Here is a 56747-nt window from a genome sequence, read left to right as displayed (position 1 = left end):
CCATGTGTAGACGGTCCTGCGCCGGGGTGGTGATGCCCGCTTGATGGTTTCCGTGAAAGGGGACAATGGAGTTGTCGGTGACAGGCGGCGCGGGTGCCGCGGACGCCTCGACGGTGTCGTGTCCCAGAAAGCCTGCGGCGAGCCCGGCGGCCGCGCCGCCGACTCCGGCGAGGCTGAGGAGGCCGCGCCTGCTCAGCAGGGATCCCGTTGGCTGTTCACTGCCCTTGGAATCAGATGGTGGTGGGGCGGATTCATTCGGTCCTGAAGGCACCTGCTGGTGACTCCCGAACGGGCAGCCGGTCACAGGACCACCGCCGCGGTCAGCCTCGACAGCGGCTCCCCGAGGGCGTCCACCAGCGAGGCGAGCCGCTGGACCTGCTCGGGGGAGAGTTTGTCGTAATAGGTGAAGCCGCCGCCCTGGCTATGGGTGGAGAGTCCGGCCTGCAGCGCCGCGAACTTGTCGTCGAGCGAGGCGGCCAGGGTCGGGTCCTTTTGCAGCAGGGCTGGCTTCAGGCATTCGAAAGCGATGCGTGCGCCGTCGATGTTCGCCTGGAAGTCCCAAAGATCGGTGTGGGACCAGATTTCCTCTTCGCCGGTCACCTTTCGGGTGGCCACTTCGTCCAGGAGTCCCTTGGCGCCGTTGCCCAGGGTGCCGGCGGAAAATTCCAGGGTGCGGCTGCGCTCGACCAGGTCCTTGGTGTCGGCAACCATACGGTCGGCGATGGCCGAGCGTTCGGCCGGCGTCATTGCGGTGTAGTCGGCTGGCGGGAAGAGATCCTTCTCTGCCCGGTGCCAGCCGGTCCATTCCTGGCCTGGCTCGAGGTCGGCCTCGCGGGCATCGAGCTGCGGGTCCAGGTCTCCGAAGGACTCGGCGACGGGCTCGATCCGTTCCCAGTGCTGCCGGGTGGCAGCGTACAACTGCCGTGCCTGCACAGCGTTGCCGGCTGCGAAGGCTGCGGCGAACTGCTGGGTACCGGTGAGCAGCTGTTCGCCCTGGTCCTTGACGTAGGAGGCGTACTGTCCGGTGGCGGTGTCGAGGAGGTGCTGGAAGTTCGCGTCCGCCGTCGGCTCGTTCCCTGACTGGGTCACTTCCAGGGCTCTTCTGATCCCGTCGCCTTCCATGCCCGGCTTGCAGGCGGTGGTGTAGGTGCCGGCGGGTGCGGTGACCACAAGGTTGCGGGTCAGACCGGGGCCGATGTTCTCCACCTCGCCCAGGATCCGCAGGCCGTCCGCTGCCAGCAGGTAGAACTCGGTGACTTCGGTGCCTTCATTCTTGACCGTGAAGGTGAGGTTCCCGCTGGGCACGCTGGCGGCGGAGACTTTGCAGCCGGTGTTCGAGCTGATGACCTCGATTGGGCCGGAGGAGTTCGCGGCGGCTTTGGTGTTGTCGGTGCAGCCGGTGAGCAGCAGGGGGACGGACACGACGGCGGCAGCCAATGAAGCGAGCTTGGTACTGCGGGTCATCGGAGGGTTTTTATGCAGGGTGAAGCCAGGCATGGGGATTCCTTTGGGTGCGGGTGATGGGGGGATTAGGCGGCTGCGACGGCCGTGGCGGCCTTCCTGCCGGATGGGTCGGGGCTGTGTGGTGCGTTGTGGTTGGTGCGCAGGTACAGGAACAGCACCGGCAGGACGTACAGCAGCCACGCAGAAGCTTCGAGCCAAGTGGTGGCGGGAGAGAAGTTTAGGGGTCCCTTGAGCAGGGTGCCGTACCAGGACGACGGCGGTACCGCGCCGCTAATGTCGAAGGCCAGGGAGTGCAGCCCCGGAAGCACGCCGGCCTCCTGGAGGTCGTGGATTTCGTAGGACAGCACCCCGCCGGCGATGATGACCAGGGCGGCCCCGGTCCAGGTGAAGAAGCGGGAGAGGTTGACCTTGAGGACGCCGCGGTGGAGCAGGTAGCCGAAGCCGGCGGCGGCAATCAGGCCGAGGAGGGCGCCGACAAGCGGCTGGGTGGATTCGCCCGTGGCTTTGGCCGCGGCCCAGAGGAACAGCGCCGTTTCCAGACCTTCGCGGCCCACCGCGATGGCAGCAACGACGGCGAGGCCCCATCCGGTGCCACCGGCAGACTTGTCGACGCGGGACTTCAGGTCACTTCCGAGCGTCCGTGCGGTGCGGGCCATCCAGAAGACCATCCATGTGACTAGGCCGACGGCGAGGATGGAGAGGGTGCCGCCGATTGCTTCCTGTGCCTCGAAGGTAAGTCCCTTGGGGCCAAAGGTGAGGAGCGCGCCGAAGCCGGTTGACACGGCTACCGCAGCTGCGACACCTGCCCAGATCCGGGCGATGAGGTGGCGTCGGTCCGTCTTGGCCAGGTAGGCCAAGAGCAGGACTACCACCAGGGTGGCTTCGAGTCCTTCGCGCAGGCCGATGAGGAAGTTGGCGGTCATGGAAAGTTCTTTCACTCAGGTAAGCCTTACTTAGGCAGGCCTAAGGAAGAGGGTACCCGGCGTCATTACGCAAACCAAACGTGACGTATTACGAAAGTACTCCTGCGCGGTTTCTCCTCGGCCGTCCCCTTTCGTGCAACGCTGTCCGCTGGCTTAGGAGTTGCGCTGGTAAACGTCGGCGCCAAAAGGTGTCACGCCGGGCTCACTGGCGGTCCCCAAACGTGGGAGGCCCAGGAAGTCTTCGATGCTGGCCAGAAGGCTGTAGTGGTTGTAGGGCTGCAATGAGGTACCCCCTGGGGCGCTGAAAGGTGAGATGACGAGCGCGCCGGTTCTCCCCCCGGCAGTTCCTCCTAGCGGGCTTCCGGTGGTGCCCTCCGATGGCCCGACGGTGCCGCCGTCGGTCTCGTCGAAGGTGATTATCAGCATGCCGTCCTGTTTGAACGCCGGCGAGTCCAGGATCGGCGGGACCTGCTGGGCCAGCCACTGGTCGGAGCTGGCGAGCCCGCCTTCGCTGCCGTCGACGCAGGGGTGGTCATGTCCGTCGTGGCACAGGTTCGGTGTGATGTAGGACAGGTTGGGCGTGGTGCTTACCGATGCGAGGTCTTGCGGGAGCGCGGCTAGGCTGACCACGTTTTTCGCGCAGTCCGGGGATGAGGTGATGGACTGGAAGTAGACGAACGGGTTGTGCCTTGTGGCGTATTGGTCCGTGGCGGATGTCGCTTTCATATGGCTGTCCACTGCACCTAATTGTGGGTGCTGGCAGGGGCTTGTCATGTCCTCCATGTAGCCTTTCCAGGTCTTTCCAGCAGCGCTGAGCTGGCCCGCTATCGTGGGGACCTCCGCGGGGTAGACGCAGCCCTCGCCCTGCATCCTGCCCCTCTCATCGGTGCCGGAACCATTGAAGGGGGTGTAGGTGTGGCAATCGCGCTTGGTCACTGCGTTCGGCGGTTGCCCGGAGATCTGCGCCAGGTAGTTCGGCAGGGAGTTATGGGCGATGCCGTAGTAGTTCTCCAAAAGCACGCCCTGTTCGCGGAGTGCTCCGGAGAGATAGCGTGCCGGTGACGTCGCCCCCCAGGTAGTGTCAAAGCCTTTATTCTCGAGGTTGACGACAAAAATGTGATCGGGCGTCCCCGGGCGTTTTGGTACTGCCGCGGGCTGAGGGGCTTCCGCGGTGGCAGGTTGGTCTGTGGCGGACGGAGACGGCACCGCTTCGCCCGCTTCCTGTCCGGGGTCCAAAGACTGCGGTGCCGTGGCCGTCGTGGCTGAATCGGTGGATGCTGCCGGGGTGGGGGACATTGGTTCGCATCCGGCAAGTAGCGGCACCAGGGCGGCGACCAGCAACAAGCCGGACAGTCGCCAAGCCCGGTTCACGGAATGGTACTCCCGCCTACGTTTCACGTGCAGTCCTTGATTTGGTTCCTCCGTCGCCGCCCCCGACCGTAAACGGTCAGGCCGGCAAATCGGCCACGTCCCAGCGTTGGAGTCACTGTCGCATACCGGGGCTGGCATTTGGTGGGGCAGAGGCTGGGAGTTAGCCCGAAAGGAAAAGCCTCTTCGACGATCCTGCAGGACAGTTCGAGGAGCGGTTACCGGGTTTCCAAGTTCCGTCTGGTCGAGCGCGACGAAAGGATTCCCTTCGAGGGTTGGCCGCAGGGGCGAAACAAAGTGCGACGTCTTGGGTAAGGGTTACCTAACTAGATAGGCTGTCCCTTAGAATTAGGCAACACTTTGATGACCTAATCCAAAAATCACTTGCACCCATTATTAAGGAAACTTATGCCCGTCAACGTCATTGACCAGAGCGTCTCGACCCGCCCTGCCACACCTTCCGCCGCCGCAATCCATGACCTGCCCGGGGGTGCGGCCGCTGGCCGCGCGCTGGCAGTGCTGCGCATCCTGCTCGGCGGAATCCTCTTGTGGGCATTTGCCGATAAGGTATTCGGTCTCGGCTTTGCCACTCCAACGGCCAAAAGCTGGCTCGCTGGTGGTTCCCCTACCGAGGGCTATCTCGGCAGCCTGAAGGGGTCGCTCGCCGGGGCGTTCCAGCCTCTTGCGGGGAATCCGGCCGTGGACGCGGCTTTCATGCTCGGGCTCCTGCTCGTTGGAGCAGCACTGGTCCTGGGGGTCGCTCTTCGGGCCGCGGCCGTGGGCGGCACGGCACTGATGTTCCTTATGTGGCTCACTGCCCTGCCCATCAAAACCAACCCAGTCATGGATGAGCACATCATCTACGCAGCCGCGATGATTGCGCTGGCAGCAACGGGCGCGGGAAGGGTCTGGGGCTTCGGACATCGCTGGACCGAAAGACTGGCTGCCGCCCCCACAGCGATGCGGGCCGCTCTCACATGATCTGATGCCAAAGAGAGGCGGGGGGGGGGGGGGGGGGCCCCCGGGGGGGGGGGGGCGGGGGGGGGGGGGGCCGCCCGCGGGGGGGGGGGGCCGGCCCCCCCCGGCCGGGTGGCTGCGACCACATACGCAGCCACGTGCGGGGGTTACTTGAAGAGGGCGTTGACCTGGTCGTTGGCGGCCGTGAGGGAGCTCGCCTTGGATTTGCCTGAGACCACGGAGTCCATGGCCGGCTTCATGATGCCGTCAACCTTCGCGGCGTTGTCAGCGATCGGGTAGAGGAACGTGGTGCCGTCCTTGACCTGCTGGCTGAAGGGGGTGACGTCCACGCCCTTGGCCTTGAAGGCTTCCACGGCCTTGTCTGCGGAGGTCTTGATGGCGGGGAAGACGACGGCCTTGGAAGCCACCACGTCCTGGCAGGCGGCGGAGCCGAGGTATTCGACCCACTTGATGGCGGCCTCGGGCTTCTTGGTGCCGGCGTAGATGGAGTCCGCCAGGCCGTTGTACATGCTGGCGCGCTTGCCGTTGACACCCACCGGGGTGGGGGCGATGCCCACCTTGACGTCCTTGTAGCCGGTGTACTGGCCGATCATCCAGGAGCCGTTGGCGTTGATGACGGACTTGCCGGCGGCGAAGGTATCGGCCATGCTGGCGCCCACCGTGGTTTCGAGCTTGGGCATGTAGCCCTTCTCCACCAGCCCGGCGAACCAGTCGATGCTTTCCTGGAACTTGGGGTCGTCGTAGTTGAAGTGCTTGCCCCACGGGTTCTTGTCCGTGTGCGTCCAGCCGGTGGTGCCGGTCAGGTAGCTCCATTCGGTCTGGCCCTGGCCGGAACCGGACCCATTGAGGCCGAGCCCGTAGACGGCAACGTTGTTCTTGTCGAAGCCGGGCTCATCGCCGCGCTTGCCGTTCTTGTCCACAGTCAGGTGGGCGATGGTCTTTTCGTATGAACCGCCGTCCTGGGGATTCCACGTCAGGTTGGCCATCTGCTCCTGGGTGACGCCGGCGTCCGCGGCAAGTTTGGTGTTGTAGAACAGCGCGATGGTGTCCCAGTCCTTGGGAAGTCCGTAGCGCTTGCCGTCCTGGCCCACCCAGAGGTCCGCCAGGCCGGAGTTGTAGATCCCGGTGTCGATGTTGTCCTTCTTGACCGCGTCATCCAGGGCGAGCAGCTGCTTGTTCTTGATGAATTCCGGGTACTTGCCCAGGTGGTCGGTGAAGACGTCCGGGGCGGTGCCTGCCACGAAACCGTTGGTCAGGGTGCCCCAATAATCGTCCCAGCCGCGCTGGGTGACCTTGACGGTGATGTCCGGGTTGGCCTTATGGAAGTCGTCGGCGCACTGTTTGTAGGCCGGGAGCTGGTTGGCGTCCCAGAGCCAGTAATTGATTTCGCCCTTGCCGGCTTCGGCGGAGCCACCGCTTCCGCAGGCAGAGAGTGCCAGGACGGCGGCCGCGGCTGCAGCGAGGGAACCGAGTGCTTTCTTCTTGTTCATGGGGGTCCTTTCAGGGTGTGCTTCAGGGCACGCCGCCATGGCGCGCGCCGGGAGGGGGGAATTACGAGGGGAGGGGTCCTACTTGATGCCGGAGAAGCCGATGGAGTTGACGATCTTCTTTCCAAAGGCGGCGAACAGGATCAGGACCGGCAGGGCCGAGACCAAGGTTGCGGCCATGAGCCCGGACCAGTCCGGTGCACCTTGGGGCGACTGGGACTTGAAGACGCCCAGGCCGACGGTGAGGACGCGGACGGATTCGTCTTGGCCCACCAGTAGAGGCCAGAAGTATTCATTCCACTGGCCGATGAAGGTGAGCAGCGCCAGGGTGGCGAGCGGGGCTGCGGCGTTGGGCAGGATGATCTGGAAGAAGATCCTCAGGTGCTTGGCGCCGTCGAGCATTGCTGCTTCTTCAACTTCGCGGGACATGTTCAGGAAGAACTGGCGGAGGAAGAAGATGGCGAAGGGGGTCATGAAGATATAGGGCAGCACCAGGCCAACCATCGTGTTCAGCAGGCCCAGGTTCTTGATCAGGAGGAAGTTGGGCAGCGCGGTGAAGATCGGCGGCACCATCATGGTGGCCAGGAAGAGGCTAAAAACGGCGTTCCGTCCCCGCCAGCGAAGCCGGGCGAAAGCGTACGCCGCCATGGCGCTGAAGAACACGGCCCCGGTGGTGGTGATGGAGGCAAAGAGCACGGAGTTTCGGAGGTAGCTCCAGAAGTCGATTTGCGCGCCGGATCCGCCCTGGGCCACTGCGTCTTCGGGGGACTGCAGGCCGAAGACGCGCTGGAATGCGCCCAGGCTGAATTCTGCGGGGAGCAGGTTGGTGGCGTTGCCGGCCAAGGCCCCGTTGGTGGACAGTGCCGTCCGGAGGATCCAGTAGAACGGGAGGACCGAGACGGCCACAGCGATGGCCACAAGGAACCAGGCGGCGGTGCGGCGCCAGTTGAACGGACGACGGCGGGTGGCGGGCCGGGCGGGTGCGGAGACTTTTGCGGTGGTCATTGAAGTGTCCTTAATCCAGGTCTGATTCGTTGCCCTTGAGGAACTTCATCTGGATGAAGGCCACCAGGGCGAGGATGACGAAGAGGATGACCGCCAGGGCGGAGCCGTAGCCGAAGTCCGATTCCGTGAAGGCCTTTTGGTAGATGTAGAACTGCAGCACCCGGCTGGCATTGACGGGTCCGCCCAGGGTGGTGACGGCAACGGTGTCGAACACCTGGAAGGAACCGATGACGGTGACAATCAGGACCAACGCGAGCACCGGCCGCAGCAGCGGCATGGTGATCTTGCGGAATGTTTGCCAGGGCGAGGCGCCGTCCAGGTTGGCCACCTCGTAGACGTGGCTGGGAATGGCCTGCAGGCCGGCGAACAACAGCAGGGCGGTGTAGCCCATGTGCCGCCAGGTGTTGATGAGGGCCTGGGTGGGGATGGCCCATTCCTCGCTGCCGAAGAATGCCACCTTGGGCAGGCCGATGGCATCGATGAAGTAGTTGACGATGCCGATCTGGTAGTCCAGGAGCCAGAACCAGAGGAGGGCGGCGATCACGTTCGCCATCAGGTACGGCAGCAGGAGCGCGCCGCGGATCACGGTTGATTTGGCTACCCGGTGCATCAGCAGTGCAAGACCCAGCGCGAGCGTGGTCTGGAGGAGGATGTTGATCAGGACGTACTGCCCGGTGACTGCCAGCGCATTCCAGAACAGGGGGTCCTTGGCGATGGCCTCGTAGTTGGCGCTGCCGATCCAGGTCGGGTCGCCGAGGATGCTGTATTCGGTGAAGCTGAGGTAGATGCCCCGCAGGGTGGGCACCAGGTAGAAAACGATAAATCCGATCATCGCCGGGGCTATGAAGAACAATGCGATCTTCAGGTCGCTCTGTCCCCGGCGCTTCAGCGGCCGGTGCGCTGCGTGCACTGCCGGGCTGGCGTTCCTGGTAAGGGTGGTCATCGTCGACCCTTTCCTGAGTGTGATGGAAGTAACAGGCTGGAAAGAAATCTACACGAGTAGATATTGGACGGCAAGGGCTTATTTCAATGTTTCAAAACCAGGGCAATTACGCCAGTGACTGGATATTGACTCGAGTAGATGCGGGTGAAACACTCGGAGAAACTTCAATCGGAAGGCAAACAATGACGTTCTCCATCGGCATCGTGGGCGCGGGCCAGTTCGGCAGCCAGTTCGCACACCTGTTCAGCCTGCATCCCGGCGTCAGTGCGGTCTATGTTGTGGACGAGCTGCCGGAGCGGGCTGAATCCGTGGTCCGAAGGCTGGATCTTGCCGGCGTCGTGCCCGACTTTGACGCCCTTCTGGCCTCCGACGTCGACGCCGTGGCGGTCTTCACCCAGCGCTGGACGCACGGACCCCTGGTGGAGCGTGCTCTCCGCGCCGGCAAGCACGTCTACTCAGCCGTGCCCATGGCGGTTGCCGAAGAGGAGATCGCCCGCATCATCCAGGCCGTCCGGGACACCGGCAAGGTGTACATGATGGGTGAGACCAGCTACTACAACCCCGCCACCGTGTATGCCCGCGAACAGCAGGCGGCCGGCAGGTTTGGCCGGGTCTTCTACTCCGAAGGCGACTACGTCCACGACATGGACCTCGGCTTTTATGACGCCTACCAGTACAGCGGGGGCGAGCGGTGGAAGGAGACGGCAAGCTACCCGCCAATGCTCTACCCCACCCATGCGATCGGCGGGGTGCTGGGGGCCATCCCGGCGCACGCCGTCAGCGTCAGCTGCGTGGGCGTCAAGGACCAGCGGGACGACGGGGTATTCGACAAGGACGTCAGCATGTTCGGCAATGACTTTTCCAACGCCACGGCGCTCTTTGAACTGAACGACGGCGGCGTGATGCGCACCAACGAGATGCGCCGCGTGGGCTATCCCTCCCACATCCGCGAATCGCGCTTCCGGTTCTTCGGCACCGAGGCCAGCTTTGAACAGCTCGCCAGGGTCACCGTCTGGCAGGACAAACAGAATGTCCACGACATCTCCGAGCAGATGGAAACCCGGCCCAGCATGTCCCTGGACGATCCCTCACTGGCCAACGTGGCCCCGGAACTCCGGGACGCATTCGTGTCGGGACTGGCCCCGGTCCACGACGCCGGACGGTTGCCTGAGGAGTTCCGCGGCGCCCCCAACGGCCATGAGGGAAGCCACCATTTCCTGGTGGACGACTTCGTCACCGCGGTGAACAACCGGACTCTGCCGCCTGTGAATGCATGGGTTGCCGCCCGCTTCACCCTTCCCGGGATTGTGGCTCACGAATCAGCCCTGCAAAATGGCGCCCGGCTCCCCATCCGCGACTTCGGCGATGCTCCGGCCGACTCGTAGCTAGCATGGAGACCATGACATCACCGGCAGTAAAGGCTCCCCGTGGCGGCCCTGTGACGCGCAAGGACGTGGCGCGCTATGCCGGCGTCAGCACCGCCGTCGTCAGCTATGTGGTCAATGGCGGCCCCAAGAAGGTGGCACCCGCCACCGAAGCTAAAGTACAGGATGCCATCCGCGTGCTCGGCTACCGGCCCAACGCGGCGGCCCGGGCACTCAAGCTGGGGTCAAGCGAGACCCTGGGGCTCATCATCCCGGACAACACCAACCCGTTCTTCTCCCTGCTCGCCCACGCTGTCGAGGATGCCGCCGCGGATCTGGGGTACGCCCTGGTCCTCAGCAACTCGGACGGGAACCTGGCCAAGGAGAGGCGCAACATCCGCAATCTTGCCGCGCGCCAGGTGGATGGAGTGCTGCTGGCCAGCGTCCTCTTTGAACCCGACCTTGAAGCACTGGAGACTGCGGACATCCCTGCCGTACTGCTGAACCAGGAGCGGGCTGCGCCAGGTTTCAACAGCATCGGCGTTGACCTGGCTGCCGGAGCCCGGATTGCTGTCCAGCACCTCATCAGCCACGGGCACACGAACATTGGACTGGCTATGGGCACCAACGTTTCGGGCAGCATGGACGGTCGTGAGGTGGGCTGGCGACAGGCCCTGCAGGAAGCCGGGCTGCCCGAAGGACCTGTCGTCTACAGCGGCTTCACCTGGCCCGGCGGCTATTCCGCAGGCCAGCGGCTGGTGGCCTCGGTCAACCGGCCAACGGCCATCTTCTCCACGTCGGACACCCAGGCAGTGGGTCTGCTCCGGGCCGTCCACGAGGCAGGGTTGGCAATTCCGGGGGACATCGCCGTGGTGTCCTTCGACGGATCGATTGAGGCAGAATACTCCTGGCCGCCCCTGACCACGGTGGAGCAGCCCGTGGCTGCGATGGCCGAAGCCGCGGTGAATGCCCTGGTGGAAGCCCGGCGCGGAGGAAAACCGAAACACGCCATCTTCCCCACCAAGCTCCACGTCCGGCAGTCCTGCGGCTGCCCATAAGACAGTAGGACCGGCAACATGCGGCGCGGGTCAGCGTAGCCGTGCTATACGGGGACCACGCGCAGCTTCGAGCGTTCGCCCAGGACGCGCCTGGCTTCGGCGCTGAGGCCTTCATCGCTGATGACCTCGTCCACGTCATCAAATGCGGCGATGGAGCTGATACCCAACAGGCCCCACTTGGTATGGTCAGCCAGAACCACCGTCCGGCGGGCGGCGGCCACGAAAGCGCGGTCGGTTTCGGCTTCGAGCAGGTTTGGCGTGGTGAACCCGGCCTGGGCGTCCATGCCGTGAACGCCCAGGAAGAGGACATCCAGGTGCAGCTGCTTGAGGGCTGCCGTGGCGATGGGCCCGACCAGGGCGTCCGACGGCGTGCGCTCGCCGCCGATCAGGATCACGGTGGACCCGCCGGGGTGGAAGAGATCCGCAATCCGCATCGAGTTGGTAACCACGGTAATGCGGGGACCGTCGGCCAGCTCCCGGGCCAGGGCCCACGTAGTGGTGCCTGCGCCTAATCCAACCGCCATGCCCTCGTGGACCAAGCCTGCCGCCTCCACGGCAATGGCCCGTTTCTCCGCGGTCAACTGCGTGGACTTCAGCTCGAAGCCCGGTTCATGCGTGCTGGCGTCCCCGGGCAGTTTCGCGCCGCCGTGGATGCGCTCCAGCTTCCCGCCCTCTTCGAGCTGCTCAATGTCCCTCCGCACGGTCATCAGGGACACGCCCAGCTGTGCGGCCAGGTCCGAAATCCGGACCACCCGCTCCCGCTGGACAGCGTCCACGATGGCCTGGTGTCGGGCGGCTGCAAGCATGTGAACGGGTTCCTTTACCGGGGATACGGGTTTGCTCCAGCATACGGCGACGGCGCCGCCCGGGGAGGGCGGCGCCGTCGTCAGTCTGATGCCACTATTTCCGGAGTGACGCGGCGATCTGCTGCATGATGGTCGGGTCGGACAGGGTGGTGGCATCGCCCGGGTCGCGGCCTTCGGCGACGTCCTTGAGGAGGCGGCGCATGATCTTGCCGGAACGGGTTTTGGGCAGTTCCGGTACCACCAGGATGTTCTTCGGCTTGGCGATGGGGCCGATTTCCTTGCCCACGTGGTTCCGGAGTTCCTGGACGGTGGCGTCGCCGTTGTTCGCGGCGTCGCCACGGAGGATCACGAACGCGACGACGGCCTGGCCGGTGGTTTCGTCCGTTGCACCCACGACGGCGGCCTCCGCCACGGCGGGGTGGCTCACCAGGGCGGACTCGATCTCGGTAGTGGAGAGCCGGTGCCCGGAAACGTTCATGACGTCATCCACCCGGCCCAGCAGCCAGATATCGCCGTCTTCGTCCCGCTTGGCACCGTCGCCGGCGAAGTACATGTTCTCGAACCGGGACCAGTAGGTTTCCTTGAAGCGCTCCGGATCACCCCAGATCCCGCGCAGCATGGAGGGCCAGGGCTCGCGGATCACCAGGAAACCGCCGTGCCCGTTCGGGACGGACTCGCCCATCTCGTCGACGACGTCCACGGCGATACCGGGCAGCGGCACCTGGGCCGAACCGGGCTTGGTGGCCGTCACGCCGGGCAGCGGGGCAATCATCTGGGCACCGGTTTCGGTCTGCCACCAGGTGTCAACGATGGGTGCCTTGTCGCCGCCGATGACCTTGCGGTACCACATCCAGGCTTCGGGGTTGATCGGTTCGCCCACCGAGCCGAGCACGCGGAGCGAAGAGAGGTCGTACTTCGCGGGGATCTCCGAGCCCCACTTCATGAAGGTACGGATGGCCGTAGGGGCGGTGTAGAGGATGGAGACCTTGTACTTTTCCACGATCTCCCACCAACGGCCCTGATGGGGGGAGTCCGGGGTGCCCTCGTACATGACCTGGGTGGCGCCGTTGATGAGCGGCGCGTAGGCGACGTACGAGTGCCCGGTGACCCAGCCGACGTCGGCCGTGCACCAGTAGACGTCCGTCTCAGGGTGCAGGTCGAAGACTGCCTTGTGGGTGTAGGCCGCCTGGGTGAGGTAGCCGCCGGTGGTGTGCAGGATGCCCTTGGGCTTCCCGGTGGTCCCGGAGGTGTAGAGGATGTAAAGCGGGTGCTCGGAGTCGTGGCCCACCGCAACGTGCTCGGCGGAGGCGGAGTCCACCGTGTCAGCCCACCAGTGGTCCCTGCCCTCGGCCCAGTCCACATCCTGGCCGTTGCGCTTGACCACCACCACGTTCTGTACCGTGTGGCCGTCGTGGGCCAAGGCATCGTCGACGGCGGCCTTGAGCGGGCTGGGCTTGCCCCGCCGGTAGGTGCCGTCGGCGGTGACGACGAGCTTGGCCTCGGCGTCATCGATCCGCGAACGCAGTGCTTCGGCGGAGAAACCGCCGAACACCACCGAATGCACCGCCCCGATCCGGGCGCAGGCCAGCAAGGTGATCACGGCCTCCGGGATCATGGGCAGGTACACGGCCACGCGGTCTCCCTTGGCCACGCCCAGGGATTCGAACGCGTTGGCCGCCTTCTTCACTTCCTCGGTGAGTTGCGCGTACGTGTAGGTCCGCGTGTCGCCGGGTTCGCCCTCGAAGTAAATGGCCACACGGTCCCCGTTGCCGGCCTCGACATGTCGGTCCAGGGCGTTGTAGGCGGCGTTGAGTTCCCCGCCCACAAACCACTTGGCGAAAGGCGGATTGGACCAGTCCAGCGCCTGGGTGAAGTCCTTGTTCCAGGTCAGGAGTTCCCGGGCCTTCTTGGCCCAGAATGCCGGCCGGTCGGCATCCGCTTCCCCGTACTCGGCGGCGGTGACAACGGCGTCGGCCGCGAATTCCGGGGAGGGCGGGAAAGCCCGGGTTTCATGCAGCAGGTTCGCGAAGGCATCGCCCTGATGGCCGTGGCCGGCCGGCTGGGCGGAAGCGGACGGAACGGTGGCCGTGGAGCTTGGGGTGTCCTGGGACATGTGAACCTCATCATTCATCGATCGTCGCCGCGCGGAACGCCACCTCCGCAGGGCCCTCCGTTCGCACGGCACTGGGCGCCAGCCGGGCGGACATACCGCAAAGAGCTGTTCCGCAAACTAGCCTAATGCTTGCCACGCACCCCCTGTGCTCCCCGTCACAAAGACGACCGCGAGCGGCATTTTTTAAGCGGTGAATGGCGTCTTCGTTACTTCCAGTTGTCCCCTCCGGGCCCCCTCCAGCTAGTGATCAGCCAGGCTGTTGACTAGGCTGAGATGGAATTGTGACTTCACTTTGGGCCGCCCCGCCCATGCATAAACAGTGCCCGGCCGGGGCAGGACCGCATGTCAAGACGGCACAGTTTTTCGGGTCCGGACCGGGTCCGGTGCCGCCACGCTAAGGAGAGCAGAATGAACCAGCAGAGCTTCGGCCAGCGAACGGCCCCGGACGCCGGGACAGGTCCCGGAGGCTCCGGATCCGCCGCCGGGGGACCAGGGCACCCGACCCCCGCCGGTAACGCGGCAACGGGACAGGCTGCAGGACCAAAGGCTGCCTCCGGGAAGATCGACCCCCACGCCCACCAGGCGGTTCTGGGCCCGTTTACAGTGCGGGACCTGGCTGTCTTCGCCGGCACGCTGATCCTGTTCGTCGCGTCCCTGCTGCCCCTCTTTGGCACCCGCTACAACCTGTGGAACCTGAACAATTTGTTCTTCCTGGGACTGGGCATCATCCTGCCGTTGATCGCCAGTGCGCTGTTCGCCGCGCGCAGGCTCGCCCCCGCGACGAAAATCCGGGTGGGTTCGCTCTCAATCGACCAATTCGCCTCCGTGGTGGCCTCCTTCGCCGTGGCTTTCTTCTTCCTGTCCATTGCGGGCGGCTACGTGACCAGCCTGCTGGTCGGCCTGATCGGCTCGCTGGTGCTGTTCGCCGCAACAGTCCTGGGCCGCTTCCTGCCATATCTGTCAGGCGACTTCAAGGACCGGCCAGAGGCGCCGGCGCACGTGGTGGCACGGGAAGCGGCGGTCCCGACGCGCAGGGCACTCAAGGCGCCCAAGCCGGAGCCGGGTCCCAGCCAGTCAAAGGGCGGCGGCATCAAGGGTGCCGGCGTCTTCGGAGGCGCCGGTTCCGGGTCCTCCGCGGTCCAGCCCGGATCCGCCAGCCCAAGCCCTGAACCTGTCCGCTTGGCACATGCGCCCGCCACCGCGGCCGTTCCGGTGGCTGCCGCCGGGACATCAAACGCGGGAACTGCCGGAGCTGCAGGAGCCGGTGCCGCGGCTGCCGTTTCCGGTGCCCACGGGCCTGCCGGGTCCGCACCGACCGCACCCGCCCCCGAAACATCCGAACAGACCCCCGAAGTGGAGGCCGGGCCGCCCACCCAGGCAGCCGACGTCGTCCGCCCTGCCCCTGAAGTGGAGGCCGGGCCGCCCACCCAGGCAGCCGACGTCGTCCGCCCCGCCCCCGAAGTGGAGGCCGGCGAGACACGGCACGGGGACATCCCGGCGACCAATGCTCCGCAGGCCGCATGGGAGCCGCCCGCGGCCACCGCGGTACACCAGCAGGTCCGTGCCGAACAGCCCATCGGGGCAACGGTGGACCCGGCAAGCCGCCACGATGAAACAGACGGGCAGCCGGTCCACGAGGCTTTTTGGTTTGCCGTGGCCCAGCACCGCACTGCCTTCGACCCCCGCACCGGTGCGCCCGCCTTCGTGATCGAGCCCGGCGGCTGGGTGCTGGCCCTCGAGGACCGCGGCCACGAGTTCCTGGTCCAGCACACTGACGGACGGCTGGGCGTCCTGCGCGACCTCAGCAACATCGAGCGCGGCTGACGCAGGTGGCCGGGACCCGCACCAAGACCGGCCAGGCTACGGGGATGCCCGTGGTCTCGTCCGAATCAGTCCTCGCCCTGAAGCGGAGGGCGCGGCGCATCCACCGGGCCCTGGCCGAGAAATACCCGTACGCCCACGCGGAACTGGACTTTCGGAACCCGTTCGAACTGCTCGTGGCCACCGTACTGTCCGCCCAAACCACCGACGTCACGGTCAACCAGGTCACCAAGGTGCTGTTCGCGCGCTGGCCTGACGCACGGGCACTGGCAGAGGCGGACCCCACGGAACTTGAGGCCATCCTCAAGCCCACCGGGTTCTTCCGCGCCAAGGCGAAGAACGTCCAGGCACTGTGCACGCGGCTGGTGGACGAGTTCGACGGCGAAGTACCCGGCCGGATGGAGGAACTGGTCACGCTGCCCGGTGTAGGGCGCAAAACGGCCAACGTGGTGCTTGCCAACGCTTTCGGCGTCCCCGGCATCTCGGTGGACACCCACTTTGCCCGGCTGGCCAAGCGGTTTGGCTGGACGCAGTCGGAGGATCCCGTGCAGATCGAACAGGACGTGGCGGAGCTGTTCGAACGGAGGGATTGGACCATGCTGTCCCACCGGGTGATTTTCCATGGCCGCCGCGTCTGCCACGCCCGGAAACCCGCCTGCGGAGCCTGTCCCGTGGCCACCTGGTGCCCCAGTTACGGGCTGGGCGAAACCGACCCCATCAAGGCAGCCAAGCTTCTTAAGTACGAACTGGCCCCCGGCAGCGAGGAGCTGCTGGAGCAGTACCTGGCAGAGCAGCACCGCGCCGCGGAAATCCGGATGGCTTCCCAAAAGAGGACCCCGTGAGCGCACGCGAAGACCTCGCCGAGCTGGTGCGGCGCGCCGAAACCGGAACGGCCGGGCCCCCGGATCCGCGCTGGGCGGCGCTGACGGTTGACGCGGCACGGGCCCGCAGGGCTGCCATCCTGATGCTTTTCGGCGTCCTTGACGACGTCCCCGCCGCGTCCGGTAAGCCGCTCGCCCCGGCGGACCTCGACGTCCTGCTCCTGGAACGCGCCCACACCCTGGGCTCCCACCCGGGCCAGGTGGCATTTCCCGGCGGCGGTATCGACACGGGCGAAACTCCGGTAGCGGCTGCCCTGCGGGAAGCCGAAGAGGAAACAGGGCTTGATGCCGGCGGGGTTGAAGTTCTCGGAGCGCTCCAGGAACTGGGCCTGGCGCACAGCAACTTCCTGGTGACGCCCGTCCTCGGCTGGTGGCAGGCCCCCTCACCGGTCCGGGTGGTGGATTACGGCGAATCCGCACAGGTGTTCCGCGTACCGGTCCGGGACCTGCTGGACCCGGACAACCGGGTGATGGCCACCGTCCACCGCGCAGGCCGCACCTTCGACAGTCCCGCGTTCACCGTCAACGGCGTGGTGGTGTGGGGTTTCACCGGCATCGTGCTGAGCGGCCTCTTCGACCAGTTGGGCTGGTCGGTTCCCTGGGACCGGAACCGGCTCCACCCCATGGGGGTCTAGGTTTCGACCTACTGGCGCAGGTCCACCACGATGGCAGTGGCGGCGTTTTCGCGCATGGCCTTGATGCCGTCCCGGAGCATGGGAAGGGACCTGAAGGTGGGCGAAACGGCAACCGTGTTGCCCTCGGCGTCGGTGAGCCGCAGCCGGTACGACTCGTCGCCTGTGCGGTGTATTTCAAATCTTCCCGCCATGGACGGGGACCTCCCTGTTATGCGTCGTTGCATCAGCGTGTGGACCGGTCTGTTTCAGTCACCGCTTTTGACTGTAACCTCCGCCACCACAACCGTCGAACTACTGCCGGGTAGGTTACCTTGCATCTCGATGGCGGGTATTGACGCCCTCCGAGGCAGCTACTTGGCGAGGTCGTAGGAGTCGACGACGGCGAGGCTTACCGGGAACTCGACCGGGACCGGACCGAACAGCAATTCCTTGGCGGCCTTGGCCGAATCCTCGATCGCCGCGATGCAGGCGTCAACCCCGTCCGCGGGTGCATGCACCATCACCTCATCGTGCAGGAAGAAGACCAACTCGGCCCCGACAGGGCTGCCGCCACCGGCGGTTCCCGGCCTTCGCAGGGTACGCAGCCGGCGTCGTAATTCCGCAAGCCAGCATGCCGCCCAATCCGCTGCAGAGCCCTGGACCACGAAATTCCGGGTGAAGCGCCCGCGGGACCGGGCGATGGACTCAGCCCGCCGTTGTTCCTCCGCCGAGGTGGAGCGCTGGCTCAGGAACCACCGCTCCGAAGGCGGCGGGCTGCTGCGGCCCAGCCGGGTGGTCACCGTCCCGCCGGACTCACCCGCCCGCGCCGCCTGCTCCACAAAGTCGACGGCGCGTGGATAGGTACGCGCCAGCTGCGGCATTAGACGCCCCGCCTCGCCGGAGGTGGCCCCGTACATGGCGCCCAGCAGGGCCATTTTTGCCTTGGCACGGTCCCCGCCGAAGCCCTTCGCGGCGATACCGGCATACAAGTCCTGGTCCCGGGCTGCCTCAGCCATGGAGGAATCCTGCGCCAGGGCCACCAGGACACGCGGTTCCAGCTGCGAGGCATCGGCAACGATCAGTTTGTAACCCGGGTCTGCGTGCACCGCACCACGGACCTGCCTGGGAATCTGCAGGGCGCCGCCCCCGCGGGATGCCCAGCGACCCGAGACAACTCCTCCCACCACATATTCGGGACGGAACCGTCCGCCGTCCACCCAGGCGTCCAGCCAGGACCAGCCGTTGGCCGTGTGGAGCCTGGAGAGCTTCTTGTATTCCAGCAACGGCTCGATGACGGGGTGGCTGGACTCCCGGAGCTCCCATTTCCGGGTGCTCTTGACCTCGATGCCGTTGCGGTGCAGAGCCCGCATCAGGTCCTGCGGCGAATCCGGGTTGAGTCCTGGTGAGTTGAGCAGGGCGCGCAGCTCCGCAGCCAACGCCTCCAGCCGTTGCGGACGCTGGCCGGCGGGCGGGCGGGGTCCCAGGTGGTCCACCAGGATCTGTTCGTGCAGGTCCTCCCGCCACGGGACGCCGGCGTGCTGCATCTCCGCGGCCACCATGGCGGCTGCGGACTCCGCCGCGAGCAGCAACTGCAGGCGGTTCCTGCGGTTCTCCGCTGTCCCCACGGCGGCCAAGGCGCCCTGCTGGGCAGCGTACTCGGCGCGGAGTTCATCCAGTGCCCACCCCGGCGCCGGCCCGGCAGCTGGTTCGTCGAACAGCGCGCCCTGGTCGGCAGGGGGACGCGGGGGCAGCAGGGCTTTTGGTGGAAGCAAGGGATCCTCCACCGGGACCCTGTCGGTGTTCCTGGCGTAGTCGGTGTGGGCGCTGAACTGCGAAAACGCCAGGATGTTGCCGCACAGCGTGATGTCGTAACAGCGCTCCACCTCCACGCCTGCGGCGAGCAGTGCGGGGTACCAGTCCTGGGTCCGGTGCCAGATCCAGCGGGGCGGCTGGCCGCCCGGGCGCCGGGCTTCGAATTCGCTGACGACGCCGGCAAGCTCGCCGGGTGCCACCACCCGCGGTTCGGGGTTGGCCTGCTGGGGGTGGCCGGCTTGTGTCAGTTCCTGCAGTGCCGCGCCGCGGGCGTGGGCGGCAAGCAGCAGGTACATGCTCCCATTGTGCCCTGCCGGGAGCGGTGGCTTGGTTGTCCACATAGGGGAGCTGCCCCCTTAACTGGCTTTGGCTGCCGCGGCAGAGTGGCTGCATGAGCAGGCACCAGCTGAATGCACCGCACCCCGGGCCGGACCAGGCCACGGATTCTTTCCGGCGCCCACCAGGCCGGGGAGCACCAGCCCGTGCTTTGTCGCAGGACAACCCGGCGTCCGGCGCCCCTTGGCTGCCGGACAGTTCCCGTCCGGATGGATCAGCGCCGGACGGTGCGGGGGAGGTGCTGTTGGTTACCTCCTCCGCCGTCCTCCGCTCCGAAGTGGAACGCATCGTAGCGGCCGCCGGCTCCCGATTGCGCGCTGTTCCGGACGCGGTGGAGGGCGGACGCTACTGGGACGCTGCCTCAGCCGTCCTGGTGGGAAGCGACGTGCGGGAACTCCCACCACGGCGGCGGACGCCCGCAGTCCTGGTGGGCCTTGACGGCGAGGGGGACAGCCTCTGGCACCTCGCCGCCGCCCTGGGTGCCGAACGGGTTGCCGTGCTGCCCGATGCCGCTGCCTGGCTGGCGGACCACCTCAGCCGGTCGCGCTCACCGGGCCCCGGTGGCCTGGTCCTCGGCATCACGGGTGGCTGCGGCGGGGCCGGCGCCACCACTGCCGCAATTTGGATAGCCCAGGCCGCGGCTGGGCTGGGGGTGCGCGTACTGCTGGTTGACGGCGACCCTTGGGGCGGGGGCCTTGAACTGGCGCTCGCCGCCGAGGAAACCCCCGGACTGCGCTGGCCGGACCTCGCTGAGGCCAGGGGCAGCATCGACCCCCTCCAATTGGCTGATTCCCTGCCCGTCGCAGGAGGCTTCTCCTTCCTGTCCTGGCCCGCAACCCGGGAACAGCCGTCCCCCGTCGCTGCTGCGGCCTCTGCCGGGGTGCTTGACGCTGCCCGCCGGGGCTATGAGCTGGTGGTCGTGGATGTGGGCAGGGGTGCGGAGCCACTCCGGACTGTGGCCTGGGACTGCGACCGGATCATGGTGGTGGTGCCCGCGCAGCTGAAGGCAGCGGTGGCGGCGGTGCGGCTGCTCCAGGAAATCCCGCCGGTGGAAGCAGCCCTGCTGGTGCGTGGCCGGACCGGCGCGGCGCTGGACAGTTCCCTGATCGCTGATGCCGTCGGCCTGCCGGTGCAGGGCCGGATGCCGGAGCTCCGGGCTGTCCCCGGCGCCATGGAGTCGGGCCGGCTGCTGGAATTCGGGAAGCGGCGGGCAATCCGGCATTTCGGCGCCACGGTGCTCGACTGGCTTGGCGAGGACCTGCAGGCGGGGGATGTCGCATGAGCGCGACCGGTGCCCCATCGAGTCCTGCCCCGGAGACTGCCAGCCCGGCTGGTCCCACAGGCCTGGGCGCACGGCGCAGCGCCCGGATCCTGGAGGCGAGCCAGGCCGTCCGCCCGGAGCGCGGAAGGGATGGTGCCGGACGTGGCCGCATCGATTCAGGGCTGCTGGAATCTGTCCGCGAAACGATGATGGCCGAGGCAGGGGCAGTAACACCCTCCCGCGTTGCCGCGGCTGTCCAGGCCACCGGAAAACTGCTGGGCACTGCCGGGGCGCTTGCTGCAGTGGAAAGGATCAGCGCGGAGCTCAACGGCCTTGGCCCGCTGCAGGAACTCACGCGGGACCCCGCCGTGACAGACATCTTCGTCAACGCCCCCGATTCCGTGTGGGTGGACCGCGGCGCCGGCATCGAACGCGTCCCGGTCGCGTTCGATGGCGAGTCCCAGCTGCGCGCGCTTGCCTGCCGGCTGGTGGCTGCTGGCGGCCGCCGTTTGGATGATGGTTCACCGTGTGTCGATGTCAGGCTTGCCGGCGGCTACCGTGTCCACGCCGTGTTGCCGCCGGTTTCCACGTCCGGGACGCTGCTGAGCGTCCGGATCCGCAGGGAGCGGGTCTTCGCCATGGGGGAGCTGCGGACGGGCGGCATGTTCACCCAGCGGGTGCAGGACGTGCTGGAACGGATTCTGGAGAGGCGGTTGAGCTTCCTGGTCAGTGGGGCCACCGGTTCCGGGAAAACCACGCTGCTCTCCACCCTGCTGGGCCTGTGTTCCCCGGACGAGCGGCTGGTCCTGATCGAGGACGCGGCGGAACTCAACCCGGTCCACCCGCACGTGGTGGCCCTCGAATCACGCCATGGAAACCTTGAAGGCGGTGGCGCCGTTGACCTGGGCGAACTGGTCCGCCAGGCACTGCGCATGCGCCCGGACAGGCTGGTGGTGGGGGAGTGCCGGGGCGCCGAGGTCCGGGAGCTCCTGACCGCAATGAACACCGGGCACAGCGGCGGCGGCGGAACCATCCACGCGAACACGGCCGCCGCGGTCCCCGCCCGTCTCAACGCGCTGGGCGCACTCGCCGGGCTCGCTCCGGAAGCGGTCCGCCTCCAGGCTGCCAGCGCCCTTGACGTCGTTATCCACGTTGGCAGGACGCCGAGGGGCAGGGAAATCCAGTGCATCGGACTCATCGCCGATGGACCGCAGGGACTGGCCGTGCTGCCGGCAGTGGGAGAATCGGGCACCCCCGGTCCAGCCTGGCCGGCGCTCGCTGCCCGGCTGGGAATGGACGCCGGGAGTGCCCTGTGACGCTCCTCCTCATCATGCTCCTGTCCTGCGCTGCGCTGGTGCTCCTCAAGCCTCCCCTGGACGCCGCCTCCAGGCTGCGCGCGGCAACCGGCAACAGGGCCACTGTGTCCGGGCCCGGGAAGGGGCGGGCGTTGCCGTGGCGCAGGGCTGCAGGCGGCCGCCCGCCGCAGGCACGGAGCCCAGGCCTGACCCTCATAGTGCAGCAGTTGGCGGCGCTGCTGCGGGGCGGGCGGACGCCCGCACGCCTGTGGGATGAGCTGTGGACGGTGTATGGCACGGGTAACGTTGCCAGCCGGCGCCCGGGGGCCGCACCCCTGCCCGGTGCGGTGCCGTCCGGGTCGGTCATGACGGGGGGTTCTGCTGCCGTCCTGGCTTCCGCGAGGGCCGCTGCCGCCACGGGGGCACCCGTTTCGGAAACCATTCGCCGGGCGGTATCCACGGCACTCCCTCCCCGGGACAGGGAAGCAAGGACCTGGCTGGAGCTTGCCGCTTGCTTTGACATCGCCGAGGCCAGCGGTTGTCCACTCGCCGACGTACTGACCCGGTTCGCGGCCCAGCTGGAAGCGGAAGATGATGCAGACGCGGCCCGGCAAACGGCTATCGCCGGTCCCAAGGCAACGGTCCGGCTCCTGACCTGGCTTCCTTTGATGGGCCTTGGACTCGGTGCCGCCCTGGGCGTGGATCCGCTGGCCACCCTGCTGGGGACACCCCTCGGACAGGCCGCGCTGTTTGGCGGGGTTGTCCTCACCGCTGCGGGAAGGGCCTGGTCCGCCAGGCTGGTTTCTGCCGCTGCCGGGGCAGGGATGCCGTGAGTATGGGTTGGGCCCCGGGACTGGCCTTGTTCCTCCTGCTGGCGGCCGGGGCCTGGCTTGCCTGTTCCAGCCATGCCGTGCCGCTCCGGCGGCTGCACCGGCTGTTTCCTGCTGCTGCCAGGACCCAGCAGGCAATGGGTACAAAGAAGGCGTCGGCCCATGAGGACAGCGGGCTGAAGGACACCGCCATGATGCTCGAACTTGTGGCCGCGATGCTGGACGCGGGCGCCGGAATTGGCCGGTCCCTCGACCTGGTGGCCGCCGCGGCAGCACCCCAGTACCGGGACTCGCTGCGGCCGGTGGTTTCGGCGCTCGCCATCGGCGCCGACTGGCACACGGCCTGGCGCAGCTCCGCCGTCCGGCTCCCCGAAATCCTGGAGCTGAGGGACGCCCTCGGCTTCGCTGCACTGACAGGTGCGCCGTCCTCGGCGATTCTGTATGCCCAGGCCGCCAGGCTTCGCCGGGAACGCTTCCGGGAGGCCGAAAAGCGGGCTGCTTCACTCGGTGTGAAGCTGGTGATACCCCTGGGCCTTTGCTCGCTGCCGGCCTTCATCTGCCTTGGCGTCGTTCCGGTTCTGCTGGCCCTGGTGCCGTCCGGGTCCTAGCCGTCCCCTGGCGGCTGCACGTCCCCTCCTCCACAGCGGCGGAAGGGCACGGCTTATCCACTTAGCCCACCCCCTCACTTACCGGCAACTGCTGCGCCGGGAAGAGTCAGGAGCGCCGGAACACTGCCGGCATCATCGGAAAGGAAACCAGATGTCCATCAACTACTACCGCCGCAACTACTCCGCCGGAACATCCGCTGTGGCCGCTTCCCGGCGCTTTTCATCGGGACGGACCGGCAGCCGTGGCCGCGCCTCCGGGACGCCCTACCCCTACGCCGCCGCATTCCCGGCGGACGCATCCGTTCCCGGCGTATTCGATCCGCAGGTCAGGGGAACGGGGTTGCCCTCACCAGCAGCGACGTTGGCACGGCCCGGCACCGTGGTGGAGCTCTATCCCGGGGCCGGAGCCGGAGCTGCCGCCCCCAGGGTCCGCCGCAGCGTTCGGCTGTTGGGCTCCGAAGCCGGCATGGCCACGGCCGAATACGCCATCGCTACGCTGGCCGCCGTGGGATTCGCAGGGCTGTTGGTGTTCATCCTCCGGAGCGACGAAGTGCGTGGTTTCCTCCTAAACCTCATCCGCACCGCCTTGGCGCTGCCATGACACGTTCCGCCGGAGTGCTGACGCCACGGAAGCCACCTGGAGTGGTGGCCTCCACGGCCGCCCGCATCAACGGGGACCCGGAACCGGTGGACAGGACGGTGAACGCCCGGGGCACAGTAACAGCCGAGTTCGCAGTGGCGTTGCCTGCCGTGCTTGGACTGCTGGCCATGCTGCTCGCCGGGGCAGCCGCGGGCATGACACAGCTTCGGATCGAAGAGGGAGCCCGGGCCGGCGCCAGGGCCCTGGCCCGGGGCGAGGATCCCGCAACGGTGCAACGGACGGTCAGGACGCTCGCCGGAGCTTCGGCATCCGCGTCAGTCTCCGCCGACGCCGGGTGGTTCAATGTCACTGTTACCGACCAGGTCCCGGGCCCCCTCGGTTCTTCGATTCCGTGGACCCTCACCGCCCGGGCTTCCACGCGCAGCGAGATTGCAGGGACCGGCGGTTCCGGCGCCGGCGAAAGCCCGAGCGACGCCGGGGGCTTCAGGTGATGCAAACCATTGCGGATGGCCGTGAACGCGGCTCAGGAACGGTCCTTGCGGCGGGGCTGGCCCTGGTGGTCATCACGGCCATGGCTGTCATGCTGCTGCTTGCCCAGGCTGCGGTGCTCGCCGGGAGGGCCGCAACGGCAGCGGACCTCGCAGCCCTCGCCGGGGCGGATGCCCTCCGCGGCATCACCACGGGGGACCCCTGCACGGTCGCCGCCGACGTGGCTGCCCGCCATGATGCGACGGTGCTGAGCTGCTCCGAGGGTTCGGGACAGACTGTTGAAGTGCTGGCTGAGCTCGGCGAACGGCCGCTGCTGGGTGCCGCGACCGGACGGGCACGGGCAGGTCCTCCGCCCTAGGGGAGACAGTTCCCCGGGCCGGTGTCAGCTCCGGGCTTCCAGATCCACCGGAGCCGGTTCGGTAGCGTCCTTGAGCAGCACGCCCAGCAAGGTGACCGCCGCCGCCTTGTCCAACGGGTTGTTCTTGTTGCCGCATTTAGGGGACTGGACACAGGATGGGCAACCTGCTTCGCATTCGCAGGCCTTGATGGCATCGCGGGTCGCCGCCAGCCAGACCATGGCTTTGTCGAATCCCCGTTCGGCAAAGCCGGCTCCGCCAGGGTGCCCGTCATAGACGAATATGGTGGGCACCCCGGTGTCGGCATGCAAGGCAGTGGACACCCCGCCGATGTCCCACCGGTCGCTGGACGCCACCAGCGGCAGGAGTCCTATGGCGGCGTGCTCTGCGGCATGCAGGGCGCCCGGGAACTGCGCTTCGATGAGGCCGGCCCCGGTCAACGAACGGTTGTCCACCACGAACCACACCGCCTTCGTAAAGAGGTCGCGGGCACCCAATTCCAGCGGCTCCTCGCCCAGGACTTCATTGGAGATCAGGGCCTTGCGCTGGAAGGAGACAACCTGGGTGGTCACCTTCACATCGCCGAAGTGAACGGTGACGTCGCCCCACTGCATGGTCCGCAGGGTCTCCAGGACCTCGATCTGGGTTACGTCCCGGGCGGTGGTGTAGTAGTCCGGGTTGGCCCGGCGGACCATGACGCAGTGGTCGTCCTCGTTCAGGTCCTCCACCACGTAGGTGTCGCCCTGGTGGACGTACACGGCACCGGTGTGGGCCTGGTAGTGGGTCTGCGGCGAGTCCATGGTGCCCAGCAGGGAACCGGTCTCGGCATCGACGATGCTCACGGGGCCGCCGCCGTCCGCCCGGAGGTTGACCATCGCCGCCGCACTCTGCGAGTGGGTCCAGAACCAGCCCGCAGGCCGCCGCCGGAGGTAGCCCTGGGCTACCAGCCGGTCCAGGAGCATTTCAGCGGTAGGCCCAAAGAGGTCCAGCTCGGCCGGCCCCAGCGGAAGCTCAGCCGCCGCCGCGCACAGGTGCGGTCCCAGAACGTAGGGGTTGGAGGGGTCAAAGACGGTTGCCTCCACGGACACGTCGAAGATGGCCTCGGGATGGTTGACCAGGAAAGTGTCCAGCGGGTCATCGCTGGCCACAAATGCCGCAATGGCATCCTGGCCTGCCCTCCCGGCCCTGCCGATCTGCTGGAACAGCGACGCCCGCGTACCGGGCCAGCCGGCCACCAGGACGGCGTCCAGGCCCGAGATGTCGATCCCGAGTTCCAACGCAGACGTGCTGGAAACACCCAGCAACTGGCCCGAACGCAGGGATTTCTCCACTGCCCGGCGTTCCTCCGGCAGGTACCCCGACCGGTAGGCGGCGACCCGTTGCGGCAGGCTCGGATCCACCTCGTCAAGGAGGCGCTTGGTGATGGCTGAGATGGTCTCCGCGCCGCGGCGGGACTTGATGAAGGCGATGGTGCGGACCCGGGCGGACACCAGGTTGGCCAGCAGGTCAGCCGTTTCGGCCACGGCCGTCCGCCGCTCCTTGGCGCCGTTCTCGCCCCTGACATCGGTCAGCGCCGGTTCCCACAACGCCACGGTGGTGGCCCCGTGCGGCGAGCAGTCGCGGGACACCGCCTTGACGGGCGCCCCGATGAGGCGGGAGAAGGACACGTGGGGCTCGGACGCAGTGGCGGAGGCAGCGATGAACACGGGCTCGGGGAACGCCGTTCCGGCACCGTAGTAGGCGCAGATCCGGCGGAGGCGGCGCATCAGGTTGGCTACGTGTGACCCGAACACGCCCCGGTAGCTGTGCGCTTCGTCCACGATGACGTAGCGAAGCCGGCGGAAGAAACCCGCCCACCACGCGTGGTTGGGGAGGATGCCAAAGTGCAGCATGTCGGGGTTGGCAAGGATGAAGTTGGCGTGGTCCCTGATCCACCGGCGGGCGGAGGGGTCGGTGTCGCCGTCGTAGGTTTCCGCCCTGACCGTGGGCAGCTTCAGGGCGCGGATGGCATTGAGCTGATCCGCCGCCAGCGCCTTGGTGGGGGAGAGGTAAAGGGTGACGGCGCCGTCGTCGTGGATCTTGCCCGGGTCCGCGAGCACGCGGAGCTCGGACCGGTGGATCGCATCCAGCGCCGGCAGCTGGTACGCCAGCGACTTTCCGGACGCAGTGCCGGTAGCCACCACAACGTGCTGGCCCGAATGCGCTGCATCGGCCGCATCGACCTGGTGCTGGTACGGCTCGCGGATGCCCAGCGTCCCGTACGCGGCAGCAATGTCCGGATGAACCCATGCAGGCCACGGCGCGTGGACTGCCTCCCGCGCCGGTATGGTGCGCACATGACGGAGCTGTTCCGGGTCCGGGCCGCGGCCCAGCAAGGGAATCAGGGAGTCATGGGGGTTCACCCCACCATTCTTCCACCCGTAACTGTGCCGCCCGCCCGCGGTTCGCCAACGGGGAAAACAATCGGGATGCCCCGGCTGAACCCTTTCAGCTCAGGGAGAGGTCCGCTCCGTCGTGGGACGCCGAGAGCATCAGGACCCGGGCCACCGTGGTCCAGCCAAGATGGGAGTAGAGCTTCTGCCCGTCCAGGGAAGCCAACAGCAAACCGGCGCGGACATCATGCCCGAAGGCCTGGGCCGCCAGCGCACGCATGATGAAACTGCCCAGTCCCCTGCGCTGGAAGGCAGGCTCGGTGATGATCTTGTCGAACACTGCGGTGTCACCGACCACGAACACCCGGCCACTGGCCGCGAGGGCGTCTCCGGAGCGGACCTCCGCGTAATGCACGCCGTCCTGCTCGTAAGTGGACAGGCTCAGGTCGTCGTCGGACAACCACGGGTCCTCGGCGTCCTGCGTCTCCATGTCCACGATCATCATCGTCTGCGAATCAGACGTGACGTTCAGCCCCTGACGGGCTGCCAGGGCGGCGTACCGTGAGGGGTCATTGGTGAGAATGGTCAGTACCCGCGCCGGGGATTCCGCAGTCCTGGACGCGAGGGTGGCGAACTCGTCATCCGTGGGCTCGGACGCGAAAATTTCCCACTCGCCGCTGGTGTCAGAGCGGAGCGCAGCGGGGAAACGGCCCTCCGTGGAGGTCCGGTAGCCGCGACATCCGGCCCAGCCGGCAACCCACACTTCGAGCAGGCCAGTGATGTCTTCAACCAGGGTTTCCGGGCTCATGGCAAGAAGACTATTCCAGCCCGATCGGAAGCAACAGAGGGGGCCGCAGTGCTTATGCAATTGTGATCAGTGCCGGGCCCGCTCAGCCGGTGCCACGCCTGGGAGGGGCAAACCCAGCCGGTACCCTTAAACACGTGGCTTTGAACAAGATTGTGCTCTTTTACGGTTTTACCCCCCTTCCAGACCCGGAGGCTGTCCGCCTTTGGCAGCGTGCCCTGTGCGAAAAGCTGGGACTGACCGGCCGCATTATCATTTCCAGAGACGGGATCAACGCCACCGTGGGCGGGGAAATCGGTGCAGTTAAGCAGTACATCAAGACCACCCGGGAGTACGCCGGGTTCCGGGACATCGACGTCAAATGGTCCGATGGCGGCGCGGCAGACTTCCCGCGGCTCAGCGTGAAGGTCCGGGACGAGATCGTCTCCTTCGGCGCGCCGGGGGAACTCAAGGTTGACGCCGGGGGCGTGGTGGGCGGCGGGAAGCACCTGAAGCCGGAGCAGCTCCACGAGCTCGTTGACTCCAGGAAGAGGGACGGCGAGGACGTGGTCTTCTTCGACGGCCGGAACGCCTTCGAAGCCCAGATCGGCAGGTTCAAGGACGCCGTGGTGCCGGACGTCGCCACCACCCACGACTTCATCAAGGAGCTGGAATCCGGCAAGTACGACTCCCTGAAGGACAAGCCGGTGGTGACCTACTGCACCGGGGGCATCCGCTGCGAGGTCCTGTCCAGCCTCATGGTGAACCGCGGCTTCAAAGAGGTTTACCAGCTGGACGGCGGGATTGTCCGCTACGGCGAGGCGTTCAAGGATCAGGGCCTCTGGGAGGGGTCGCTGTACGTTTTTGACAAGCGCATGCACCTGGAGTTCAGCGATGACGCCAAGACCATTGGCCAGTGCGCCCGGTGTTCGGCGCCCACCAGCAAATTCGAGAACTGTTCCAACCCGAGCTGCCGCACTTTAACGCTGTACTGCGCCGATTGTGCCGCGAGCCCGGAGACGCTCCGCTGCCCGGACGGGTGCGCCGCGGCCTGACCCCGGCACCGGACAGCGCCGGTAAGGTTACCGCGCCTGTCCCGGTAACGGCAGGGCGTCAGAGCCGTTGCACACGGAACGCGTAGTTCGCAGCGGTCCGGGCCTCCACCCTGACCGTTAGCACGCTGTCCGTCGATACATAAATGACGTTTTGGCGGTTGATGCCGCACCGCAGGCCCAGGTCCACCAGGGTGAGGGTTTCCGTACTGACCGTGAAGGTCACCCGGCGCTGGCTGCGGCACGCGATGGCCAGCATGTAGGTCCCGGTTTCCAGCACCGGCGACCGGACCGTCCGGACTTCACCGGCAGCGAGCAGTCCTGCCTCGGCCTGGACCACGGGACCCGTGGTGCCCGGAAGCGCCCGTGATTCCCAGTCCTCAAGATCGGCCTCGCCAACCGGATCCTGCTGCAGCGGGTCGCGGGTGAACGCCGGCGCCGGGGCAGCGGTCGTGGTGCCCCGCGCGCTGGAGGCCCGGCCGTCGTCGTACGAATATTCACAGCCGGACAGGGCACCTGCCGCAAGCACAAGTCCAAGGGCGACGGCGGCGGCCGCCTTCGGTGCCAGCGGCGCCCGTGCTGTCCCTTCCGGAAGGGACGCGGAGGTTCCCCGCACGCTGGGCATAGTCCGACTTTAAGCCCCCGCCGGGCGGCAGGCCAGAGCCGGAACGGGCGTTATTGCGCCGGTGCCAGCTGGTAGGCGTAAAGCAGCGGAGCGTCCACGCTGGAGCTGCTGATTTCGACCCGGCCCGCAGCGGGCAGGCTGATCCTGGTGGTCTCTTGCCGGCCGTTGCAGGCGGCTCCGGCTTCCGTTACGGCCTTGCCGTCCAGGGACACGGCGAAGAAGGCTTTGCCGGTGCCGTCGCACACCGCAGTGAGCGTGTAGCTGCCCGCGGGAACCCTAGCGGCCTCCTGCACAATGCGGTCCCGGTTGAGGATCTTGCCGGAATCCTGCAGCACAACACCCGCCGGGGAGGATGGCATCGCGGTGGCCCGCCACGCCGATACATCTGCGTTCTCCACCGGATTCGACGGTGAACACCCTGCCACGGCAAGGCAGAGGCCGGCGGCAGCCACTGCCCCCGGCAGCGAACGGCGAACAGCGGCCGCCGTGCGGGCGCGCGGAAGGAAGGCGGGGCGGGAAGGCATGGGACCACCGTACCCCGCACCCACCCCGGACTAAACTTGAGCGGTGCCTGCATCCCCTTATGAGTTCACCGCCGGAAACACTCCCGACGCTCCCCGCAGCGACCTCCCCGCATTGCTGTCCGCGCTCGCCGCCGACCTGCGCGGGCTGGACTACACGCTCGACGGCGTGGCGCAGCTGCTCGGCCCTGAGGCCTCGTCGGCGTTGAACAGGGACCAGCTCATCCCCGCGGTGCTCGCTGTTGAACAGGCAGTGCGGGCCGACGCCGGCACTGTGCCGCTCGCCGCCGTCGTCCGCCTGTGGCTCCTCGCAGAGCCGCAGGAAAAGGAAACGCTCGACGCCGCGCTGCCGGGCACCGGCGCCGACGGACTCGTTGAGCTGGGGCTGGTGCAGCCCGTCCCCCGCTCCGGGCTGCTCACGGCAAAAGCCGACCTGCGGCCGTACGGCTGGGACAGGAACGGCGACGGCAGCGGCGGTGCGGAGCTGTGGGTCGCCAGCGACCTTGCTGCCCACCAGCAGGCCGGCGTGCTCCGGCACGACCACGTCCTGGGCATCGGCCAGGCATCAACCACCCTGGTGCAGACCACCATCCGCCGCCACACCGAGCGCGCCCTGGACCTCGGGACGGGCTGCGGCATCCAGGCCTTCCACCTGCTGCACCACTGCCAGCACGTCACGGCCACCGACATCTCCGCGCGTGCGCTGGCCTACGCCAGGTTCAACATCCTGCTCAATGCCGAGGCGCTCTCGGTGGACCCTGCGCGCCTCGAAGAGAGGGTCAGCCTGCGCCTGGGTTCACTCCTGGAGCCGGTGGCCGGTGAAGAATTCGGCCTGGTGGTCTCCAACCCGCCGTTCGTGATCACCCCGCGCAGTGCCGGCGAGGACGCGGCGGACCAGTTCACCTACCGCGACGGCGGCCTGCCCGGTGACGGGATCGTGGCCTCCCTGGTGGCCGGCCTGCCAGGCGTTTTGGCACCCGGCGGGTGGGCCCAGATGCTTGGCAACTGGGAAGTCGCCGCCGGCAGCAGCTGGGAAGAACGGCCACAGTCCTGGGTGCGGCAGGGCACGGATGCCTGGTTCATCCAGCGTGAGCTGGTCAGTCCGGAACAATACGCCGAAACCTGGCTGCGGGACGCCTCCGAGTCCCGCGACCGGCAGCATTACCGGGACGCTTACGCCGCCTACCTCGCCGATTTCGGCTCCCGGGATGTGGCCGGCATTGGCTTCGGCATGGTCTGGCTGCGCCGCCCCGCAGACGGAAAACCTGCCGCCATCAGCCGCTTCGAGGAAATCACCTACCCCATCGAGCAGCCAATCGGCCCCCACCTGGGTGCCGCCGTCGAACGCAGCGACTGGCTCGCCGCCCACGACCTTGCCGGCACGCACCTGCTCGTGGCGGACGACGTCACCGAGGAACGCCACCAGCGCCCAGGCGCAGAACATCCTGGCGTGATCCTGCTCCGGCAGGGTGCCGGGCTGCGGCGGACCAACTTGATGAGCACCGAGCTGGCCGGCTTTGTGTCCGCGTGCGACGGCGACCTCACCGCCGGGCAGATCGCCGGGGCTTTGGAGGCCCTCCTGGGCGGCGGCGAAGGCTTCGACGCCGGGACCTTCCAGGGTGCACTGCTCGCCGACGTGGCCAACCTGGTCCGGGACGGCTTCCTGGTCCCGGCCGGAAATCCGGCCCTGGAATAGGCCCCCTCAAGCCCTCATCGGAGCCCCGTCTTTTCCACAGGAATGCGCACGATTGCCCAAAATATGGTGAACTAGGCGGACATGGGCTCATCTGCCCCAGCAACCTTTTTCTGTAGGAGCACCGTGCCAAGCAAGGCCAAAACCGGCAAGAAACTCGTGATTGTGGAGTCTCCGGCCAAGAGCAAGACCATCGCCAAGTACCTCGGCGAGGGCTTCATCGTAGAGGCCTCCATCGGTCACATCCGCGACCTGCCGCAGCCCTCGGAACTCCCCGCCGAGCTGAAGAAAACCTCCGTGGGCAAGTTCGCCGTCGACATCGACCACGACTTCAAGCCCTACTACGTGGTGTCTCCGGACAAAAAGAAAAAGGTGACCGAGCTCAAGGCCGCGCTCAAGGACGCCGACGAACTCTATCTCGCAACCGATGGGGACCGCGAAGGCGAAGCCATCGCGTGGCACCTGCTCGAGGTGCTCAAGCCCAAGGTCCCCGTATACCGGATGACGTTCGGCGAAATCACCAAGGAAGCCATCCAGCGCGCCATGGGCAACCTGCGCGATGTTGACCAGGACCTGGTGGACGCCCAGGAAACCCGCCGCGTCCTGGACCGCCTCTATGGCTACGAGATTTCCCCTGTCCTGTGGCGCAAGGTGGCCCGCGGCCTCTCCGCCGGCCGCGTGCAGTCCGTGGTCACCCGCATGGTGGTGGACCGCGAACGCGAACGCATGGCCTTCAAGGCTGCTTCCTACTGGGACCTGACCGGCCAGTTCGGTGCGGACTCGGGCTCCTTCAAGGCCAAGCTTGCCGCCGTGGACGGCGCCAAGGTGGCCACCGGCCGCGACTTCAACGACAACGGCGAACTCACCTCCCGGAACGTGGCCCACCTCAACGAGGAACTGGCCACCTCCCTGGCGGCAGGGCTGCAGAACGCCGACTTCCGGGTCCGCTCGGTGGACACCAAGCCCTACACACGCCGTCCCGCTGCACCCTTCACCACCTCCACGCTGCAGCAAGAGGCCGGCCGCAAGCTGCGCTTCTCCTCCAAGAGCACCATGCAGATCGCCCAGCGCCTGTATGAAAACGGCTACATCACCTATATGCGTACAGACTCCTCCGCGCTGAGCGACGAAGCCGTCACGGCAGCCCGCCGCCAGGCCTCCGAACTGTACGGCCCCGAATACATTCCGCAGTCCCCGCGTGTCTACTCCAACAAGGCCGCGAACGCGCAGGAAGCGCACGAGGCCATCCGCCCCGCCGGTGACTCCTTCCGCACGCCTGCCCAGGTGGCCAAGCAGCTTTCCGGCGACGAGTTCCGCCTCTACGAACTCATCTGGAAGCGCACCGTCGCTTCCCAGATGGGCGATGCCAAGGGTTCGACGGCGACCATCCGGCTCGGTGCCGTGTCCACCGACGGGAGGGACGCAGAGTTCTCCGCCTCCGGCACGGTGATCACGTTCCCCGGCTTCCTCGCAGCGTACGAGGAAGGCAAGGACGAGACCCGCGGCGACGACGACTCCGACGAAGCTCGCCGCCTGCCCAACGTTGCCAAGGACGACTCGCTCACGGCTTCCGACATCCAGGCCGTGGGCCACGAGACCTCCCCGCCACCGCGCTACACGGAGGCCTCGCTGACAGCGGAGCTGGAGAAGAAGGGCATCGGCCGTCCGTCCACCTACGCCTCCACCATCTCAACCATCCAGGACCGCGGCTACGTCCGGAAGCAGGGCTCGGCCCTGGTGCCCAGCTGGATCGCTTTCTCCGTGATCCGGCTCCTGGAACAGCACTTCTCCGATTACGTGGACTATGAGTTCACCGCCGACATGGAAGGCGACCTGGACAAGATCGCCAACGGCCAGGAAGCCGGCGCCTCCTGGCTGCGGCACTTCTACTTCGGCGAGGATTCCGATCCGGGCCTGCTGAGCATCGTCAACAACCTGGGCGAAATCGATGCCCGCGAAATCAACTCCATCCCCATCACCGACGAGATCACCCTCCGGGTGGGCAAGTTCGGCCCTTACCTGGAAAGCTCTGCCGCCGTGGTGGACCCGAAAACGGGCGAGATCGTCGAATCGGCGCGTGCCAACGTCCCCGAGGACCTGGCCCCGGACGAACTGACTGCTGCAAAGGCCATCGAACTGATGGAGACGGCGGCGCCCGAGGAACGCGTGCTCGGCGCGGATCCGCACACCGGACATACCGTGGTGGCCAAGAATGGCCGCTACGGTGCCTACGTCACAGAGATCATCCCGGAAATGACCGACGAGGAACTGGCCAACCAGCCGGTGGAGTACTACAAGAACGGCAAGCCCAAGCCGCCGAAAAAGCCGGTGAAGGCCAAGCCGCGCACGGGTTCGCTCTTCAAATCCATGACCGTTGAATCCGTGACCCTGGAGGAAGCGCTCCAACTCATGAGCCTGCCCCGGGCACTGGGAGAGGACGCCGAAGGCAACCTCATCACGGTGCAGAACGGCCGGTTCGGCCCGTACCTGAAGAAGGGGACGGACTCACGCTCCATCGGCTCCGAAGAGGAGATCTTCACGATCACCCTGGAGCAGGCACTGGAGATCTACTCGCAGCCCAAGCAGCGCGGCGCCCGCGCCGCCGTGCCCCCGCTGGCCGAATTCGGCCCCGACCCGGTGTCCGAGAAGAACATCGTGGTGAAGGAAGGCCGGTTCGGCCCCTACATCACGGACGGCATCACGAACATCACAGTGCCCCGTGCCACCTCCCTCGAGGAACTCACGCGGGAACAGGCGGTGGAACTGCTCGCCGAGAAGCGCGCCAAGGGACCGGTCAAGCGGACCACCACCCGCAAGGCGCCGGCCAAGAAAAAGGCCACGGCCAAGAAGTAACCAGGTGGCCGGCGCGTTTGCGCCGGCCACAGTATCGTGATCGGCTAGGGGAATGACTGAACAGCCCGCGCACACGGACCTCCAGCCGCTCAACGACCTCGAGGAGAAGCTCGCCACCGGTGGCCAGCCGGACGCAGACCCTGTGGACGTCATCCTGTCGTTCCTCAACAGCGAGGTCTACATCATCAGCTCGGACACGGTGGAGGGCGTGGACTCCCAGGTGGAGCCCCTGGTTCTTGCCAATGCCGACGGCGACCCCGTCCTGGCCGTCTTCTCGCACCCCAGCAGGGTGGACCAGCAGTACTTGGAAGCCGCTCCCAACGTCCTGGGCACGCAGGGCGCCGCCATCATCGCCAACATCGGCGATGAGCTGGGCATGGTGATCAACCCGGGCGCGGCCTACGGTTTCGAGATCAACCCCGAGGGTGTTGCCAACATCAGGCGCGACTTCAAGCGCGCTGACGAGCAATAATGTCCCCATGCGTCTAGGCGTCCTCGATATCGGGTCCAACACTGTCCACCTGCTCCTGGTGGATGCCCACCCGGGCGCGCAGCCGGTCCCGTTCGCTTCCCATAAGCGGCCGCTGTCGCTGGTCCAATACCTTGAGCCGGACGGCAGCATCAGCGACCAAGGCCAGCAGGAGCTCACGGACTTCGTGCTGGAAGCCTGGGAATTCGCTGCCCGGCACAAGGCCGAGGACCTCCTGGCTTTCTGTACCTCCGCGATCCGGGAGGCCGCCAACGGCCCGGCCGTCCTGGCCAGGGTCAAGCACGAGACCACGGTGACCCTGCAGGAATTGAGCGGCAGCGAAGAGGCGTCCATGACGTTCTTCGCGGTCAGGCGCTGGCATGGGTGGGGCGCCGGGCCCATCCTGAACCTGGACATCGGCGGCGGCTCCTTCGAAATGGCGTTCGGCCAGGACGAACTTCCCGAGGTGGCGACTTCCGTGCCGCTGGGTGCCAGCCGGCTCACCCGGGACTGGCTTCCCGAGGACCCGCCGACCGCGAAGAGCGTCAAGGATCTGCGGCGCTACATCCGGGCCACGCTCAAGCCTGCCGTCCGTGAATTTGACGGCCTGGGCCGGGCAAACGTGGTGGCCGGCACCTCCAAGACTTTCCGGTCGCTGGCCAGGATCGCGGGTGCTGCGCCCAGTGCCGAGGGTCCTTACGTCAAGAGGGAACTGCACGCCTCGGACCTGGGAATCTGGACGCAGCGGATCTCGGCGATGAGTTCGGAAGACCGCCTGCACCTTCCCGGAGTATCCGAGGCCAGGGCCCGCCAGGTCCTTGCGGGCGCTTTGGTGGCCGAGGCCGCCTTGGAGATGTTCAAGTTCAAGAAGCTCCGCATCTGCCCGTGGGCGCTGCGTGAAGGGCTGATCCTGCGGCGCCTTGACCAACTGGTCTTCGACGGACCCTTGGAGCCGGCACCCCACGTGGCAGGCTCCCGAACCGTGGAAGCCACTGTCTAGCCCTTTGACGAAGGGGTGCCAGTTAAATGCGGAAGCACCGGGGCCGGCTACAGGAAAATGGGGGAAAACCTGTTGCCGTGCCACCGGTGCCCTGGCAGACATCCCCATGCCTGCCGCATCACTCGCACCCTCAATGAGGTAATAACTACGTTAGGACCCCAAGTTGTGTGCTGCCTGCGCTGAGGATGGGAGTTGCCTGTGAATGCCTGCGGACTGTAATGATGGAGGCATGAGCAACCGAATCGCATTCCTTGGCTGTGGATCCATGAACGAAGCCATACTTGGCGGCCTGCTGGAGGCAGGGAAGGACCCGGGGGATGTGGTGGCCACCGTCCGCCGCGCGGAGCGCGCCTCGGAACTCGCCCAGCGCTACCAAGGGATCACCGCCATTGCCGGTGAGGAAGAACCCGACAACAACAGGCAGGCCGCCAAGGGGTCTGCGGTGGTCATCCTCGGCGTCAAGCCGGTGGGCATCGCGGACCTGGCGAGGGAAATCAGCCCCGCCCTGTCACCGGAAACCGTGGTGGTCAGCGTGGCCGCGGCCGTGTCCATCGCCCAGCTGGAGGCCGCACTCCCCGCGGGGCAGCCGGTGATCCGGACCATGCCCAACACGCCCGCCAAGCTGGGCCGCGGCGTCGTGTCCGTCTCGCCCGGCACGCACTGCAGCCCCGAACAGCTCCAAATGGTCAAAGACCTCCTGCAGGGTGCCGGAACTGTCGTGGAAGTCCCCGAAGAGCAGGTGGACGCGCTCTCGGCCATCAGCGGCTCCGGTCCCGCCTACGCCTTCTACCTGGCCGAGGCCATGGCCTCCGCAGGGGAGGAACTGGGCCTGGACCGCGAGCTTTCTCTCCTGCTGGCCCGCGAAACCGTGGCCGGTGCCGGCCTCATGCTGGCCGAACCCGGCGCCGACCCTGCAGCCCTGCGCAAGGCCGTCACGAGCCCCAACGGCACCACTGAACGCGCCATCGCCACGTTTGACGAACAGGGCATCCCGGCCATCATCGCCGCCGGCGCACGCGCGGCAGCTGACCGGGCCGCCGAAATCACCAGACAGCTCGGCTAGCGGCGGTTGGGCCGGTCGAAATCCGGTTTCGACAGGCCCAACCACCGTGGGACTTTATGGCCGGGCGGCGAACCGCTCCAGCAGGTCCACGTGGCCGGAAACGATCAGCATGTCCCGCGAAGACACCTTGGTCTCGGGCCGGGCGTACGTAAAGTCTTCACCAGGGGACTTCACCCCCACAATGGTCACCCCGTACTTGGAGCGGACCTTTGACTCGTCCAGGGTGAAGCCCACGGTTTCGCGTGGCGGGTACATCTTCACGATGGCGAAGTCGTCGTCGAACTCGATGAAGTCCAGCATCCGGCCGGACACCAGGTGTGCGGCGCGAACTCCGGCGTCGGCCTCGGGGTAGATGACGTGGTTGGCGCCGATCCGGGTCAGGATCTTGCCATGTGACGGGGTGATCGCCTTGACCCAGAGGTGCTCGATGCCCAGGTCGACGAGGTTGACCGTGATCAGTACCGAGGACTCGATGGAGGTTCCCACGCCCACGACGGCGGAGCTGAACTCCTGGGCGCCCAGTTGGCGGAGTGCATCAATGTTGGTGGCGTCGGCCTCCACCACGTGGGTCAGGAGGGGCGCCCATTTCTGCACCAGGTTCCGGTCCCGTTCGATGGCGAGCACTTCCCGGCCCTGCTTGACCAGCTGCTCCGCGGTGGATGATCCAAAGCGGCCCAGCCCGATCACCAGGACCGGAGCGTTGTGGGCGGGGCGCCGGGGGGCGTCTGTGGAACTAGCCAATGATCGGCCTCTCTTCGGGGTAGTGGTACAGCTGGCTGCGCTGGCGCAGGGCAAGTGCCGCGGCGAGGGTTACGGTGCCCACGCGGCCGGCGAACATGAGGGCTGTGAGGACGTAGACTCCCTCGGGCGGCACCTCGGCGCTGAGCCCGGTGCTCAGGCCAACGGTGGCGAAGGCCGAAATCGTCTCGAACAGCACCCGGTCCAGTGTTGCGCCGCTGAACTGCAGGAGCAGGAAGGCGGAGACGGAAACCAGGGTGGCGCCGGCAACGATCACGGAGATGGCCACCCGCATGGTGCCTTGCGGAATGGTCCGGCCGTACACCTTCACGTCGGCATCGCCGCGGGCCTCGGCAACGATGGCCAGGAACATCACGGCGATGGTGGTCACCTTGATGCCGCCCGCCGTCGACGCCGACCCGCCGCCGGCGAACATCAGCGCGTCGGTCAGGAGCTTGGTGGTGGATTCCATGTGGTTCTGGTCCACCAGGTTGAACCCGCCTGAACGCGTCATGACCGAGGCAAACAGGGAGTGGGTGATCTTGTCACCGAGGCCCATCGGTCCGATGGTCCGGGCGTTGTCCCACTCCATCAGGGCCCACAGGAACGTGCCCGCGGCGAGCAGGATAAGTGAGACCTGGATGGTGAGCTTGGTGTGGAGGTTCCATTTCTTCCAGTTCAGCCCGTTCTGCTGCAGCACCATCACCACGGGAAAGCCCAGGCTGCCCAGGAAGACGCCCACCATCAGGGGGATGAGGATCCACAGGTCCGTTTCGTAGGGCACGATGCCGTCCGAATGGGGGGTGAAGCCGGCGTTGTTGAACGATGAAATGGCGTAGAAGATGCCGTGCCAGACAGACTGCCAGAACGGCTCGCCCAAAGTAAGGAAGCGCGGGATCAATGCCAGCGCCAGGATGCCTTCGATCACCACTGAAGTGGTGATGACGATCCGCAGCAGGGTGCCCACTTCGCCCAGGCGGCCTGCGTTGTTCATGGATTCCGCGGCGATGATCTTCCCGCGCACGCCCAGCCGCTTGCTCACCATGAGGGCGAGCAGCGAGGCGAGGGTCAAGGTGCCCAAGCCGCCGATGAAGATGCCCACCAGGATTACCAGCTGGCCGAAGAAGGACCAGTGGGCCGCCGTCGATACCACCGTGAGTCCCGTGACGCAGACCGCCGAGACCGCCGTAAACAACGCCTGGTGGATGGGGGTGGGGGTTCCGTCGGCGGCAGAGACCGGCAGGGTGAGCAGGAAAGTAAAAAGTGTGCAGACGGCGGCGAACGCAGTCAGTGCCAGCCGCGCGGGGGACGTATTGGCAATGTCGTCAATGAAGTCGCGCAGCCGGGTGAAGATCCAGAGGCCCTCCCGGTCCTGCGCCGGGGGGTGCCAGGGGGCCGGCGTCCGGGGCCTCGACTGGCTTTGCGTCATGTGTGGCTTTTCCTCGGTTGAAACGGCTTCCTTCAGTAGTAAACCACTAAAGCCGGCGTCATGACCGGGCCGGCGGCGGCACAGGCTCGGGTAGCCTGTGATTGATGACATACTTGCCCGGACTCCGCCAGCCCGCGCCGCCAACGATGGTGGCGTGGAGTCCTGACATGACAGCCTACAACTTCGGCCCCGGCCACCCCATGGCACCGGAGCGCATGGACCTTACCGCGCGCCTCTCACGCAGCCTCGGGCTCTTCGACCTGGACCACGTTGACCTGGCAGCTCCGGAGGTGGCATCCGACGCAGAGCTGGAGTCCGTCCACTCGGCCGACTATGTGGCAGCAGTCCGCCGGGTCAGCGCGGACCCCACCCGCCCCGACGAATCACGAGGGCTGGGAACCGAGGATGATCCCGCGTTCGCCGGCATGCACGAGGCCGCAGCCCGCCTGGCCGGCGGCTCGCTGCTGGCAGCCCAGCGCCTGCTGGAAGGATCGGCCGTGCATGCTGTGAACTTCGGCGGCGGTATGCACCACGCGGCCCGGGAGCGCGCCAGCGGATTCTGCATCTACAACGACGCCGCCCTTGCCGTGCAAAAGCTGCTTGACGGCGGCGTGGGCAAGGTGGCCTACATCGACGTCGACGCCCACCACGGGGACGGTACCCAGAACATCTTCTGGGACGATCCGCGGGTCCTCACGATCTCGCTGCATGAGACGGGGCTGACCCTTTTCCCCGGGACCGGCTTCGCCAACGAGACCGGCGGTCCGGCTGCCGAGGGGACGGCCGTAAACGTCGCCCTGCCGGCCGGTACCTCAGACGCCGGCTGGCTCCGCGCCTTCTACGCCGTGGTGCCCCAGCTTGTGGGGGCCTTCGAACCGGGGGTGATCGTCAGCCAGCACGGATGCGATTCGCACCGCAACGACCCCCTCACGCACCTCAACCTCAGCGTTGACGGGCAACGCGAGGCGGCCAGCGCCGTCGGGAATCTGGCCGAGCGCTATTGCGGCGGCCGCTGGATCGCCACCGGCGGCGGAGGCTACAACGTGCTGGACGTGGTGCCGAGGGCCTGGAGCCACCTGGTGGCCATCGCGGCCGGACGTCCCGTGCCGCTCCGGACTCCCGTGCCGGGGGATTGGCGGGAGTACGTGATGGAGAAGTTCGGCAGGGAGGCGCCCACCCTCATGGGGGACGACGTGGAGCTCTGGTGGCGTTCCTGGGAAGTGGGATTCGACCCCAACGACGCCGTGGACCGCACCGTCATGGCCACCCGCAAGGCAGTGTTCCCGCTGCACGGGCTGGACCCCTGGTTCGACTAGTCCGGCCGAAACCGTGTGCCGCCGAAATAGTGGATGCCTTTAGACGTATATGTCGCTAGGGTGGGAGGCATGGTGACAGACGACGTATTTGCCGTCATAGCGGAATCCACCCGGCGGGACATCCTGGTGGCGCTTCGGGCAGGCGACAAAGCCGTGGGGGAACTGGTGGAGGAACTGGCGGCGAGCCAGCCCACCATTTCCAAGCACCTGAAAGTCCTCCGTGAAGCACAGTTGGTCAGCATGCGCGCGCAGGGACAGAAGCGCTACTACGCCCTGAACCGGGGCCCTTTGGAGGGCATCGCCAGCTGGCTTGAGACGTTCGACGTCGGCAGCGGCGGCAGCGCCGCAGCCTCGCCGGACGGGCCGGTCCGGGTGGGCGCCGACCAGCCGGTCCCGGCCCACCTGCAGGAAAGCGTCGCCGCAGCGGCCGCCCCACCGCCGCAGGCCCCCCGGGCTGCCGGGCCTTCGCAGCCGGCCCGGGAGGACATTCCTGCGCCCGTCCTGGTGAGGGAAGGCGCGGGGCTGAGCCCCGCCGTCGTCATTCCCGGCGGTACGGCCGCCCCGTTGAGCGACGACACCGTGCCGCAGCAAATCGGACGGACCGTTGGCCGCGCCGCCACCAAGGCAGCCGACCTGCTGGCCAACCTCCCAAACCTGCCGAAATTCGGGCGCAAGAAGTAGGACCTACCGGGGCAGCAGCCGCACGTGGTCCGGGGTGAGCTCGGAAATCCGGCTGACACCCAGCAGCGCCATGGTGCGGGCCATATCCTTCTCGAGGATCTGCAGGGTCCTGTCCACGCCCGCGCGTCCGCCTGCCATCAGCCCGTAGAGGTAGGCGCGGCCAATCAGCGTAAAGTCGGCGCCCAGTGCCAGTGCAGCCACGATGTCCGCGCCGCTCATGATGCCGGTGTCCAGCATGATGGCGGCGTCACTGTTGTCAGCGGTGAAGGCCTGCCTGACCTCCGGGAGCAGGTGGAACGGGATGGGGGCCCGGTCCAGCTGGCGGCCGCCGTGGTTGGACAGGACCACGCCGTCGGCGCCGTGGTCCACCACCTTGCGGGCGTCCTCGACGGTCTGGATGCCCTTGACTACCAGCTTGCCCTTCCAGGTTTCGCGCAGCCAGTCCAGGTCCCCGAACGTGAGGGTGGGATCAAACATGGAGTTGATCAGGTCGGCCACCGTGCCGGTGTAGCGGGACAGCGAGGCGAAGGTCAGGGGCTCGTGGGTGAGGAAGTTGAACCACCAGGCGGGCCGGTAGGAGGCGTCCAGCACGGTTTTGAGGGTCAGCGCCGGCGGGATGGTCATGCCGTTCCGGACGTCGCGGAGGCGGGCACCCGCCACGGCGGTGTCCACGGTGACCATGAGGGTGTCGTTGCCGGCTTTGGCGGCGCGCTCAATGAGTTCCAGCGAGCGGTCCCGGTCTGTCCACAGGTACAGCTGGAACCAGTTCCTGCCGTTCGGGGCGGCCTGGGCCACATCCTCGATGGAGGCGGTGCCCATGGTGGACAGGGTGTAGGGGATGCCTGCGGCTTCGGCGGCCTGCGATCCGGCGTACTCGCCCTCGGACTGCATCATCCGGGTGAAGCCGGTGGGGGCGATGCCGACGGGGAGCCGGGACGGCTTGCCCAGGATCTCAGTGCTGAGGTCGATGCTGGAGACGTTCCGCAGGATGCCGGGCCGGAACTCGATGTCCAGGAATGCCTGGCGGGCGCGGCGGAGGGTGATCTCCTCTTCCGCGGCCCCGTCCGTGTAGTCAAAGGGTGCCTTGGGGGTGCGGCGTTTGGCGATGTCGCGGAGCTCCCAGATGGTGCTGGCCCGCTGCAGCCGGGCAGCCCTGCTGAACTCCGGCTTCTTGAACTGCATCAGGGGCGCCAGGTCCGAGTACTTGGGGACGCGCCGCTTCAGGGCGGCAGGCAGAGCGGACGACGACGGAGCCCTGGCGGGTGCCGGCGCTGCGGGAATGTCCGTGGCATCCGGCGCCGGGGTGGCTTCCGGATTATTGGGCTTGATGGTGTGGGTCATGGCTCCTCCTATGGTCCAACCACACTCTAGGGCATGTGGTCCAACCACATCAAGTACCATTGGCCTATGCGCACCCACCAGTTGGTCCTGCACTGGATCGAGGACAGGCTCTCAGCCGGCGACCTGGCGGTCGGCGGCAGGCTCCCGGCGGAGCGCACCTTGGCCGAACAGCTCCAGGTCTCCCGGACTTCGGTACGTGAGGCCATCCGGATCCTCGAAGCCATGGGCGTAGTGCGGTCCGGTGTCGGTTCCGGTCCGGACGCCGGGACGGTCGTGATCTCTGATCCTGCCGCCGCCCTTGGCTCGGCCCTTCGGCTCCATGTGGCCACCCAGCACCTGCCGGTGGCAGACATCGTGGAAACCCGGGTCCTCCTGGAGTCATGGGCTGCCGCCCAGGCACGCCGGGATGCGCCGGAGCTGGAAGAGGCGGCCACGCTCCTGGCGGCGATGGATGCGCCCGAAGGCCTGTCCGTGGATGATTTCCTGGCCCTTGATGTCCGGTTCCATTTGGCCCTGGCCCACGCGGCCGGCAATGCGGTGGTCAGCGCCATGATGGGATCGCTGCGCGAATCCATCCAGGGGTACGCGGCCCGACTGACCGGAAACCTGCCGGACTGGAACGCCACAGCCTCGCGCCTGCGCACCGAGCACCATGCCATCCTCGCCGCGGTCAAGGAGGGCGATGGGAGCCGGGCAGCCCGGCTGGTGGCCGACCATATCGAGGGGTTCTACAAAGAGGCCGGGCTGGGCGCGGGATAATCCTGGGCGCAGCGTAATGAAAGGCTTAGCCGTGGACCGTGCTGCGGGGCGCCTTGGCGGGGCCCGTGCTGGCCCGGACTTCGAGCCGCGGCTGGTAGTGGCCGCCGGGGGTGCCGGTTGCCTCGTTGCGGATCAACGCCCGGAGCTGCTGCCAGGCCTGCTCTCCCAGTTCGGTGATGGGGACCGCGCCGGTGGTGAGGGCCGGCGTCGTATACCTGGCAAAGGGAATGTCATCGAAGCCCGTTACCGAGATGTCGCCGGGGACGTCCAGCCCGCGTTCGTGGAGGCCGCTCATCAGGCCCATGGCCACCAGGTCGTTGAAGGCAAGGATTCCGGTGGCCCCGCTTGCCAGGACGGCATCCACTGCCCCATGGCCGGTGTCGAAGTCCGAGCCACCGTCCAGCATGGTCACCTCCACCTCGGGGTGGGCGGCCTTGAACGTTTCCAGGCCTTGGAGGCGCATCTCATTGGAGGCGCTGCGGGGCGGGCCCGCAAGGAAGGCCAGGCGGGTGTGGCCCAGCTCCACAAGGTGCCCCGCGATGTCCTGGACGCCCTGGCCGTAGTCCACCACCAGGCTGGGTACGTTCGGCGTGGAGGTGGTGCGGTTGATCAGCACCAGCGGGTGCAGCGAGGGTGCGATCTCCTCCAGTTCCGCATCGGTCATGCGTGGAGCGCACAGGACCAGTCCGTCACAGCGCCTGCGCGCCTCGCCTGCGAGGATGGACTCCTCGCTGGACACTTCGAATGAATCCGCGATAAGCACGCGGTAACCGTCCTGGGCGGCTGCCCGGCTTAGGCCGCGGAGGATCGCCTGGAAGGTGGGGTTGGCCAGGTCCGGCACCACAATCCCTATGGTGTCCGTCTTGCCGAGGGCCAGGCTCCGGCCCACGGGATTGGGCTGGTATTTCAGTTCGGCGGCGGCTGCACGGACCCTGGCGGCAATGTCCGGGTCCACGGTGAAGTTGCCGTTCATGACACGCGAGACCGTGGCATGGGAAACCCCCGCCTTGGCTGCGACATCAGCGATGCCGATCCGGCCGCTTGCCGATTTCCTGGCCATGGGAACCCTTCGTTCGCGCCATCCGCCGGGGCTGCCGCGACCAGATGGTGTCCGGGCGGCCGGCCGCGATGGCAACCTGCTTTGAATGACAGCATATATGGGGGCAGGAAAGCGATTTCTATGCTTTTCCCAGCCATGTTCCCCGCCCGGCGGCCGGGGACCTGAGCCGGCTGGGAAGAAAGCGCTTTCCTCCAGTACCGGAAATGGTTGACGGATGCCTCGCCGGGTTGGTACAACTTTTATAGACAACCGAGAAAACGCTTTCTCACCTGCTTTCCAATCGGGGCAGCAGAGTGCCGCCGCCAAACCACAGGCGCCGTTCCCACGGCCGTAAATGAGCTTTCGAAAGGGACCCCATGGTCAACACAGCCGAGACGACGTCGGCCGCAGCTGCCGCGCAGGCCACTGCCAAGGACGGCGGGAAGACCCGCATCGCCCTGATCGGCACGGGCGGCCGTTCCGAGATGTACATCCGTGCCATCTACGGCAAGCACGCGGACACCGCCGAACTGGTGGCCTTCTCGGACGTGAACCCTGGTCGCGTGGAGTTCTACCAGAAGCTCATCCAGCAACTGGGCGCGCCGGGACCGGTGGCGTCCTTTGATCCCGCGGACCTGACAGCGTTCATCCAAGCCAACGGCATCGGCCGGATCATCGTCACCACACCCGATTACACCCACGCCGACTACATCGTGGAGGGGCTCCGGGCCGGTGCGGACGTCGTCGTCGAAAAGCCCTTGACCATTGACGCCGAAAGCTGCCGCCGCATTGTCGAGGCCGTCCACGAGACCGGACGGAACGTGGTGGTCACCTTCAACTACCGCTACTCGCCGCGCAACAGCGCGCTCAAGGAAATCATCAAGAGCGGCGTGATCGGCAAGGTCACCTCGGTTGACTTCAGCTGGGTCCTGGATACCGTCCACGGCGCGGACTACTTCCGGCGGTGGCACCGGGATAAGAAGAACTCCGGTGGCCTCCTCATCCACAAGGCCTCCCACCACTTCGACCTGGTCAACTGGTGGATCGACGACGTCCCGGAGCGGGTCTTCGCCTCCGGCGGCCTGAAGTTCTATGGCGACCAGAACGCCGCCGAACGCGGGTTGGGCCCCCGTCCCGAGCGCGGAACGCCCGACGCCGATGCCCCCGCCGGCCCGAAGGACCCGTTCACGCTGGACCTGAGGGAGGACGAGCGGCTCAAGGCGCTCTTCCTGGACAACGAACACTACGACGGCTACCGCCGCGACCAGGATGTCTTCACCGCGGGCATCACCATTGAGGACAACCTGGCGCTGGTGGTGGAGTACCAGGGCGGGCCGCGCCTGAGCTATTCGTTGAACGCGCACAGCCCGTGGGAGGGCTACCGGGTAGCGGTCAACGGCACCGAGGGCCGGGCCGAGCTTGAAGTGGTGGAACGGGCTGCCGTCGTGCACAGCGCCGACCGGAAAACCGTCGTGGACCCTTCCGCAACCCCGGTGAAGGAAGAGGACGCCGTCCGCCGCAACGGTGAGCGGCTGGTGGTCCAGCGCCACTGGGAGGCCGCGTACGAGGTGCCGATCGTCAACGGTGAAGGCGGCCACGGCGGCGGTGACGAACTCCTGCTCTCAGACCTCTTCAACGGCCCGGGCGAGGACCCGCTGGGCCGTCCCTCCGGATACCTGGACGGGCTGCGCTCGGTGTCCGTGGGTATTGCCGGCAACCGGTCCCTGGAAACGTCCTTGCCCGTGCGCGTCCAGGATTTGGACCTCGGCGTCGACCTTCGCCGCGGCAGGTAGGGGACACCATGAGCAGGATCCTTGTCACCGGCGGCTCCGGCCGCCTGGGACGCAGCGTGGTGGCGGGCCTCGCCCAGGCCGGCCACCACATCACCTCCGTGGACCGCGAGGCCGTGCCCACAGGACTGCTGCCGCCCGGCGTCGTGCAGGAAACCACGGACCTCCTGGCTCCTGGAGAGGCGCTGCGCCTCCTCCGGGAGGCAAAGCCCGACGCCGTCATCCACCTTGCGGCGATTGCGGTGCCGTTCAGTGCGCCGGAGGACGTCATTTTCGCCACAAACACCCGGCTCGCCTTCGCCGTGATCAGCGCGGCGACGGAGGTGGGGGTGCCCAAAATCATTACCGCCAGCAGCCCCACCGTGCTCGGTTACGGCTCGCCCGCGGGCTGGCTTCCGCCGTCGTTCCCGCTCGATGAACGGACGCCGCCGAAGCCCTGGAACGCCTACGCGCTGTCCAAGCTCATCGCGGAGCAGACCATGCAGATGTTCGCCACAGCCCAGGGGGACAGGACCCGTTATGCCGCGTTCCGCCCCTGCTTCGTCATCTCCCCGGAAGAATGGGAAGGCGCCCCGACGCAGCAGGGCCACACCCTCGCCGAACGGCTCGCCGACCCCGCCCTCTCTGCACCGGCGCTGTTCAACTATGTCGATGCGCGGGATGTAGCGGACTTCCTGGACCTGCTGCTCCAAAAGATGGACGAGATTCCCAACGGGGAAACCTTCTTCGTCGGAGCCGCGGACGCATTGGCAACCGCGCCGCTTGCGGAGCTCATGCCCCGGTTCCTGCCAGGCAGCGAAGCCCTGAGTGCAGGCCTGACCGGAACCAGTCCCGCCTTCTCCATCGCCAAGGCAGAGGAACTCCTGGGCTGGCAGCCGCGGCGCAGCTGGCGCACCGAACTCACGTCCCGACACACCCTCAACGACGAGGCTTCCGCGCTGGTTACTGCCAGCGGCGGGAGCAAGGAGACACCATGAAATTCGACGGCGTACTGTTCTTTCCCGTCACCCCGTTCACGGCCGAAGGCGCCGTTGACGTGGAACTGCTCAAGGAGCACATCGCTTCCCGGCTGCCCTTCGGCCCCGGCGGCGTCTTTCCTGCCTGCGGCACCGGCGAATTCCACGCCCTCAGCATCGATGAGGTCCGCACCGTGGTGGCGGCCGCCGTCGAGGTTGTGGCCGGGAAGGTCCCCGTGGTGGCCGGGGCCGGTGGACCGCTGGGCCACGCCCTCGCCGCCGCCCGCGCCGCGGAGGAAGCCGGCGCCGACGCCCTGCTGGTGCTGCCGCCCTACCTGGTGACCGGCCCCACCGACGGCCTGGTGGCCTACATCGAGGCTGTCGCCGGTGCCAGCAGCCTGCCGGTCATTGTCTACCACCGCGGGAACGCCAAGTTCACCGCTGCGTCCATGGCGAAGCTGGCCGCGAACCCCAAGGTCATTGGCTTCAAGGACGGGCTGGGAGATGTTGGCCTGGCCCAGGAAATCGTGACTGCTGTCAAGGCAACGGGCCGGACGGACTTCGCGTTCTTCAACGGACTCCTCACGGCTGAACTGACCCAGGGCGCCTACCGCGGCCTGGGCATCCCGCTGTACTCCTCCGCGGCGTTCGCCATGGCCCCGGAAATTGCGAAGGCCTACTACGATGCCTATGAGTCCGGGGATGAGGACCGCCGCAACGCCCTGCTCGAAGGGTTCTATGCACCCCTGGTGCGCCTGCGCGACCAGACTCCGGGGTTCGGGGTGTCGCTGGTCAAGGCCGGGCTGCGGCTGGGTGGACTGCCGGTCGGGTCGGTACGCCCGCCGCTGGTGGATCCCACGGAGGACCAACTACTGGAGCTTAAGGCCATCCTCGCCAAGGGCTACGAGCTGGCCGGGCATTGATGAGCGCCCCGGCGGCCGCGGCCACGCGCAGCACCCCACGCATCACAGGCCTGTCCACCCGGCTCCTGACCGTCCCACTCCGCCGGCACTGGGGTGTGGAGGCGCCGGAGAACCACGTGATCGTCACGGAGCTTCACACGGACGACGGCGGTGCGGGGCACGGTTTCTCCTGGACGCCAACCATCGGACCGCAGGCGGTCAAGGCGCTGCTGGACTATGACATCGCGCCCTTTGTCAGCGGCCTGCCGGCGAACCCCGAAGCTGTCTGGGACACCCTGTGGAAACGACTGCATGAAGCGGGCGGCGGAGGGTTAACCACCATTGCGATGGCCGGGGTGGACCTTGCCCTGTGGGACCTGCAGGCACGCCGCGCGGGGACGTCCGTCACCGGCCTCCTGGGCCAGCGGCAGGAGTCAGCCGAGGTCTACGGCTCCGGCGTGAACCTGCACTACACCCTGGAGGAGCTGGTGGCACAGACCGAACGCTGGGTTGCGGCCGGCCACCAGGCAGTGAAGATCAAGGTAGGCAAACCGAACCTCCGCGAGGACCGCGAACGCGTGGCAGCAGTGCGGTCAGTCCTGGGGCCGGACCGCAGGCTCATGATCGACGCCAACCAGCGCTGGGACCTGCCCACCACCCTGCGCGCTCTGGAGGTCCTGGCCGAATTCGGGCTGGACTGGCTGGAGGAACCCCTCCGCGCGGACGATCTGTGGGCCTACCGAAGGCTGCGCAAGCATTCACCGGTGCCCATCGCCCTCGGCGAAAATCTGCACACCATCTACCGGTTCCGCGACTTCATCGAGGCGGAGGCGGTGGACATCATCCAGCCCAACATCATCCGGGTTGGCGGCATTACCCCGTTCCGGCGGATCGTGGAGCTCGCCCGTACCCACAGCATCAAGGTCATGCCGCACCTGCTGCCGGAACTCTCCGGCCAGCTGGCGCTGACGCTGGCGGAGCCCACCCTGGTGGAGGACGTCGAGGAGGCGTCGTTCGAACAGCTGGGGATCCTGGACGCGCCGGCGCCCGTGCGGTTCAGTAACAGCCGGGTGACCCTCACGGACCAGCCCGGACTGGGGTTCCGCTTCCGGGACGCTTTGTAGCCAAGAATTCCAAAAGAACAGGTACCTCACGTGACAACAGCAACACTTTCCCTGTCCGAACTCACCGCTGCCGCCACGGCGGCAGCCAGGATCTCCGCGGCCGCATCTGATGCAGAGCGTGCGGGATGGCTTAACGCGGTGGCCGACGCGCTGGATGCCAACGCCGCCGAACTGGTGGAGATCGCCGATGCCGAGACCAGCCTGGGCGTCCCACGCCTGACGGGGGAGGTTGCGCGCACCACCGGCCAGCTGCGGCTGTTCGCGGGCGTCATCACCGAGGGCTCCTACCTCGAAGCGATCATCGACCACGCGGACCCCTCAGCCGCCCCGCCCAAGCCCGACCTGCGCCGCATCCTCCGGCCCATCGGCCCCGTCGCGGTGTTCTCGGCCTCGAATTTTCCCTTTGCCTTCTCCGTGGCCGGGGGCGACACCGCCTCGGCGCTCGCCGTCGGCTGTTCCGTGATCGTCAAGGCGCACTCGGGCCACCTCCGCCTTTCGGAACGGACCGCCGCCATCGTCGCGGAGGCCCTGCGCGGGGCGGGTGCACCGGAAGGCCTGTTCGCGCTGGTCAGCGGCCGGGAGGTGGGCACGGCACTGGTGCAGGATCCCGCCATCAAGGCCGTGGGCTTCACCGGGTCCATTCCCGGCGGCCGTGCCCTGTTCGACCTCGCCACCTCCCGTCCGGACCCCATCCCGTTCTATGGGGAGCTGGGCAGCCTGAACCCCGTGGTCATCACGGCGGCCGCGCTGCGGGAGCGCTCCGTGGAACTCGTCGCGGGACTGGCAGGATCCTTCACCCTTGGTGCCGGCCAGTTCTGCACCAAGCCAGGCCTGGTGTTCATCCCCGCCGGAACGTCCTTCGCGGCAGGCGTGGCGGAGGCCAGCAAGGACAAGGCCGCCCATGCCATGCTTACCAGGCGCATTGCGGAGGCGTACCCGGACGGGCTGCGCAGCTTTGCCTCCGTGGACGGGGTGGACGTGGTGGGCGGCACCGTAGACCAGGACGCAGCCGCCAACGGTGCGGCCCCGGTGGTTTTCGCCACCACCGCCGCCAAGGTGCTGGACAATCCGGGACAATTGCTCGAAGAGTGCTTCGGCCCCACCACCATCCTCATCGAGTACGCGGACCAGGACGAGCTGTCCGCAGTGCTGGCCACGGTCCCGGGAAGCCTGACGGCCACGCTCCACGCCCAGCCCGGCGAGGACATTGCCGGGCTGGTGGAGCAGCTGTCCGGGCTCGCAGGACGTGTACTGTTCGACGGTTGGCCCACGGGTGTCGCCGTCAACTGGGCCCAGCAGCACGGCGGTCCGTACCCGGCCACCACGTCGCTCTTCACCTCGGTGGGCGCGACGGCGGTCCGCAGGTTCCAGCGCCCCGTGGCCTACCAGGACGCCCCGGCAGCCGTCTTGCACCCGGCATTGCATGACGGCAACCCGCTGCACATCCCGCGCCGCGTGGACGGGGAGCTGGTGCTTCCGTAACACGCTCGGTCACCGAATACGGGACGAGTACAAATGCTCCCGCAGACCGCCATGACTGTGCGCGCGTTGTAGGGGTGCGAGGCTCCTGGCGACGCGCAAATTTTCCTCCGACGCGCAGATTCCCGGACGCGCCCAAATATGGGGTGCGTTAGGGTACGCGCGGGTCGACAGTGAATTTGCGCGTCGAGAGCGGGCGTCAGACGGAGAAAACCCCGGAGCCGTTCGGCTCCGGGGTACTTGCCTGCGACCTTTGTTACAGCTGCAGCGTCACCGGCCGGTCCAGCCCGTTCACGGTGGCCACCGGCCAGCGGGGGTCCACGGTAAGGACCTGCAGTCCGGACGCCGTGAGTTGCACCGTATCCTCGATCTTGACCCCGGGACCCGACGGGTTCCAGGTGAAGGCCTGGTTTAGGATCACCGTGTCCGTCGCGGCGGACGTCGCCCGGGGGTCCCGGCCCGCGTAACCGGCAGGGCCGCCCTGATGGTGCTGCTCCCATTGGTCCGCCCCGAAACCATGGCGGACGTAGGCGGCCTGGATCCCGGCGAAGATCCTGTCCAGCCGTGCGCCGGGAACCGTAGCGTCGAAGATGTCTGCCTCAACTGCCGCGATGCGGGCCTCGGCGTCGCGCTCTTCCGGGGTGCCGGCGTCGAACCTGATCCAGCGGGTGATGTTGGCAATGAGGCCGTCGCGGCGGGCGCAGGCCACCGCCATGGCACGCCTGCCGAGAGGGGAATGCGTTGCCAGCGGGTGGCGGAAGGTGCTGCGGGAGCTGCCGTTGCAGAGGAGTACCAGGGGCTCCGCACCGGCCGCCACCACGCGCCCGGCAAGCGCTGAAGCGAGCTCGAATTCCGTGGTGTCCGGCCGGGCGGCGGACAGGACGTCCGTCATGATGCCTGCCAGCTCCGCGCCCAGGTGGGAGTAGCGGGCGCTCTCCGCGGGGAGGAGCTGCTGCCGGGCGGCGCGCAGTTGTACGGCAGCGTCCGCCTCCGCCAGCGGTGGAGCGGTGGAACTGCCGACGGCGGCCGCAGCCTGGTGCAGGTCCCCGTACCAGGGGACGGTGTGCAGGTTAACACCGGCTGGCAGCTCTTCGGCAGCAATCCGGGCGGCTTCGTTGTTGAACGTCACCAGATGGTCGCCATCGCGGTCCACCAGGAGGGCGGCGATGGGATCACCGGCCAGGCTGATGTGCACCCGGCTGCCGTCCAGGTACCAGGAGAGGGCCGTTGTGGTGGTCAGGAGCAAGGAGTCTCGGCCCGCGGCATCCAGGATGTCCAGCACCCGGCGCCGCTTGATGGCGCGGTCTGCCGGCGCGCCTGGAGCCACACGCGGCTCCCGCCGGAGAGCGGCAGTGGTTGTTGTTTGGCTCATGACGGGTCTCCCTGCTGGTGGATCAATGTTTCGACGTCGGGCGTGGCCAGGATTCCGTCGGCCACAAAAGCGGTGATGCTGCGCCGCACTGGGCTGCCTGGCCGGGCAATCACAGGTGAGTCCCAGGCCAGGGACTGCCCCACGCCGGGGTAGCCGTCCACCCGCACGAACCACGGGTCCGCAGCATCGTTGGGGGCGACGAACACCAAGGTGGCCGGGCCGCCGTCGAACGTTCCCGCCCAGGCGATCCAGCGCGCGACGCTGCCGTGCGTTGCCGGCTCGCCGCTTCCTGCCGGCGTCCAGACCGTGGCGCCTTCGCATGCGGGCAGGCGCCAGAAGAACCCGCCGTATCCGCCCCCGAACCGGCCGTTGGATCCCGGGCTGCCAAGGCTGACAGGCTTGTTTCCGGCGGGGGAGAGGGCGAAGTCCAGGGACAGGCGCCAGATGGCGGGCGCGACGCCGGACCACGCCCAGGTGCGTTCCTCCAGGAGGATGGGTGCGCCGTCCGGGCCGTTCCAGCTCAAGGTCTCCTGCAGCCGTCCGGGCCGGCCTTCGCGCGCATCATGCTGCCCGGCGGTGGTGCCGGTGACCGTGATGGTGCCGTGGTCCGGGCGCCAGACGTATTGGCCGGCTTCGCGGGTGTAGGTGCGTCCGCCCCAGAAGTTCACGCCGTCCACATCCTGCAGGGCCACCCCGGCGCCCAGATGCCACACATGGTCCAGTGGCTGGTGGCCCGTGACCACGGTGCCGCCCAGGGTGCGGACCGGGTGCAGATAGGGGCGCGGGGACGAGACTGCACGGACATGGCTGCCGTCCTGGTACTCGGCTACGGGCCTGCCGTCCACGCTCAGCGTGTGGACTGGCGGAAGGTGGCGGGCCCAGGGGACGCCCAGTTCGGCGAAGGTAGCCTGCGCCTTGACGGCCCGCTGGATCAGGTCCGCTATGCCGCGAACCACGGGGTGGGCGTCGTCTCCCTCGCCTTCCCAGGCCAGGTGTTCGGCGCCTATCGGGGCCGGGTCCGGTGAAGTGCGGATGGCCTCCAGCACGGTGGTGAACGCACCGGTATCCTCCAACCCACACAGCAGCGGCACGCCGGTGGCGCGGGAGGCGAGCAGGTTCTCCAGCAGGTCGGTCCGGCCGTACGACTCCCGGCGCTCGCCGTCCGGGGTAGTGATGACCACCTCGTCTTTCGTGTAGGAAAGGGTAATGTCGCCCAGCGTTCCGTGCACGGTGACGGTGGGGTCGAGCTGATCAGGCGCGCAGAGCGTCAGGGCGCACAACAGCGTGGTTCCCGGCGCGGTGCGGACCCGGATGATGGAGGTGTCATCGCTTTCGGTGTCATTGGCCCGGTACAGGTCAGTTTCCACGGAGGCGACGTCGGCAGCAGTGTGCGCCCCGGCCAGATGCAGCCCGGTTGCAACGGCGTGGGCCAGCGCATTGGTTGCCACGCCATCCACCACGTCCGTGCCGTCCAGGTTGCGTTTTCCGGCCCAGCGCGACCGCTTGAAGTATGCCTTGGTCCGCAGCCACTGGCCGCTGGCGCTGATGCCCAAGACCGTACCGATGTTCCCTGCCTCCACCATCTCCCTGATGGCCGGCAAGGCGTGGGACCCCAGGCTCTGGAAGCCCACCTGGACCAGGCGGCCATTGCCGTTCGCGGCAGCAACGACCTGCTCGAACTGGGCCAGCGACGCCACCGGCGGCTTTTCGACGTAGACGTCCATTCCGGCTTCCAGCGCCGCGGCCGCCAGCGGGGCATGCGTCTGGATCGGGGTGGCAATAATGACGACGTCGGCGCCCGGCCGGGCGGCCAGCAGCGCGGCGAAATCGGGGAATACGGCGACCGACCCGGCGAGGGTGCCGGGGTGCGGCGGATTGGGATCGGCAACAGCTACCAGTTCCAGTGCGCCGGTTTTTTCAAGCCGGGCCAGGTTGGCGAGGTGATGTTCGCCGAAGCCATGTACGCCCACAAGGGCCACCCTCGGGACGGAGGCAGCAGCGCCCTGTTGGTGCGTCGGGTCCGCGGCGGTGGAATGCTGTGTGGTCATCGGGGTCCTTGGGGAGAGGTGGGGAGGGGTTGCGGGGCCAAGGCTTGCGCCAGGAAATGGAGGGCTTCGTCCTGCATGGCAGCAGTGAATACGTGGCCTCCGGGCCAAAAGCTGCCCGTGTACCTGCCGGTGCCGGCATGCATTGATTCCAGCAGTTGGTGCGCCTGGCGCATGCCGTCCTCGGGAAAGAGCTCATCGGCAAGGGCGTACTGCACCAGGAGCCGGGCCGCCGCCGACCTGCCGCTAAGCTCCGGCCAGTCGCCCAGTTTCCACAGGCCCGGAGTCTGAAGCAGCCACGAGTGTGCGTCCAGGTAGGCGGGGAAGAGGGATTCGAAGGTGGTCATCATGCATGCCACCACGGAGGCCCGGATCCGGGGGCTCAGGGCAGCCAGGGTGAGCGAGCGGCCCCCTCCGCCGGAGAATCCGATGCAGCCCAGCCGGTCCTGGTCCACGCCGGGCCGGGCGGCCAGGACTTCCAGGGCGGCGAGGTCGTCATGTGCCACCATGCCTGCCAGGCTGGTGCCCAGCAGCCCTGCCGCTTTGGCAATCGTGTCCTCGTGGAAGCCCGCGGCCGCGTTGTATTCGTCCGCGGCGGAAGGAGCGACGCCGTCCTCCCGCCATTGCGCGTGCTGCGCCGCCGCTGCCGCTGCAGTGCGCCATGGAGCTGAGGAGAGGTCGAAGCGGCGGCTGCCCCAGGTGAAGGTGTCATGGGCCAGGACGACGAAGCCCCTTCGGGCGGTGTCAGTAGCCAGGGCGCGGCCGTCGTAGTGCCCGGCACGGGCGGATGCGGCTGACGGATGGTTATCGGGAAGCTCCACCAGCCGGTCCGCGCCGCCGAACTTGTTGCCGCCGTGGCAGTGCAGTGCCAGGACGCCCGGCAGGGGACCTGGGTGCCCGGCAGGCCGCACCAGCCAGCCCGTGGTGCGGGGCCCAAAGCCCAACTGCCAGCTGAGCTGGGAGGTGGTGGCGCCGTCGTGCGTGCGTTCCCATTGCACCGTCACATCCGGCGGTGCCACCGGACCCGGTACACCCAGGGCGTCCGATAGTTCCTGAGCCGCCGCTGCCGACGCCCGGTGCCGTGGTTTGCTGCGCACGTAGGCCGGCCAGTCCTCGTAGCCGGCGATGGCGCTGGGCCTTGGTGTTGGGCTCATTGGCCGGCTCCTTCCTCGGAATGCGTATTCATGGACCGTGGCGCCGGCTGTCTACGGGAGGCATAACCACCAAGAAAACGGTTTCTCTCAACTTAACAAAGGGTTGTTGGTGCGTCAACAAGCGGTGTCTCCAGGCCGTGCGGCGCCCTGGGGGTCCAGGCCGAACGCGCTTAGTGACAAGGGGTCCGTCGCCTCAAGTCTTTCAACGCGCCCAGCATCTTGTTCTACAAGTTATAAGCTTGTATTATTAGTTATGGAAAGCGCTTTCACGCTTCGCCTTCCTTAGTTCAGCCCCCATCCCCGACAGATCAACGATGATCGGAGTTCACAGTGCCACGTTCACCCCGCCCCGCGGCGCCTGCACATCAGCCCCCAAGGGCTCCCGCACCAGGCGCGCCCCGCCGTCCCGGGAAGGGCCGGGTCCGATGGGCGATAGCGGTTGCTGCCGCGACGGCAGCCGTCCTGGCCCTCAGCGCCTGCGGCGGAGGAGCAGCACCGAAAAGCGCGGACGGCAAAGTGGAACTTCGCTTCACTTGGTGGGGAGGTGACAAACGGGCGCAGTTGACCCAGGCGGCCATCGCAGCGTTCGAGGCCGAAAATCCCAACATCACGGTCAAGCCGGAGTTCGGTGACTGGAGTGGCTACTGGGACAAACTCGCCACCCAGACGGCGGCCAACGATGCTCCCGACGTCATCCAGATGGACGAAAAGTACATTACCGAATACTCGAGCCGAGGCGCGCTCCTTGACCTCTCCAAGTACGGCATCGACACCTCAAAGCTTGACGAGGCGGCGCTGAATGCAGGCAGGAGCGATAAGGGGTTGACCGGTATTGCCGCTGGCATCAACGCGGCCACCATCCTGGCCAACCCCGCGGTCTTCCAGGCAGCCGGCGTACCACTGCCGAACGACTCCACGTGGACCTGGGAGGATTTTGGGCGCATCGCGGCCGACATTACTGCCAAGTCCCCGAAAGGTACGTACGGTTCGGCCGCCTACGGAACCGACGAGGCCTCCCTGGGTGTGTGGCTTCGACAGAACGGAAAGTCGCTCTACACCCCTGATGGCAAGCTGGGCTTCGAACCGGCCGACATCGCCGGCTGGTGGGCATTCCTGAAGCAGTTGAGCCAAAACAAGGCCGTACCGCCTGCTGCCGAAGTGGTGGAGGCTGATGCCGCGCCGCTGGACCAGAGCGGCCTGGCAACCGGAAAGAACGCGATGGCCTTCTGGTGGTCCAACCAGGCTCCGGCGCTGGAAAAGGCCTCCGGCGGCGACCTGAAGATCCTGCGCTTCCCCTCCAAAGCCGGTGCCGCCGATGAGGCGAAGCTTTGGTATAAGGCCTCGCAGTTCTGGTCCGCCTCCTCACGCACCAAACACCCGCAGGAAGCGGCAAAGTTCATCGATTTCCTCACCAACAATGTGAAGGCCGGCGAGGCACTCCTGGCGGACCGCGGCGTTTATCCTAACTCGGATGTCCGTGCAGCCATCGCGCCCAAGCTGACTCCGGCCGATACCAAGGTGGTCAAGTTCATCGACGAGATCAAGGATGAACTGGGAGAGGCTCCGGCCCCGCCGCCCAAGGGTGCAGGTGCCATCCAGGGGATCATCAAGCGGTACACCTCAGAGGTCCTCTTTGAACGCTTGTCCACGGACGAGGCCGGCAAGAAGGCCACTGACGAAATGAAAACAACCATCCGCAGCTAGGTGTACTGAGTCAGGACGTTGGTTACGTCGTGAATAGGTGAAGACCTCTTAGGTTGGTGGTTACCACACACAG

The 56747-nt window shown here is 67.1% G+C and carries 50 protein-coding genes (1 of these 50 running past the window's edge); 28 read left to right on the top strand and 22 right to left on the bottom strand.

The features are described 5' to 3' along the window. The 4 genes from efeB to PV772_RS16830 all read right to left on the bottom strand — a co-directional run. Positions 1-199, bottom strand: the 5' portion of a protein-coding gene (gene efeB / locus PV772_RS16845) for an iron uptake transporter deferrochelatase/peroxidase subunit (protein WP_347886889.1). It extends 1067 nt beyond the left edge of the window; only the first 199 of its 1266 coding nucleotides appear in the window; it begins with the start codon at positions 197-199; its stop codon lies beyond the left edge, outside the window. A 101-nt stretch (positions 200-300) separates the two neighbouring features. After that, a complete protein-coding gene (gene efeO, locus PV772_RS16840; protein ID WP_347886882.1) occupies positions 301-1464 on the bottom strand; it encodes an iron uptake system protein EfeO in 1164 nt (387 codons plus the stop codon). Between the two features lie 65 nt (positions 1465-1529). Then, positions 1530-2387 carry an iron uptake transporter permease EfeU gene (gene efeU, locus PV772_RS16835; protein ID WP_347886881.1) on the bottom strand — a complete coding sequence of 286 codons (858 nt, stop codon included), beginning with the start codon at positions 2385-2387 and terminating at the stop codon, positions 1530-1532. 153 nt (positions 2388-2540) lie between these two features. Continuing rightward, complete coding sequence (locus tag PV772_RS16830) at positions 2541-3683, bottom strand: alkaline phosphatase family protein (protein ID WP_347886880.1); 1143 nt, start codon at positions 3681-3683, stop codon at positions 2541-2543. A 480-nt stretch (positions 3684-4163) separates the two neighbouring features. Here PV772_RS16830 and PV772_RS16825 point away from each other — a divergent pair, with 480 nt between their 5' ends. After that, on the top strand, positions 4164-4736 hold the full coding sequence (locus tag PV772_RS16825) for a hypothetical protein (protein WP_347886879.1): 573 nt from the start codon (positions 4164-4166) through the stop codon (positions 4734-4736). Positions 4737-4879: 143 nt separating this feature from the next. Here PV772_RS16825 and PV772_RS16820 read toward each other — a convergent pair whose 3' ends face one another. The 3 genes from PV772_RS16820 to PV772_RS16810 all read right to left on the bottom strand — a co-directional run bounded on the left by PV772_RS16820 (position 4880) and on the right by PV772_RS16810 (position 8168). Continuing rightward, positions 4880-6223, bottom strand: a complete 1344-nt coding sequence (locus tag PV772_RS16820) for a sugar ABC transporter substrate-binding protein (protein ID WP_141159371.1) — start codon at positions 6221-6223, stop codon at positions 4880-4882. A 78-nt stretch (positions 6224-6301) separates the two neighbouring features. Next, entirely contained in the window at positions 6302-7225 is a 924-nt protein-coding gene (locus PV772_RS16815) for a carbohydrate ABC transporter permease (RefSeq protein WP_141159372.1), read from the bottom strand. 10 nt (positions 7226-7235) lie between these two features. Further along, on the bottom strand, positions 7236-8168 hold the full coding sequence (locus PV772_RS16810) for a sugar ABC transporter permease (RefSeq protein WP_141159373.1): 933 nt from the start codon (positions 8166-8168) through the stop codon (positions 7236-7238). Between the two features lie 182 nt (positions 8169-8350). Between PV772_RS16810 and PV772_RS16805 the strand changes: the two genes are divergently transcribed. Further along, the gene (locus PV772_RS16805) at positions 8351-9553 is read left to right on the top strand and encodes a Gfo/Idh/MocA family oxidoreductase (RefSeq protein ID WP_347886878.1); all 1203 of its coding nucleotides are present in this window, start codon (positions 8351-8353) and stop codon (positions 9551-9553) included. Between the two features lie 14 nt (positions 9554-9567). Next, positions 9568-10590 carry a LacI family DNA-binding transcriptional regulator gene (locus PV772_RS16800; protein WP_307359723.1) on the top strand — a complete coding sequence of 341 codons (1023 nt, stop codon included), beginning with the start codon at positions 9568-9570 and terminating at the stop codon, positions 10588-10590. Positions 10591-10634: 44 nt separating this feature from the next. Here the strand turns inward: PV772_RS16800 and PV772_RS16795 are convergent, their stop codons facing one another. Next, entirely contained in the window at positions 10635-11396 is a 762-nt protein-coding gene (locus PV772_RS16795; protein WP_141159376.1) for a DeoR/GlpR family DNA-binding transcription regulator, read from the bottom strand. Between the two features lie 94 nt (positions 11397-11490). Then, positions 11491-13509: an acetate--CoA ligase gene (gene acs / locus PV772_RS16790; protein ID WP_141182440.1), complete on the bottom strand. Its 2019-nt coding sequence runs from the start codon at positions 13507-13509 to the stop codon at positions 11491-11493. A gap of 408 nt (positions 13510-13917) precedes the next feature. On the opposite strand from acs, the gene PV772_RS16785 reads away from it, so the two are divergent. From PV772_RS16785 to PV772_RS16775, 3 genes are read left to right on the top strand one after another with little or no spacing between them, the layout of a single operon-like run. Next, positions 13918-15333, top strand: a complete 1416-nt coding sequence (locus PV772_RS16785) for a hypothetical protein (RefSeq protein ID WP_347886877.1) — start codon at positions 13918-13920, stop codon at positions 15331-15333. A 44-nt stretch (positions 15334-15377) separates the two neighbouring features. Beyond that, positions 15378-16172 carry an endonuclease III gene (nth, locus tag PV772_RS16780; RefSeq protein WP_141161469.1) on the top strand — a complete coding sequence of 265 codons (795 nt, stop codon included), beginning with the start codon at positions 15378-15380 and terminating at the stop codon, positions 16170-16172. Continuing rightward, a complete protein-coding gene (locus PV772_RS16775) occupies positions 16169-16846 on the top strand; it encodes a CoA pyrophosphatase (protein ID WP_347886876.1) in 678 nt (225 codons plus the stop codon). Before nth ends, PV772_RS16775 begins: the two co-directional genes overlap by 4 nt. A gap of 8 nt (positions 16847-16854) precedes the next feature. Here PV772_RS16775 and PV772_RS16770 read toward each other — a convergent pair whose 3' ends face one another. Both PV772_RS16770 and PV772_RS16765 read right to left on the bottom strand, forming a co-directional pair. Then, positions 16855-17037 carry a DUF1508 domain-containing protein gene (locus PV772_RS16770; protein WP_141159380.1) on the bottom strand — a complete coding sequence of 61 codons (183 nt, stop codon included), beginning with the start codon at positions 17035-17037 and terminating at the stop codon, positions 16855-16857. Between the two features lie 159 nt (positions 17038-17196). Then, entirely contained in the window at positions 17197-18933 is a 1737-nt protein-coding gene (locus PV772_RS16765) for a bifunctional 3'-5' exonuclease/DNA polymerase (RefSeq protein ID WP_347886875.1), read from the bottom strand. 281 nt (positions 18934-19214) lie between these two features. Here PV772_RS16765 and ssd point away from each other — a divergent pair, with 281 nt between their 5' ends. The 7 genes from ssd to PV772_RS16730 all read left to right on the top strand — a co-directional run bounded on the left by ssd (position 19215) and on the right by PV772_RS16730 (position 24415). Further along, on the top strand, positions 19215-20255 hold the full coding sequence (gene ssd / locus PV772_RS16760) for a septum site-determining protein Ssd (protein WP_141161470.1): 1041 nt from the start codon (positions 19215-19217) through the stop codon (positions 20253-20255). Continuing rightward, complete coding sequence (locus PV772_RS16755; protein WP_141159382.1) at positions 20252-21550, top strand: TadA family conjugal transfer-associated ATPase; 1299 nt, start codon at positions 20252-20254, stop codon at positions 21548-21550. The genes ssd and PV772_RS16755 overlap by 4 nt, the downstream gene beginning before the upstream one ends. Then, the gene (locus PV772_RS16750; RefSeq protein ID WP_347886874.1) at positions 21547-22362 is read left to right on the top strand and encodes a hypothetical protein; all 816 of its coding nucleotides are present in this window, start codon (positions 21547-21549) and stop codon (positions 22360-22362) included. Before PV772_RS16755 ends, PV772_RS16750 begins: the two co-directional genes overlap by 4 nt. Before the next feature lie 2 nt (positions 22363-22364). Continuing rightward, positions 22365-22967 (top strand): type II secretion system F family protein, encoded by a 603-nt coding sequence (locus tag PV772_RS16745; RefSeq protein ID WP_141161471.1) that lies wholly within the window; start codon positions 22365-22367, stop codon positions 22965-22967. Between the two features lie 151 nt (positions 22968-23118). Beyond that, complete coding sequence (locus PV772_RS16740; protein ID WP_141159384.1) at positions 23119-23568, top strand: DUF4244 domain-containing protein; 450 nt, start codon at positions 23119-23121, stop codon at positions 23566-23568. Further along, the gene (locus PV772_RS16735) at positions 23565-24059 is read left to right on the top strand and encodes a TadE family type IV pilus minor pilin (protein WP_246839840.1); all 495 of its coding nucleotides are present in this window, start codon (positions 23565-23567) and stop codon (positions 24057-24059) included. The genes PV772_RS16740 and PV772_RS16735 overlap by 4 nt, the downstream gene beginning before the upstream one ends. Continuing rightward, the gene (locus PV772_RS16730; protein WP_141159385.1) at positions 24059-24415 is read left to right on the top strand and encodes an Rv3654c family TadE-like protein; all 357 of its coding nucleotides are present in this window, start codon (positions 24059-24061) and stop codon (positions 24413-24415) included. Before PV772_RS16735 ends, PV772_RS16730 begins: the two co-directional genes overlap by 1 nt. 24 nt (positions 24416-24439) lie before the next feature. On the opposite strand, the gene PV772_RS16725 is transcribed toward PV772_RS16730, so the two are convergent. Both PV772_RS16725 and PV772_RS16720 read right to left on the bottom strand, forming a co-directional pair. Beyond that, positions 24440-26815 carry a DEAD/DEAH box helicase gene (locus PV772_RS16725; RefSeq protein ID WP_141159386.1) on the bottom strand — a complete coding sequence of 792 codons (2376 nt, stop codon included), beginning with the start codon at positions 26813-26815 and terminating at the stop codon, positions 24440-24442. An 85-nt stretch (positions 26816-26900) separates the two neighbouring features. Beyond that, entirely contained in the window at positions 26901-27593 is a 693-nt protein-coding gene (locus PV772_RS16720) for a GNAT family N-acetyltransferase (protein WP_141159387.1), read from the bottom strand. Between the two features lie 134 nt (positions 27594-27727). On the opposite strand from PV772_RS16720, the gene PV772_RS16715 reads away from it, so the two are divergent. Continuing rightward, positions 27728-28624: a rhodanese-related sulfurtransferase gene (locus PV772_RS16715; RefSeq protein WP_141159388.1), complete on the top strand. Its 897-nt coding sequence runs from the start codon at positions 27728-27730 to the stop codon at positions 28622-28624. A 58-nt stretch (positions 28625-28682) separates the two neighbouring features. Here PV772_RS16715 and PV772_RS16710 read toward each other — a convergent pair whose 3' ends face one another. Continuing rightward, positions 28683-29246 (bottom strand): hypothetical protein, encoded by a 564-nt coding sequence (locus tag PV772_RS16710; RefSeq protein WP_246839841.1) that lies wholly within the window; start codon positions 29244-29246, stop codon positions 28683-28685. Positions 29247-29296: 50 nt separating this feature from the next. Next, positions 29297-29770: a hypothetical protein gene (locus PV772_RS16705; protein WP_141159389.1), complete on the bottom strand. Its 474-nt coding sequence runs from the start codon at positions 29768-29770 to the stop codon at positions 29297-29299. Between the two features lie 43 nt (positions 29771-29813). Between PV772_RS16705 and PV772_RS16700 the strand changes: the two genes are divergently transcribed. The 5 genes from PV772_RS16700 (at position 29814) to proC (ending at position 36845) form a co-directional block, all read left to right on the top strand. Continuing rightward, the gene (locus PV772_RS16700) at positions 29814-31463 is read left to right on the top strand and encodes a methyltransferase (protein WP_141159390.1); all 1650 of its coding nucleotides are present in this window, start codon (positions 29814-29816) and stop codon (positions 31461-31463) included. A gap of 123 nt (positions 31464-31586) precedes the next feature. Beyond that, entirely contained in the window at positions 31587-34313 is a 2727-nt protein-coding gene (gene topA, locus PV772_RS16695) for a type I DNA topoisomerase (protein WP_141159391.1), read from the top strand. A gap of 52 nt (positions 34314-34365) precedes the next feature. Beyond that, a complete protein-coding gene (locus tag PV772_RS16690) occupies positions 34366-34785 on the top strand; it encodes an SseB family protein (protein WP_141159392.1) in 420 nt (139 codons plus the stop codon). Between the two features lie 7 nt (positions 34786-34792). Then, on the top strand, positions 34793-35782 hold the full coding sequence (locus PV772_RS16685; RefSeq protein WP_141159393.1) for a Ppx/GppA phosphatase family protein: 990 nt from the start codon (positions 34793-34795) through the stop codon (positions 35780-35782). Positions 35783-36011: 229 nt separating this feature from the next. Further along, the gene (proC, locus tag PV772_RS16680) at positions 36012-36845 is read left to right on the top strand and encodes a pyrroline-5-carboxylate reductase (RefSeq protein WP_141159394.1); all 834 of its coding nucleotides are present in this window, start codon (positions 36012-36014) and stop codon (positions 36843-36845) included. Positions 36846-36899: 54 nt separating this feature from the next. Here the strand turns inward: proC and PV772_RS16675 are convergent, their stop codons facing one another. After that, positions 36900-37586: a TrkA family potassium uptake protein gene (locus tag PV772_RS16675; RefSeq protein WP_026265713.1), complete on the bottom strand. Its 687-nt coding sequence runs from the start codon at positions 37584-37586 to the stop codon at positions 36900-36902. Then, positions 37579-39012 (bottom strand): potassium transporter TrkG, encoded by a 1434-nt coding sequence (locus tag PV772_RS16670; RefSeq protein WP_141159395.1) that lies wholly within the window; start codon positions 39010-39012, stop codon positions 37579-37581. Before PV772_RS16670 ends, PV772_RS16675 begins: the two co-directional genes overlap by 8 nt. A 104-nt stretch (positions 39013-39116) precedes the next feature. On the opposite strand from PV772_RS16670, the gene PV772_RS16665 reads away from it, so the two are divergent. Beyond that, positions 39117-40328: an acetoin utilization protein AcuC gene (locus PV772_RS16665; protein WP_347886873.1), complete on the top strand. Its 1212-nt coding sequence runs from the start codon at positions 39117-39119 to the stop codon at positions 40326-40328. A gap of 69 nt (positions 40329-40397) precedes the next feature. Further along, a complete protein-coding gene (locus PV772_RS16660; protein ID WP_347886872.1) occupies positions 40398-41009 on the top strand; it encodes a metalloregulator ArsR/SmtB family transcription factor in 612 nt (203 codons plus the stop codon). 3 nt (positions 41010-41012) lie between these two features. On the opposite strand, the gene PV772_RS16655 is transcribed toward PV772_RS16660, so the two are convergent. Then, complete coding sequence (locus PV772_RS16655) at positions 41013-42350, bottom strand: alpha-hydroxy acid oxidase (RefSeq protein WP_347886871.1); 1338 nt, start codon at positions 42348-42350, stop codon at positions 41013-41015. A gap of 66 nt (positions 42351-42416) precedes the next feature. Here PV772_RS16655 and PV772_RS16650 point away from each other — a divergent pair, with 66 nt between their 5' ends. Then, on the top strand, positions 42417-43109 hold the full coding sequence (locus PV772_RS16650) for an FCD domain-containing protein (protein WP_307359672.1): 693 nt from the start codon (positions 42417-42419) through the stop codon (positions 43107-43109). Between the two features lie 25 nt (positions 43110-43134). Here the strand turns inward: PV772_RS16650 and PV772_RS16645 are convergent, their stop codons facing one another. Then, positions 43135-44169: a LacI family DNA-binding transcriptional regulator gene (locus PV772_RS16645; protein ID WP_141159399.1), complete on the bottom strand. Its 1035-nt coding sequence runs from the start codon at positions 44167-44169 to the stop codon at positions 43135-43137. Positions 44170-44525: 356 nt separating this feature from the next. On the opposite strand from PV772_RS16645, the gene PV772_RS16640 reads away from it, so the two are divergent. Genes PV772_RS16640 through PV772_RS16620 form a run of 5 tightly spaced genes read left to right on the top strand, consistent with a single transcriptional unit; the run spans position 44526 to position 50402 of the window. Then, complete coding sequence (locus PV772_RS16640; RefSeq protein WP_347886870.1) at positions 44526-45941, top strand: Gfo/Idh/MocA family oxidoreductase; 1416 nt, start codon at positions 44526-44528, stop codon at positions 45939-45941. An 8-nt stretch (positions 45942-45949) separates the two neighbouring features. Further along, positions 45950-46915, top strand: coding sequence for an NAD(P)-dependent oxidoreductase (locus PV772_RS16635; RefSeq protein ID WP_347886869.1), 966 nt, complete (start codon positions 45950-45952; stop codon positions 46913-46915). Next, positions 46912-47817, top strand: a complete 906-nt coding sequence (locus tag PV772_RS16630) for a 5-dehydro-4-deoxyglucarate dehydratase (protein WP_307359664.1) — start codon at positions 46912-46914, stop codon at positions 47815-47817. The genes PV772_RS16635 and PV772_RS16630 overlap by 4 nt, the downstream gene beginning before the upstream one ends. Further along, on the top strand, positions 47817-48920 hold the full coding sequence (locus tag PV772_RS16625; protein WP_347886868.1) for a mandelate racemase/muconate lactonizing enzyme family protein: 1104 nt from the start codon (positions 47817-47819) through the stop codon (positions 48918-48920). The genes PV772_RS16630 and PV772_RS16625 overlap by 1 nt, the downstream gene beginning before the upstream one ends. Positions 48921-48950: 30 nt before the next feature. After that, on the top strand, positions 48951-50402 hold the full coding sequence (locus tag PV772_RS16620) for an aldehyde dehydrogenase (NADP(+)) (RefSeq protein WP_347886867.1): 1452 nt from the start codon (positions 48951-48953) through the stop codon (positions 50400-50402). A 253-nt stretch (positions 50403-50655) separates the two neighbouring features. Here the strand turns inward: PV772_RS16620 and PV772_RS16615 are convergent, their stop codons facing one another. From PV772_RS16615 to PV772_RS16605, 3 genes are read right to left on the bottom strand one after another with little or no spacing between them, the layout of a single operon-like run. Beyond that, positions 50656-51771 carry a M24 family metallopeptidase gene (locus PV772_RS16615; RefSeq protein ID WP_347886866.1) on the bottom strand — a complete coding sequence of 372 codons (1116 nt, stop codon included), beginning with the start codon at positions 51769-51771 and terminating at the stop codon, positions 50656-50658. Then, on the bottom strand, positions 51768-53819 hold the full coding sequence (locus tag PV772_RS16610) for a DUF6807 family protein (protein WP_347886865.1): 2052 nt from the start codon (positions 53817-53819) through the stop codon (positions 51768-51770). Before PV772_RS16610 ends, PV772_RS16615 begins: the two co-directional genes overlap by 4 nt. After that, positions 53816-54970, bottom strand: a complete 1155-nt coding sequence (locus tag PV772_RS16605) for an acetylxylan esterase (protein WP_347886864.1) — start codon at positions 54968-54970, stop codon at positions 53816-53818. Before PV772_RS16605 ends, PV772_RS16610 begins: the two co-directional genes overlap by 4 nt. 432 nt (positions 54971-55402) lie before the next feature. Between PV772_RS16605 and PV772_RS16600 the strand changes: the two genes are divergently transcribed. Further along, complete coding sequence (locus PV772_RS16600; RefSeq protein WP_347886888.1) at positions 55403-56674, top strand: extracellular solute-binding protein; 1272 nt, start codon at positions 55403-55405, stop codon at positions 56672-56674. The last annotated feature ends 73 nt before the right edge of the window (positions 56675-56747 follow it).

Origin of the sequence: Pseudarthrobacter sp. CC12, assembly GCF_039907755.1 — a bacterium.
Classification (GTDB): Bacteria; Actinomycetota; Actinomycetes; order Actinomycetales; family Micrococcaceae; genus Arthrobacter; species Arthrobacter niigatensis.
The sequence above is the reverse complement of the archived record's forward strand: the minus strand, read 5'-3'. Positions and strand labels throughout refer to the sequence as shown.

What these genes read in the sequence shown, in the direction of transcription:
- efeO (WP_347886882.1), bottom strand. Translation starts at nt 1,464, where the DNA reads ATGACCCGCAGTACCAAGCTCGCTTCATTGGCTGCCGCCGTCGTGTCC.
- efeU (WP_347886881.1), bottom strand. Translation starts at nt 2,387, where the DNA reads ATGACCGCCAACTTCCTCATCGGCCTGCGCGAAGGACTCGAAGCCACC.
- PV772_RS16830 (WP_347886880.1), bottom strand. Translation starts at nt 3,683, where the DNA reads ATGTCCCCCACCCCGGCAGCATCCACCGATTCAGCCACGACGGCCACG.
- PV772_RS16825 (WP_347886879.1), top strand. Translation starts at nt 4,164, where the DNA reads ATGCCCGTCAACGTCATTGACCAGAGCGTCTCGACCCGCCCTGCCACA.
- PV772_RS16820 (WP_141159371.1), bottom strand. Translation starts at nt 6,223, where the DNA reads ATGAACAAGAAGAAAGCACTCGGTTCCCTCGCTGCAGCCGCGGCCGCC.
- PV772_RS16815 (WP_141159372.1), bottom strand. Translation starts at nt 7,225, where the DNA reads ATGACCACCGCAAAAGTCTCCGCACCCGCCCGGCCCGCCACCCGCCGT.
- PV772_RS16810 (WP_141159373.1), bottom strand. Translation starts at nt 8,168, where the DNA reads ATGACCACCCTTACCAGGAACGCCAGCCCGGCAGTGCACGCAGCGCAC.
- PV772_RS16805 (WP_347886878.1), top strand. Translation starts at nt 8,351, where the DNA reads ATGACGTTCTCCATCGGCATCGTGGGCGCGGGCCAGTTCGGCAGCCAG.
- PV772_RS16800 (WP_307359723.1), top strand. Translation starts at nt 9,568, where the DNA reads ATGACATCACCGGCAGTAAAGGCTCCCCGTGGCGGCCCTGTGACGCGC.
- PV772_RS16795 (WP_141159376.1), bottom strand. Translation starts at nt 11,396, where the DNA reads ATGCTTGCAGCCGCCCGACACCAGGCCATCGTGGACGCTGTCCAGCGG.
- acs (WP_141182440.1), bottom strand. Translation starts at nt 13,509, where the DNA reads ATGTCCCAGGACACCCCAAGCTCCACGGCCACCGTTCCGTCCGCTTCC.
- PV772_RS16785 (WP_347886877.1), top strand. Translation starts at nt 13,918, where the DNA reads ATGAACCAGCAGAGCTTCGGCCAGCGAACGGCCCCGGACGCCGGGACA.
- nth (WP_141161469.1), top strand. Translation starts at nt 15,378, where the DNA reads ATGCCCGTGGTCTCGTCCGAATCAGTCCTCGCCCTGAAGCGGAGGGCG.
- PV772_RS16770 (WP_141159380.1), bottom strand. Translation starts at nt 17,037, where the DNA reads ATGGCGGGAAGATTTGAAATACACCGCACAGGCGACGAGTCGTACCGG.
- PV772_RS16765 (WP_347886875.1), bottom strand. Translation starts at nt 18,933, where the DNA reads ATGTACCTGCTGCTTGCCGCCCACGCCCGCGGCGCGGCACTGCAGGAA.
- PV772_RS16755 (WP_141159382.1), top strand. Translation starts at nt 20,252, where the DNA reads ATGAGCGCGACCGGTGCCCCATCGAGTCCTGCCCCGGAGACTGCCAGC.
- PV772_RS16745 (WP_141161471.1), top strand. Translation starts at nt 22,365, where the DNA reads ATGGGTTGGGCCCCGGGACTGGCCTTGTTCCTCCTGCTGGCGGCCGGG.
- PV772_RS16740 (WP_141159384.1), top strand. Translation starts at nt 23,119, where the DNA reads ATGTCCATCAACTACTACCGCCGCAACTACTCCGCCGGAACATCCGCT.
- PV772_RS16735 (WP_246839840.1), top strand. Translation starts at nt 23,565, where the DNA reads ATGACACGTTCCGCCGGAGTGCTGACGCCACGGAAGCCACCTGGAGTG.
- PV772_RS16730 (WP_141159385.1), top strand. Translation starts at nt 24,059, where the DNA reads ATGCAAACCATTGCGGATGGCCGTGAACGCGGCTCAGGAACGGTCCTT.
- PV772_RS16720 (WP_141159387.1), bottom strand. Translation starts at nt 27,593, where the DNA reads ATGAGCCCGGAAACCCTGGTTGAAGACATCACTGGCCTGCTCGAAGTG.
- PV772_RS16710 (WP_246839841.1), bottom strand. Translation starts at nt 29,246, where the DNA reads ATGCCCAGCGTGCGGGGAACCTCCGCGTCCCTTCCGGAAGGGACAGCA.
- PV772_RS16705 (WP_141159389.1), bottom strand. Translation starts at nt 29,770, where the DNA reads ATGCCTTCCCGCCCCGCCTTCCTTCCGCGCGCCCGCACGGCGGCCGCT.
- PV772_RS16690 (WP_141159392.1), top strand. Translation starts at nt 34,366, where the DNA reads ATGACTGAACAGCCCGCGCACACGGACCTCCAGCCGCTCAACGACCTC.
- PV772_RS16685 (WP_141159393.1), top strand. Translation starts at nt 34,793, where the DNA reads ATGCGTCTAGGCGTCCTCGATATCGGGTCCAACACTGTCCACCTGCTC.
- proC (WP_141159394.1), top strand. Translation starts at nt 36,012, where the DNA reads ATGAGCAACCGAATCGCATTCCTTGGCTGTGGATCCATGAACGAAGCC.
- PV772_RS16670 (WP_141159395.1), bottom strand. Translation starts at nt 39,012, where the DNA reads ATGACGCAAAGCCAGTCGAGGCCCCGGACGCCGGCCCCCTGGCACCCC.
- PV772_RS16665 (WP_347886873.1), top strand. Translation starts at nt 39,117, where the DNA reads ATGACATACTTGCCCGGACTCCGCCAGCCCGCGCCGCCAACGATGGTG.
- PV772_RS16660 (WP_347886872.1), top strand. Translation starts at nt 40,398, where the DNA reads ATGGTGACAGACGACGTATTTGCCGTCATAGCGGAATCCACCCGGCGG.
- PV772_RS16655 (WP_347886871.1), bottom strand. Translation starts at nt 42,350, where the DNA reads ATGACCCACACCATCAAGCCCAATAATCCGGAAGCCACCCCGGCGCCG.
- PV772_RS16650 (WP_307359672.1), top strand. Translation starts at nt 42,417, where the DNA reads ATGCGCACCCACCAGTTGGTCCTGCACTGGATCGAGGACAGGCTCTCA.
- PV772_RS16645 (WP_141159399.1), bottom strand. Translation starts at nt 44,169, where the DNA reads ATGGCCAGGAAATCGGCAAGCGGCCGGATCGGCATCGCTGATGTCGCA.
- PV772_RS16640 (WP_347886870.1), top strand. Translation starts at nt 44,526, where the DNA reads ATGGTCAACACAGCCGAGACGACGTCGGCCGCAGCTGCCGCGCAGGCC.
- PV772_RS16635 (WP_347886869.1), top strand. Translation starts at nt 45,950, where the DNA reads ATGAGCAGGATCCTTGTCACCGGCGGCTCCGGCCGCCTGGGACGCAGC.
- PV772_RS16630 (WP_307359664.1), top strand. Translation starts at nt 46,912, where the DNA reads ATGAAATTCGACGGCGTACTGTTCTTTCCCGTCACCCCGTTCACGGCC.
- PV772_RS16625 (WP_347886868.1), top strand. Translation starts at nt 47,817, where the DNA reads ATGAGCGCCCCGGCGGCCGCGGCCACGCGCAGCACCCCACGCATCACA.
- PV772_RS16615 (WP_347886866.1), bottom strand. Translation starts at nt 51,771, where the DNA reads ATGAGCCAAACAACAACCACTGCCGCTCTCCGGCGGGAGCCGCGTGTG.
- PV772_RS16610 (WP_347886865.1), bottom strand. Translation starts at nt 53,819, where the DNA reads ATGACCACACAGCATTCCACCGCCGCGGACCCGACGCACCAACAGGGC.
- PV772_RS16605 (WP_347886864.1), bottom strand. Translation starts at nt 54,970, where the DNA reads ATGAGCCCAACACCAAGGCCCAGCGCCATCGCCGGCTACGAGGACTGG.